General features: G+C 70.8%; 48 protein-coding genes. 42 read left to right on the forward strand and 6 right to left on the reverse strand.

Features of this window, described 5'->3' with window-relative positions; all coding sequences use genetic code 11:
* Positions 1-491 precede the first annotated feature (491 nt).
* From IEX89_RS21010 to IEX89_RS21045, 8 genes are all read left to right on the forward strand, one after another.
* Positions 492-1,082, forward strand: a complete 591-nt coding sequence (locus tag IEX89_RS21010; RefSeq protein WP_188915242.1) for a GbsR/MarR family transcriptional regulator — start codon at positions 492-494, stop codon at positions 1,080-1,082.
* A gap of 51 nt (positions 1,083-1,133) precedes the next feature.
* Positions 1,134-2,519 (forward strand): cytochrome ubiquinol oxidase subunit I, encoded by a 1,386-nt coding sequence (locus tag IEX89_RS21015; RefSeq protein ID WP_188915380.1) that lies wholly within the window; start codon positions 1,134-1,136, stop codon positions 2,517-2,519.
* A 17-nt stretch (positions 2,520-2,536) separates the two neighbouring features.
* Positions 2,537-3,559 (forward strand): cytochrome d ubiquinol oxidase subunit II, encoded by a 1,023-nt coding sequence (locus IEX89_RS21020; RefSeq protein ID WP_188915243.1) that lies wholly within the window; start codon positions 2,537-2,539, stop codon positions 3,557-3,559.
* Between the two features lie 221 nt (positions 3,560-3,780).
* The gene (locus tag IEX89_RS21025; protein ID WP_188915244.1) at positions 3,781-4,419 is read left to right on the forward strand and encodes a heme oxygenase-like domain-containing protein; all 639 of its coding nucleotides are present in this window, start codon (positions 3,781-3,783) and stop codon (positions 4,417-4,419) included.
* On the forward strand, positions 4,416-7,223 hold the full coding sequence (locus IEX89_RS21030; protein WP_188915245.1) for a bifunctional diguanylate cyclase/phosphodiesterase: 2,808 nt from the start codon (positions 4,416-4,418) through the stop codon (positions 7,221-7,223). Before IEX89_RS21025 ends, IEX89_RS21030 begins: the two co-directional genes overlap by 4 nt.
* A gap of 120 nt (positions 7,224-7,343) precedes the next feature.
* Positions 7,344-7,937, forward strand: coding sequence for a MarR family winged helix-turn-helix transcriptional regulator (locus IEX89_RS21035; protein WP_188915246.1), 594 nt, complete (start codon positions 7,344-7,346; stop codon positions 7,935-7,937).
* 374 nt (positions 7,938-8,311) lie between these two features.
* Positions 8,312-10,459, forward strand: coding sequence for a GGDEF/EAL domain-containing response regulator (locus IEX89_RS21040; protein ID WP_188915247.1), 2,148 nt, complete (start codon positions 8,312-8,314; stop codon positions 10,457-10,459).
* Complete coding sequence (locus IEX89_RS21045) at positions 10,456-13,047, forward strand: ATP-binding protein (RefSeq protein WP_188915248.1); 2,592 nt, start codon at positions 10,456-10,458, stop codon at positions 13,045-13,047. Before IEX89_RS21040 ends, IEX89_RS21045 begins: the two co-directional genes overlap by 4 nt.
* Positions 13,048-13,078: 31 nt before the next feature.
* Here the strand turns inward: IEX89_RS21045 and IEX89_RS21050 are convergent, their stop codons facing one another.
* Both IEX89_RS21050 and IEX89_RS21055 read right to left on the reverse strand, forming a co-directional pair.
* Positions 13,079-14,191, reverse strand: coding sequence for an S-(hydroxymethyl)glutathione dehydrogenase/class III alcohol dehydrogenase (locus IEX89_RS21050; RefSeq protein WP_188915249.1), 1,113 nt, complete (start codon positions 14,189-14,191; stop codon positions 13,079-13,081).
* Positions 14,192-14,309: 118 nt separating this feature from the next.
* The gene (locus tag IEX89_RS21055; protein WP_188915250.1) at positions 14,310-14,504 is read right to left on the reverse strand and encodes a hypothetical protein; all 195 of its coding nucleotides are present in this window, start codon (positions 14,502-14,504) and stop codon (positions 14,310-14,312) included.
* A gap of 204 nt (positions 14,505-14,708) precedes the next feature.
* On the opposite strand from IEX89_RS21055, the gene IEX89_RS21060 reads away from it, so the two are divergent.
* The 31 genes from IEX89_RS21060 to IEX89_RS21210 all read left to right on the forward strand — a co-directional run bounded on the left by IEX89_RS21060 (position 14,709) and on the right by IEX89_RS21210 (position 48,895).
* Positions 14,709-15,998, forward strand: coding sequence for an aromatic ring-hydroxylating oxygenase subunit alpha (locus IEX89_RS21060; protein ID WP_188915251.1), 1,290 nt, complete (start codon positions 14,709-14,711; stop codon positions 15,996-15,998).
* 19 nt (positions 15,999-16,017) lie between these two features.
* Positions 16,018-17,106 carry an FAD-binding oxidoreductase gene (locus IEX89_RS21065; RefSeq protein ID WP_188915252.1) on the forward strand — a complete coding sequence of 363 codons (1,089 nt, stop codon included), beginning with the start codon at positions 16,018-16,020 and terminating at the stop codon, positions 17,104-17,106.
* Between the two features lie 140 nt (positions 17,107-17,246).
* On the forward strand, positions 17,247-18,548 hold the full coding sequence (locus IEX89_RS21070) for an imelysin family protein (RefSeq protein ID WP_188915253.1): 1,302 nt from the start codon (positions 17,247-17,249) through the stop codon (positions 18,546-18,548).
* A gap of 136 nt (positions 18,549-18,684) precedes the next feature.
* Positions 18,685-19,845 carry a cytochrome-c peroxidase gene (locus IEX89_RS21075; RefSeq protein WP_188915254.1) on the forward strand — a complete coding sequence of 387 codons (1,161 nt, stop codon included), beginning with the start codon at positions 18,685-18,687 and terminating at the stop codon, positions 19,843-19,845.
* Complete coding sequence (locus IEX89_RS21080; protein ID WP_188915255.1) at positions 19,814-20,989, forward strand: di-heme oxidoredictase family protein; 1,176 nt, start codon at positions 19,814-19,816, stop codon at positions 20,987-20,989. The genes IEX89_RS21075 and IEX89_RS21080 overlap by 32 nt, the downstream gene beginning before the upstream one ends.
* Before the next feature lie 410 nt (positions 20,990-21,399).
* Positions 21,400-23,007 (forward strand): ABC transporter substrate-binding protein, encoded by a 1,608-nt coding sequence (locus IEX89_RS21085; RefSeq protein WP_188915256.1) that lies wholly within the window; start codon positions 21,400-21,402, stop codon positions 23,005-23,007.
* Positions 23,008-23,057: 50 nt separating this feature from the next.
* Positions 23,058-24,035 (forward strand): ABC transporter permease, encoded by a 978-nt coding sequence (locus IEX89_RS21090; protein WP_188915257.1) that lies wholly within the window; start codon positions 23,058-23,060, stop codon positions 24,033-24,035.
* Positions 24,032-24,976: an ABC transporter permease gene (locus IEX89_RS21095; protein WP_188915258.1), complete on the forward strand. Its 945-nt coding sequence runs from the start codon at positions 24,032-24,034 to the stop codon at positions 24,974-24,976. The genes IEX89_RS21090 and IEX89_RS21095 overlap by 4 nt, the downstream gene beginning before the upstream one ends.
* Positions 24,973-25,968, forward strand: coding sequence for an ABC transporter ATP-binding protein (locus tag IEX89_RS21100; protein WP_188915259.1), 996 nt, complete (start codon positions 24,973-24,975; stop codon positions 25,966-25,968). The genes IEX89_RS21095 and IEX89_RS21100 overlap by 4 nt, the downstream gene beginning before the upstream one ends.
* Complete coding sequence (locus IEX89_RS21105) at positions 25,965-26,963, forward strand: ABC transporter ATP-binding protein (RefSeq protein ID WP_188915260.1); 999 nt, start codon at positions 25,965-25,967, stop codon at positions 26,961-26,963. The genes IEX89_RS21100 and IEX89_RS21105 overlap by 4 nt, the downstream gene beginning before the upstream one ends.
* A gap of 17 nt (positions 26,964-26,980) precedes the next feature.
* Positions 26,981-28,129 (forward strand): M24 family metallopeptidase, encoded by a 1,149-nt coding sequence (locus IEX89_RS21110; RefSeq protein WP_188915261.1) that lies wholly within the window; start codon positions 26,981-26,983, stop codon positions 28,127-28,129.
* Between the two features lie 61 nt (positions 28,130-28,190).
* Positions 28,191-28,658, forward strand: a complete 468-nt coding sequence (locus IEX89_RS21115; RefSeq protein ID WP_188915262.1) for a nuclear transport factor 2 family protein — start codon at positions 28,191-28,193, stop codon at positions 28,656-28,658.
* Positions 28,659-28,753: 95 nt separating this feature from the next.
* Entirely contained in the window at positions 28,754-29,878 is a 1,125-nt protein-coding gene (locus tag IEX89_RS21120; protein ID WP_210317687.1) for an ATP-NAD kinase family protein, read from the forward strand.
* Positions 29,879-29,942: 64 nt separating this feature from the next.
* Positions 29,943-31,352 carry an aminomethyl-transferring glycine dehydrogenase subunit GcvPA gene (gcvPA, locus tag IEX89_RS21125; protein WP_210317688.1) on the forward strand — a complete coding sequence of 470 codons (1,410 nt, stop codon included), beginning with the start codon at positions 29,943-29,945 and terminating at the stop codon, positions 31,350-31,352.
* On the forward strand, positions 31,349-32,917 hold the full coding sequence (gene gcvPB, locus IEX89_RS21130; RefSeq protein WP_188915263.1) for an aminomethyl-transferring glycine dehydrogenase subunit GcvPB: 1,569 nt from the start codon (positions 31,349-31,351) through the stop codon (positions 32,915-32,917). The genes gcvPA and gcvPB overlap by 4 nt, the downstream gene beginning before the upstream one ends.
* 39 nt (positions 32,918-32,956) lie before the next feature.
* A complete protein-coding gene (locus IEX89_RS21135; RefSeq protein ID WP_188915264.1) occupies positions 32,957-33,580 on the forward strand; it encodes a glutathione S-transferase family protein in 624 nt (207 codons plus the stop codon).
* On the forward strand, positions 33,580-34,506 hold the full coding sequence (locus tag IEX89_RS21140) for a polysaccharide deacetylase family protein (protein WP_188915265.1): 927 nt from the start codon (positions 33,580-33,582) through the stop codon (positions 34,504-34,506). The genes IEX89_RS21135 and IEX89_RS21140 overlap by 1 nt, the downstream gene beginning before the upstream one ends.
* Positions 34,503-35,465, forward strand: coding sequence for a 3-hydroxyacyl-CoA dehydrogenase (locus IEX89_RS21145; protein ID WP_188915266.1), 963 nt, complete (start codon positions 34,503-34,505; stop codon positions 35,463-35,465). The genes IEX89_RS21140 and IEX89_RS21145 overlap by 4 nt, the downstream gene beginning before the upstream one ends.
* Complete coding sequence (locus tag IEX89_RS21150) at positions 35,462-36,625, forward strand: NAD(P)/FAD-dependent oxidoreductase (protein ID WP_188915267.1); 1,164 nt, start codon at positions 35,462-35,464, stop codon at positions 36,623-36,625. The genes IEX89_RS21145 and IEX89_RS21150 overlap by 4 nt, the downstream gene beginning before the upstream one ends.
* Positions 36,626-36,908: 283 nt before the next feature.
* Positions 36,909-38,264 (forward strand): ABC transporter substrate-binding protein, encoded by a 1,356-nt coding sequence (locus IEX89_RS21155; protein WP_188915268.1) that lies wholly within the window; start codon positions 36,909-36,911, stop codon positions 38,262-38,264.
* A gap of 107 nt (positions 38,265-38,371) precedes the next feature.
* Entirely contained in the window at positions 38,372-39,313 is a 942-nt protein-coding gene (locus IEX89_RS21160) for a carbohydrate ABC transporter permease (RefSeq protein WP_188915269.1), read from the forward strand.
* Positions 39,310-40,140, forward strand: coding sequence for a carbohydrate ABC transporter permease (locus IEX89_RS21165; protein ID WP_188915270.1), 831 nt, complete (start codon positions 39,310-39,312; stop codon positions 40,138-40,140). Before IEX89_RS21160 ends, IEX89_RS21165 begins: the two co-directional genes overlap by 4 nt.
* Before the next feature lie 43 nt (positions 40,141-40,183).
* A complete protein-coding gene (locus tag IEX89_RS21170; protein WP_188915271.1) occupies positions 40,184-41,284 on the forward strand; it encodes an ABC transporter ATP-binding protein in 1,101 nt (366 codons plus the stop codon).
* Positions 41,285-41,302: 18 nt separating this feature from the next.
* Positions 41,303-42,709 (forward strand): aminotransferase, encoded by a 1,407-nt coding sequence (locus IEX89_RS21175; protein WP_188915272.1) that lies wholly within the window; start codon positions 41,303-41,305, stop codon positions 42,707-42,709.
* 41 nt (positions 42,710-42,750) lie between these two features.
* Positions 42,751-43,653, forward strand: coding sequence for a dihydrodipicolinate synthase family protein (locus IEX89_RS21180; RefSeq protein ID WP_188915273.1), 903 nt, complete (start codon positions 42,751-42,753; stop codon positions 43,651-43,653).
* A 22-nt stretch (positions 43,654-43,675) separates the two neighbouring features.
* Positions 43,676-44,458, forward strand: a complete 783-nt coding sequence (locus IEX89_RS21185) for an SDR family oxidoreductase (RefSeq protein WP_188915274.1) — start codon at positions 43,676-43,678, stop codon at positions 44,456-44,458.
* Positions 44,458-45,192 carry an SDR family oxidoreductase gene (locus IEX89_RS21190; protein ID WP_188915275.1) on the forward strand — a complete coding sequence of 245 codons (735 nt, stop codon included), beginning with the start codon at positions 44,458-44,460 and terminating at the stop codon, positions 45,190-45,192. The genes IEX89_RS21185 and IEX89_RS21190 overlap by 1 nt, the downstream gene beginning before the upstream one ends.
* Positions 45,193-45,207: 15 nt before the next feature.
* Positions 45,208-46,053, forward strand: a complete 846-nt coding sequence (locus IEX89_RS21195) for a sugar phosphate isomerase/epimerase family protein (protein WP_188915276.1) — start codon at positions 45,208-45,210, stop codon at positions 46,051-46,053.
* 28 nt (positions 46,054-46,081) lie between these two features.
* The gene (locus tag IEX89_RS21200; protein ID WP_188915277.1) at positions 46,082-46,609 is read left to right on the forward strand and encodes a TRAP transporter small permease; all 528 of its coding nucleotides are present in this window, start codon (positions 46,082-46,084) and stop codon (positions 46,607-46,609) included.
* A 5-nt stretch (positions 46,610-46,614) separates the two neighbouring features.
* On the forward strand, positions 46,615-47,886 hold the full coding sequence (locus IEX89_RS21205) for a TRAP transporter large permease (RefSeq protein ID WP_188915278.1): 1,272 nt from the start codon (positions 46,615-46,617) through the stop codon (positions 47,884-47,886).
* Positions 47,887-47,914: 28 nt separating this feature from the next.
* Entirely contained in the window at positions 47,915-48,895 is a 981-nt protein-coding gene (locus IEX89_RS21210) for a TRAP transporter substrate-binding protein (RefSeq protein WP_188915279.1), read from the forward strand.
* Between the two features lie 7 nt (positions 48,896-48,902).
* Here the strand turns inward: IEX89_RS21210 and IEX89_RS21215 are convergent, their stop codons facing one another.
* On the reverse strand, positions 48,903-50,039 hold the full coding sequence (locus IEX89_RS21215) for an NAD(P)/FAD-dependent oxidoreductase (RefSeq protein ID WP_188915280.1): 1,137 nt from the start codon (positions 50,037-50,039) through the stop codon (positions 48,903-48,905).
* Between the two features lie 200 nt (positions 50,040-50,239).
* Here IEX89_RS21215 and IEX89_RS21220 point away from each other — a divergent pair, with 200 nt between their 5' ends.
* Positions 50,240-51,187, forward strand: coding sequence for a dihydrodipicolinate synthase family protein (locus IEX89_RS21220; protein ID WP_188915281.1), 948 nt, complete (start codon positions 50,240-50,242; stop codon positions 51,185-51,187).
* Positions 51,187-52,332, forward strand: coding sequence for an NADH:flavin oxidoreductase/NADH oxidase (locus tag IEX89_RS21225; protein WP_188915282.1), 1,146 nt, complete (start codon positions 51,187-51,189; stop codon positions 52,330-52,332). Before IEX89_RS21220 ends, IEX89_RS21225 begins: the two co-directional genes overlap by 1 nt.
* Here the strand turns inward: IEX89_RS21225 and IEX89_RS21230 are convergent.
* Together IEX89_RS21230 and IEX89_RS21235 are read right to left on the reverse strand one after the other, a co-directional pair.
* The gene (locus IEX89_RS21230) at positions 52,320-53,087 is read right to left on the reverse strand and encodes an SDR family NAD(P)-dependent oxidoreductase (RefSeq protein WP_188915283.1); all 768 of its coding nucleotides are present in this window, start codon (positions 53,085-53,087) and stop codon (positions 52,320-52,322) included. The genes IEX89_RS21225 and IEX89_RS21230 overlap by 13 nt on opposite strands.
* 60 nt (positions 53,088-53,147) lie before the next feature.
* Positions 53,148-53,897, reverse strand: coding sequence for an SDR family NAD(P)-dependent oxidoreductase (locus tag IEX89_RS21235; RefSeq protein WP_188915284.1), 750 nt, complete (start codon positions 53,895-53,897; stop codon positions 53,148-53,150).
* A gap of 109 nt (positions 53,898-54,006) precedes the next feature.
* On the opposite strand from IEX89_RS21235, the gene IEX89_RS21240 reads away from it, so the two are divergent.
* Positions 54,007-55,755, forward strand: a complete 1,749-nt coding sequence (locus IEX89_RS21240; protein WP_188915285.1) for an FAD-dependent oxidoreductase — start codon at positions 54,007-54,009, stop codon at positions 55,753-55,755.
* A 7-nt stretch (positions 55,756-55,762) separates the two neighbouring features.
* Here IEX89_RS21240 and IEX89_RS21245 read toward each other — a convergent pair whose 3' ends face one another.
* Positions 55,763-56,590: an IclR family transcriptional regulator domain-containing protein gene (locus IEX89_RS21245; protein ID WP_188915286.1), complete on the reverse strand. Its 828-nt coding sequence runs from the start codon at positions 56,588-56,590 to the stop codon at positions 55,763-55,765.
* Between the last annotated feature and the right edge of the window lie 420 nt (positions 56,591-57,010).

A 57,010-nucleotide genomic window follows, 5' to 3' on the forward strand; every position in this document is an offset into this window, starting at 1 on the left:
TCGATGACCACCCGCGAAGCCGTCCGTCCGCTACGGCGCTATGGAGGGCGCGCGGCCGGACGGCTCCGCTCCCGTCGAGCTACACCACCATCGGGGACACGACCACCACCTGTCCCGAGAGCCCTCGACGCCCCACACCCCCGCCCCTCTCCACGAGGGAGAGGGGAGACCCGCGTGCCCTTCATCGGCGTCGGCGCATCGTTCTCGTCGCGCACAGGAAGGGGCGCGCGCAAACGGGCACACGCGACGTCCTCCCCTCTCCCTCGTGGAGAGGGGCCGGGGGTGTGGGGCGTGAAAACAGGGCGCGCGGCTGATGCCGTCCATGGCACGTGGGACCTCCCGTGGTTTCTGGACATTGGGAATCCGTTCACCGAAAGCGCCTTCCGAGCGCCTTCGCGACGTCCCGTCGCATGGATATCCTCCTAGTTCTTCCGATATTTCAGAAAAATCTGAAAGTTCGGAAATCACCGGCTTTCGGTGGAGATCCCGCGATGAACCTTCCCCCGCTCGTCCAGACCTTCGTGCTCCATTTCGGCGAGATGGGCGGGCGCTGGGGCGTGAACCGCACGGTGGGCCAGATCTACGCGGTGCTCTTCGTCTCGCCCCAGCCGCTCAACGCCGACGAGATCGTCGAGGCGCTCGGCGTCTCGCGCTCGAACGTGTCCATGGGCCTCAAGGAGCTGCAGGCCTGGAACCTCGTGCGCCTGCAGCACAAGCCCAACGACCGGCGCGACTATTATTCCGCGCCCGAGGACATCTGGCAGATCGTGCGCACCCTCGTCGAGGAGCGCAAGAAGCGCGAGATCGACCCCACCCTCTCCATGCTGCGCGAGGCGCTGATGGCGCGCCCCGAGAGCGAGCTCGAGCGCCACGCGCAGGAGCGCATGCGCGAGATGCACGACCTCATGGACATGATGTCGGATTGGTACGACGACATCCGCCGCATCGAGACCGAGCGGCTCGTGCAGCTCATGAAGCTCGGCTCGCGCATCACGCGCGTGCTGGAAGCCGCCGACCGGCTGAACTTCATGTCGCCGCGCAAGAAGAAACCGGAGGCCGACGACGCGCCCTCCGAGAGCTGATCCCGACGCTTCCGGAACCGAACGACCCCGAACCCCCGAGATCCCCCGATGATGGACGCCTTTCTCCTCTCCCGCATCCAGTTCGGCGCGAACATCACCTTCCACATCCTGTTCCCGACGATCACGATCGCGCTCGGGTGGGTGCTCCTGTTCTTCAAGCTGCGCTTCAACGCCACCGGCGACGAGAGCTGGATGGACGCCTACCGCTTCTTCGTGAAGGTGTTCGCGCTCTCCTTCGCGCTCGGCGTCGTCTCGGGCATCACCATGTCCTTCCAGTTCGGCACCAACTGGCCGGGCTTCATGGAGACGGTTGGCAACGTCGCGGGGCCGCTCCTCGCCTACGAGATCCTCACGGCGTTCTTCCTGGAGGCGACCTTCCTCGGCATCATGCTGTTCGGCTTCCGCAAGGTGCCGAACTGGCTGCACACGCTCGCCACCGTGCTCGTCGCCTTCGGCACGACGATGTCGGCCTTCTGGATCCTCGTCTTGAACTCGTGGATGCACACGCCCGCGGGCTACGAGGTGATCGACGGCGTCGTGCACGCCACCGACTGGTGGGCCATCGTCTTCAACCCGTCCATGCCCTACCGGCTCGTGCACATGCTGCTCGCCTCGGGGCTCACCGCCGCCTTCCTGGTGGCCGGGCTGTCCGCCTATCGCTGGCTGCGGGGCGACCGCTCCGGCGGCGTGCGCGCGGGCCTGCGCACCGGCGTGTTCCTGGCGGCGGGCCTGATCCCGCTGCAGATCCTCGCCGGCGACATGCACGGGCTCAACACGCTCGAGCACCAGCCCGCCAAGGTCGCGGCCATGGAGGGCAACTGGGAGACCCGCGGCAACGTCCCCCTCGTCCTCTTCGCCCTGCCCGACGAGGCGGCGCGCGAGAACCGCTTCGAGATCGCGATCCCCAACGGCGCGAGCCTGATCCTCAAGCACGATCCCGCGGGCGTCGTTCCGGGCCTGAACGACTTCGTGCTCGAGGACGGCACGGTGAAGCATCCCCCCGTAGCACCGGTCTTCTGGGGCTTTCGCATCATGGTGGGCGTCGGCATGCTGATGCTCGCCGTGTCCTGGGCCGTCTCCTGGCGGCTGTGGAAGAGGGGCGAGCCCGGCACCGTCCTCGCCTGGGTCCTCGTCGGCATGACCTTCTCGGGCTGGGTCGCGACCATCGCGGGCTGGTACGTCACCGAGATCGGCCGCCAGCCCTGGCTCGTGACGGGCGTCCTCACCACGGCGGACGCCGTGACCAGGACCGCCGGCGCCGGCATGGTCTGGACGACGCTCGCCATGTACCTCGCGATCTACGCGGTGCTGATCGCGGCCTATGTCGGCACGCTCTTCCATCTCGCCCGCAAGGCCGGCGGCAAGTCCGCATCGGCCCCCGCCTCGGCTCCCATCAGCGAGGGCGGCGAGCGCCTCGCCGCATCCCCCTCCGCCTGACCCGAAAGCCCCCGACGATGGACCTCGCACTCCAAGCCCAAGCACTGGGTGGCCAATCCTGGCTCCCCGTCGCCTTCGCGGGCCTGCTCGGGCTCTCGATCCTCCTCTACGTCATCCTCGACGGCTACGATCTCGGGGTGGGCATCCTCACGGGTGCCACCGGCAGCCACAAGGATCGGATGATCGCCTCGATCGGCCCGTTCTGGGACGCCAACGAGACCTGGCTCGTGCTGGCGGTGGGCCTGCTGCTCGTCGCCTTCCCCTTCGCGCAGGGCGTCGTGCTCGGCGCGCTCTACCTGCCGGTGACGGTGATGCTGGTGGGCCTCATCCTGCGCGGCGTCGCCTTCGACTTCCGGGCGAAGGCGGTGGACGGGCATCGCGCCTGGTGGGACCGCGCCTTCTTCGCGGGCTCGCTGATCGCGGCGCTCGCGCAGGGCTACATGCTCGGCCTCTACATCACCGGCTTCGAGCGCAATGCCGCGAACGTCGCCTTCTCCGTCCTGACCGCGGTCTCGCTGGTGGCGGGCTACGCCTTCATCGGCGCGTCCTGGCTGATCCTGAAGGGCGAGGGCGAGCTCCAGCGCCGGGCCGTACGCTGGGCGCAGGGCACGCTGTGGCTCGTGGCGCTGGGCTTCGTGGCCGTGTCCGTCGTGACGCCGCTGATGAGCGAGCGCATCTTCGCCAAGTGGTTCGAGCTGCCCTACCTCGTGCTCCTCGCGCCGCTGCCGGCCACCGCGGCCGCGATCTTCGTGGCGCTCCATCTCGCCCTGAAGGCGCTGCCGACGCGCACCGACCGCTTCGCCTGGGTGCCGCTCGCGGGCGCGATCGCGCTGTTCGCGCTCGGCTTCTACGGGCTGGCCTATTCGTTCTTCCCCTACGTCGTGCCCGAGCGCATGACGATCTGGGAGGCGGCGGCCTCGGACGCGTCCCTGCTGATCATGTTCGTGGGCGCCTGCGTGGTCCTGCCGATGATCGGCGGCTACACGGCGCTCTCCTACTGGATCTTCAAGGGCAAGGCGGGCGCGCTGCGCTACGATTGAGGCAGCGCGCGCCCGGGTGCGTCGTGTCTCGCGCCGACATTTCGGTGCACAATCCACACACGTGCGACATGCCGCATAGGTATTCCACCCCGCTAAAAAGGCATTCATTTCTAATATAGGTTAGCGCCGAATGCGCCGTGCGAAAGATTTCGCGCACGGCCACCTCGTGCCTAGCCATGGATGCCGCGATGCGGACCCGACCCAGAGACCGTCTCTCGTCCGTGCTGCGACAAGAGACGAAGACCGCGCACGCGGCAGCCGAACGCGTCTTCGTGCGCGCGGTCAAGGAAGCCGCCAAGGAGCTCGGAGAGGACGCCGCGACGGCCGGCCCCACCCTCCTCGTCGCGCTGAACGGCAGCCTGGTCGCCTGGCTCGGCACGGCCGTCCCCCGGCTCGTGCCCGGGCTCTTCGCCACCGAGATCGCCCTCTTCGTCGCCGCCGCCGGCGCGGCGCATTCCCGTTCCACCACGTCGCCCCGTCTCCCCGCTCCGCGGCTCGACGACGAGGCCGAGATCGTCGGCGCCGCCTACGCGGTCTGCGGGTCGGCGCTGGGCGGCGCGGCGCTCGCGACGCTCTGGCGCGACGCGACGGCACCGGGCTGGGCCGGCTTCTGCGCCGTGAGCCGCACGCTCGAGGAGCGCTGGCCGGCCTTCCGCGACGCCCTCGATCGATGGGGCGAGGCCGCCGACGACGCCGCGCGCGCCGCCGCGCTGGAGGGGGCGCTCCGCGCCTTCGACCATGCGGGCGCCCTCGTCTCCCTGCTCTCCCCGATCCTCCATCCCATGCTCTCCCCCGAGCCCGCCGCCGAGCCCGCCGCCGCCATGCGATCCGTCCACGTACCGCTCACGACCGAGGCATGATGACAGTCCTCTCCCAGCTCTCGCCCGACCCGAAATCCGTCTGCGAGGCCGAGCCGATCACCCGGCCCGGCGCCGTGCAGCCGTTCGGCTTCCTCGTCGCGGTGGAAGGGGAGGAGAAACGCGTCGCGTTCGCCAGCGCCAACGTGGTCGCCTTTCTCGGGCGGGCGGCGAGCGACCTCGTCGGGCGCCCCCTCTCGGAGGTGCTGTGCGAGGCCTCCTGCGCGCGCATCGACTCCCTGATGGACACGGAGCGCTATGCGCCGACGAACTTCACTCGCGTGCGCGTGCGCGACGACGCCGCGACCTTCGATGCCGTCGCCCACCGCTCGGGCCGTCATCTCGTCGTCGAATGCCTCGCCCCCGCGGAGCCGGCGGATGCGGCCCAGGCGATCTCGGACGCACAGCGCCTGATCCAGCGCCTGCGCGAGGCGCCCGACCTAGACACGATGCTCGCCCGCGCGGCGGACGAGGCGCGCGCGCTGACCGGCTTCGATCGCGCGATGGTCTACCGCTTCGACGAGGACGACCACGGCGCCGTCGTCGCCGAGAGCCGGCGCGCGGACCTGGAGCCCTATCTCGGCCTGCATTACCCTGCGAGCGACATCCCCTCGCAGGCGAGGCGGATGTACCTGCTCCAGCGCGTGCGTCACATCCCCGACATCGACGCGGTGCCGGCGGCTCTCGTCGGCGCGCCGGGGCACGATCCCGCCGATCTCGACCTGACGCATTCCGTCGTCCGCGCGGTCTCGCCCTATCACGTCGCCTACCTGCGCAACATGGGCGTGAAGGCGACGCTCGCCGTCTCGCTCATCGTCGACGACGCGCTCTGGGGCATGCTCGTCTTCCACCACGGGCGTCGGCGGGACGTGGACTGCACCATGCGCGGCCTGTGCGACGTCGTCGGCCAGGCCCTCTCCGCGCTCGTCGACGTGCGCACGGGGGCCGATCGGGAGGCGGTCGTCGCCTCGCGCACCGCCGCCATTCGCGCCGTCGAGCGCGAGCTCGCGGAGGCGGACGCCATCGGGACGGGGCTCGGCACCGTGGCCGATCGGCTGAACGAGGCGATGGGCGCGGGCGGCTGCTACATCCGCATCGGCGGGGCGAGCCTGCGCTTCGGCACGACGCCGCCGGAGCCCGCCTGCCGCACGATCCTCGCGCGCCTCGCCGAGGAGGGCGCGGGCTATTGTGCGAGCGCGGAGCTGCGCACCCGCGACCGCGCGCTCGCCGCCCACGCCGAGAGCGCCGCCGGCGCGGCGGCGATCTTCCTGCCAGGCCGCCCGGGCGACGGCGTCGTGTGGTTCCGTCCCGAGCGCCGCCGCACGATCTCCTGGGGCGGAGACCCCAACCGGCCGGTCCACATCGATCCGCGCACCGGCGAGCTCGGCCCGCGCCGCTCCTTCGCGACCTTCCTGGAGGAAGTGGACGGCACGAGCACGCGCTTCGACGCCGCGGACGCGGAGGTCGCGCTGCGGCTGCGCCGCGCGGTCATCGCCGCGCTCCTGCGGATCTCGGAGGAGCGGCTCAACTGGGCGCGCAATTTCGACGCCCTCACGGGCCTGCTGCGGCGGGAGGTGGCGGAGGCGCGTCTGCGCCGCATGGTCGCCGCGGCGGAGAGCCAGCTCGTCGGCGCGGTGGTCGTCGGCGTCGCGCGCTTCACGGCCCTCGTCGAGCGCTTCGGCGCGAAGGCTGGGGAGGAGGCGCTCGTCGAGACCGCGCGACGCCTGCAGGAGCTCGTGCGCAAGGGCGAGGTGGTGGCCCGCTACGGCGAGGAGAGCTTCCTCCTCATCGTGCGCCGGGACGGGCCGGACGACCTGCGGCGGCTCGGCACGGCGATCCTCGACGCCTTCCGCACGCCCCTCGCCTCGGGCGACCGCGAGATCCCGCTCACCGTGCACGCCGGCATCGCCGCGCATCCGGGCTGCGCGCTGGACGTCCTCGTCACCACCGCCGTCCTCGCCGAGCGCGAGGCGGCGAAGGAGCGGCGCGGGCGCTGGGTCCTGCTGGAGCGCCCGCCGACCCGCGAGGCGCCGAGCGCCGCCGAGCTCGAGCTCGAGATAGCCCCGGCGCTGGCGCGGGGCGAGTTCCGCTGCGCCTTCGCGCCCATACTCGCTCTCGACGACGGCCGGCCGCTGGGCGTCGAGGCGCTGCCGCGCTGGACGAGCCGCGCCTACGGCGAGGTGCCGGCCGATCTCTTCCTCCCCGCAGCCGTGGAAGCCGGGCAGATCTTCGCGCTCACCGTCGCCCATCTCGAGAACGCCATGCGCACCGTGCGCCCGGAGATCGCGGCGGGCCGCATCGGCCATCTCGCCATCGCGGTGGAGCCGGCGCTGCTCGAGCGGCGCAGCTTCGCCGCCGCCATTCTCTCCGCGCTCGACCGCAACCGCATCGCGCCCGATGCGCTCGTCGTCGGCGTGCCGGAGGCCGCGCTCGACGTTCCGGCCATCGGCGTCGTGCTCGGCGAGCTGCGCGCGCGCGGCGTGCGCGTCGCCGTCACGCATTTCGGCGCGGGCCGCTCGGCGCTGGCGAGCCTCGCTGGGCTGCCGGTGGACTGCGCCCGCATCGATCGCTCCCTCCTCGCCGCCGCCCTCGCCGATGCGCGGGGCGCCGCCCTCTTCTCCGCCGTCGTCGGCCTCGTCCGTGCGCTCGGCTGCGACACCCTCGTCGAGGGGATCACGACGGAGGAGGAGCGTGCCCGCGCCCGCGCGGAAGGCTGCCGGGCGGCGCAGGGCCCGCTCCTCGCACCCGAGCTCGAGGCGGACGCCCTCGCCTCCTGGCTCGACGGGCAGGCCGGCGTCGGCGCATGATCGGTGCGCCGGATGCTGGCGCGGCGATTTATTTCGGCGGCTGTCATCCAGGTTTCATGCCTTTCCCGGACATAGGTGCCGAGAACGGGGTGGAACCGAGAACAGGGCGGACGGACGGCCATGAGCGGCAAATCCAAGCATCCGGGATCGAAGAGCGTCGGCTGGGCGCTGGTCCAGGCGGCGCGCCTGCATCGCTCGCGCATGGGCGACCGGCTCGCCGAGCTCGGCCTCTTCGCCGGCCAGGAGCAGGTGGTCCAGGCTCTGGCCGCCGAGGGCCAGATGACCATGGGCGAGCTCGCGTCCATCCTGCGCGTGCGCCCGCCCACCGCCTCGAAGACGGTCTCGCGGCTCGCGGCGCTCGGGCTCGTCGAGCGCCGGGCCGAGCCGGACGACGCCCGCGTCGTGCGCGTGGGCCTCACGGCCGAAGGCGCGGCCAAGGCCGAGGCCATCGCCGCTTTGTGGGACGATGTCGAGAGCGAGCTCCTCGGCGACTTCGACGGCAAGGACCGCAAGCGCCTGCGCAAGCTCCTGCGCAAGGTCGCCCGCAACCTCGCCGAGGCCACCGGCGCCGACGCCCGCGGTCTCGACGCGGCCGACGAGGAGCCTGACGAGCCGGACGTCGACGAGCCGCCGCCGCGGGCGCCTCGGACGGCCCTCGGCGAAGACGAAACGGTGAAGGACGCTGCGGCGCCGACGCTCGCCCATTCGGCGTGAGGGATCGCCACAGCGACCAATCGCACCAGTTGTCCCAAGGTTTGCAACTCGGGGTGAAGCAATCCCGTCATCTCGGCCAAGTGCTCGGGCACTGTCGCGGGACCGAAACCGCGCGCGTTTGCGCGAGCCGACATACGCTACGCCTTCGAGAGCCATGCCATTTCAGGTGGATTAATTTCTATTCGCTCGAAGCGCACAAGAATTAGCTCGATCACTTGCTTGCAATCGATCTTTGGAACGCTGCGTACGCCGTTATCACGCTCGGTCGAGAGCTTCGTCCTTCGTTGATTGTTCTTTTAGAGTTCGTCCGTAGGCTCCGCGAGCACGATCCGGCCTTCGAGACCGGCTTCGAACACGGGAACGGTGGCGCGCGCATGCCTCTGATCATCATCCTCGACGACCGGATCACGAACCGGAACATCTTCTCGCGTCTCGCGGCGTCCATCGCCGAGGACGTCGAGGTGGAGGCGTTCGGGGATCCGACGGAGGCCCTCTCCTTCCTGGCGACGCGCACGCCCGATCTCGTCATCACCGACTTCAAGATGCCCACCATGACGGGTGCCGAGTTCACCCGCCGCTTCCGCCAGCTCGCCGGCTGCGAGGACGTGCCCGTCATCGCCATCACGGTCTACGAGGAGCGCTCCTTCCGGCTCGAGGCGCTGGAGGCGGGGGCGACCGACTTCCTGCTCTCGCCCGTCGACCACGCCGAGTTCCTCACCCGCGCGCGAAACCTCCTGCGCATGCGCCGCCAGGGGCTGATCATCAAGAGCAAGGCGGTCTCCCTCGAGCGCGAGCTCGAGGACAGCGAGCGCTCCCGCGAGGCGCTCCTGCGCGACAGCCGCCAGCGCCTCGCCCAGGTGATCGACACGGTGCCGGCGCTGATCAGCGCGCACGATCGCGAGGGCGCCTGCATCTTCCTCAACGCCCACATGGCGGATTTCGCGGGGCTCGACCAGGCCGCCGCCATCGGCCGGCCCGCGGCGGAGCTGATCGGGCCCGAGCGCGCCCAGCGCAGCCTCGCCCTCGACCAGCTCGTCTTCCGCTCCGCCCGCGCGCTGCCGAGCTACGAGGAGGAGGTGAGCGACCGCGAGGGCATCCGCCGCGCCTTCGTGGTGACGAAGTCGCCTCTCTCCGACGCCGCCGGCCGGGTGATCGCGGTGCTGACGACGGCGCTCGACATCACCGACCGCAAGGTCGCCGAGAGCCACCTCGTCCACCTCGCCCATCACGACGCGCTGACGGGGCTCGCGAACCGCACGCTGCTGCAGGACCGCATGCGCCGCGAGATCGCCCGCGCACGGCGCGGCGAGCGCTTCATGGCGCTGCATCTCGTCGATCTCGACCGCTTCAAGAGCGTCAACGACGCGCTCGGCCACCATCGCGGCGACGAGCTCCTGCGCATCGTCGCCGATCGCCTGCGCCACATCGTGCGCGAGACCGACACGGTGGCGCGGCTCGGCGGGGACGAGTACGCCGTGCTGCAGAGCGACGTGCGCAATGCCGACGAGGCGCGCGACTTCGCCAAGCGCCTGATCAGCGCCATCGGCGAGCCCTTCCGCATCGCGGGCGAGGACATCGTGGTGGGCGCGAGCCTCGGCGTCGTGCTGTATCCCGGCGACGGGGAGGATACCGACGAGCTGATCAAGAACGCCGACATCGCCATGTACCGGGCGAAAGCCGAGGAGCGCAACGCGCTGCGCTTCTTCTCCGCGGACATGGTCACCGCGGCGCGCGAGGGCATCACGCTCGAGACCGACCTGCGGCGCGCCATCGCCAACCGGGAGTTCGAGCTGCATTACCAGCCGCAGATCGACCTGCGCTCCGGCCGCATCGTCGGCGCGGAGGCGCTGGTGCGCTGGCGCCACCCCAAGCGCGGCCTCGTGCGCCCCCTCGACTTCCTGCCCTTCGCGGAGGAGACGGGGATCATCATCCCCATCAACGAATGGGTGATGCGCGAGGCCTGCCGGGAGGCGAAGTCCTGGCAGCGCATGGGCCTGCCGCGGCTGCGGGTGGGCGTGAACCTCTCGCCGATCCAGTTCCGCAAGCTCGCCATGCGCGACCTCGTCGTCGACGTCCTGCGCGAATCGACGCTGGAGCCCGAGCTCCTCGACCTCGAGATCACCGAGACGATCCTGATGCAGAACGCCGAGGCGGTGGCGGCGGAGCTGACCGAGCTGCGCAAGCTCGGGGTCACCTTCTCCATCGACGATTTCGGCACGGGCTATTCCTCCCTCGCCTACGTGAAGAAGTTCCCCGTCGACCGGCTCAAGATCGACCAGGGCTTCGTGCGCAACATGAAGAGCGATCCCAACGACGCGGCGATCGTGCGCGCCATCATCAATCTCGGCCATTCGCTCGGCATCGAGACCGTGGCCGAGGGCGTCGACAGCCAGGACCAGGTGCGCCTCCTGCGCGCCGAGGGCTGCGAGGAGGCCCAAGGCTATCTCTTCGCCAAGCCCCTGCCCGCCGCCGAGTTCGTCGCGCTCGTGCGCGAGAACGCCACGATGAAGCTCTCCGCATGAGCGAGAAGCGCCCCTCCCTCGCGGCGCACGCGCTGGGCGCCGCCGAGAACCGGCTGTCGCGCTTCCAGGCCTTCCGCGACAGGCCCGATCGCGAGCACGAGATGGTGATGAACCGCCTCGTCATCGGCGGCCTCATCCTCGTCTATCTCCTGGTCTGCGCCTTCTTCGGCGTGGAGGGCGTGGAGCAGCCGCTCCTCGTGGTGACGCTCTACTGGCTCGCCGGGCTCGGCTTCCTCGCCCACATCCTCGTCGTGCGCGGTGCCTGCCCGCCGCGGCGCATCGCGGCGATGATGCTCGATCTCGGCGCCCTCTCCTACGGCCTCGCGGTAGGCGGGCAGACGACGGCGATCCTCTACCCGATCTATCTGTGGGTGATCTTCGGCAACGGCTTCCGCTTCGGCGTGCGCTACCTCTACGCCGCGATGGGGCTCGGCGTCGCGGGCTTCGCCCTCGTCATCGCCCAGGACAATTACTGGGGCGATCACCCCAAGCTCGCGGCGGGCCTCGCGCTCGGGCTCGTGATCCTGCCGCTCTACGCCGCCTCGCTGATCCGCAAGCTCTCGCGCGCCAAGCAGGAGGCGGAGAACGCGTCTCGCCAGAAGAGCCTCTTCCTCGCGAGCGTCAGCCACGAGCTGCGCACGCCGCTCAACGCCATCATCGGCATGTCGGGCTTCCTCGAGGACACGAAGCTCGACCCCGAGCAGCGCGAGATGACGCGCACCATCAACGCCGCCGGCCGCGTGCTGCTCGACCACATCAACGACATCCTCGACTTCTCCCGCCTCGAGGCGGGGCTGATGCCCGCCGACATCGTCGCCTTCGATCTGCACGCGCTCCTGCAGGAGACGACGGGGCTCGTGCGCGCGCAGGCGCGGGCCAAGGGCCTGGCGCTGACGCTGCACGTCGACGCGCGCACGCCCCATCGCCTGCGCGGAAACCGCAAGCACCTGGAGGAGGTGCTCCTCAACCTCCTCGGCAATGCGGTGAAGTTCACGGAAGCCGGGCACGTCGCCGTGATCTGCGGCGGCGAGCGCGGCGAGAGCGGCGAGGTCATGCTGCGCCTCGCGGTGGCCGACACCGGCATCGGCATCGCGCCGGACGCCAAGGCGCGCATCTTCGAGAGCTTCACCCAGGCCGACGAGAGCATCATCAACCGCTACGGCGGCACGGGGCTCGGCCTCGCAATCGCCAAGCAGTTCGTGGAGATCAACGGCGGTACCATCGCGCTGGAGAGCGAGGTCGGCGTCGGCTCGACCTTCCGCTTCGGCTTCCGCGCCGAGGTGGACCGCGACGCCGCGGGCGAGATGGACGCGCTGCCGGAGATCGCCGTCGCGGTGCTCGCCGGGGAGGCGGACGTCGCGCGGATCGTCGAGCGTGCGTGCACGCTCGGGTCCCGCGCCGTCGGCGCGAGCCGGATCGAGGACGCGGCCGAGACGATCCGCGCCGCCTCGGGGCGCGCCGTCCTCCTCCTCGATCCGCAGGCGCTCGGCGTCGCGCCGGAGGCGGCGCTGTCGGCTCTCGCGGAACGGGGCGCGATTCCGGCGGCGAGCATCCTCCTCCACGCCGAGGACGCGCCCGCCGACGAGCGCACGCGCCGCCATTTCGCGAGCGCCCTCCCCCGCGCGGCGGCCGAGCGGGACCTCGCCTCGGCGCTTCGCCTCGCCGCCGTCGCGGGCGGGCTCCTCGATCTCGGCCGCGCGCAGGCGAGCGAGCCGCTCGTGAAGCCGGCGCGCGCGCTCGAGGTGCTGGTCGCGGAGGACAACGTCACCAACCAGAAGGTCGTCTGCCGCATCCTTGAGCGGGAGGGCCACCGCGTCGCGATCGTCGCGGACGGGCGCAGCGCGCTCGACGCCATGCTGGCCGAGCCCTTCGACGTCGTGCTGATGGACGTCAACATGCCGGTGATGAACGGCATCCTGGCGGCGAAGCTCTACCGCGCCTCGCAGCCCGACGCCGGACGGCGCAGCCCCATCGTCGCGCTCACCGCCGACGCCACGCCGGAGGCGCGGCGCCTGTGCGAGGAAGCGGGGATGGTGGGCTGCGTGACGAAGCCGATCGAGCCCGCCCGCCTCTTCGCCGTGCTCGCCGAGGTCGCCCGCGCCGAGCCCGCCGGCGGCTTCATCCACATTCCGGGGCCGGACGACACGCCGGCCGCGGCCGACGTCGCGGCCCTCGAGACCGCCTCGCCCGAGACCGCCTCGCCCGAGCGCCCCGTCCTCGCGACGAAGACCCTCGACGACCTGGAGCGGCTCGGCGGCATCTCCTTCCGGGACGAGGTGACGGGCGCCTTCCTGACGGATGCCGTCGACATCCTCGACGCCCTCGACGCGGCGGTGTCCGAGGGCGACGCGGAGGCCTTCCGCGACCACGTCCACGCCCTGCGCTCCAGCGCCGCGAACATCGGCGCGGTCGGCATCTACGAGCTCAGCCTCGGCATGCGCGGCATCGAGGAGGAGGAGCTCGCCGAGCGCGGCGAGGCGCACGTCGCGGCGCTCAAGGCGGAATACGCCCGCGTCGGCGCGGCGCTCGCCGCCCGCGCGGCGCCCGAAGCGACGGCCGGCCCCGCCCGCACGGAGGACGCCGCCTGAGGCGGCGCCCGCCGCATGCCCGGCCCGCGCCTCAATAGATGACGACGGAGCGGATCGACTTGCCTTCGTGCATCAGGTCGAACGCGGTGTTGATCTCGTCGAGCGGCATGGTGTGGGTGATCAAATCGTCGATGTTGATCTTCCCCTCCATGTACCAGTCGACGATCTTCGGCACGTCGGTGCGCCCCCTCGCCCCGCCGAAGGCCGTGCCCTTCCAGACGCGGCCGGTGACGAGCTGGAAGGGCCGCGTCGCGATCTCGCGACCGGCCTCGGCGACGCCGATGACGATCGATTCGCCCCAGCCGCGGTGGCAGCATTCCAGCGCCTGACGCATGACGTTGACGTTGCCGGTGGCGTCGAAGGAGAAGTCCGCGCCCCCGCCCGTGAGGTCGACGATCGCCTGGACCACCTTGTCGGTGCCGATCTCGCTCGGGTTGACGAAATCCGTCATGCCGAACTTCTCGGCCATGGCCCGCTTGCCCGGATTGATGTCGACGCCGATGATCTTGTCGGCGCCCACCATCCGCGCGCCCTGGATGACGTTGAGGCCGATGCCGCCGAGCCCGAAGACGACGACGTTGGCGCCCGGCCAGACCTTCGCCGTGTAGATCACCGCGCCGATGCCCGTCGTCACGCCGCAGCCGATGTAGCAGATCTTGTCGAAGGGCGCGTCCTCGCGAACCTTGGCGAGCGCGATCTCCGGCAGCACCGTGAAGTTCGCGAAGGTCGAGCAGCCCATGTAGTGGAAGACCGTCGCGTCGTCGCAGCGGAAGCGGCTCGAGCCGTCGGGCATGACGCCCTGCCCTTGCGTCGAGCGGATCGCCGTGCACAGGTTGGTGCGCTGCGAGAGGCAGCTCTTGCAGTTGCGACATTCCGGCGTGTAGAGCGGGATGACGTGGTCGCCGGGCTTCAGCGTCGTCACGCCGGGCCCCACCTCGCGAACGATGCCCGCGCCCTCGTGGCCGAGGATCGCCGGGAACTTGCCCTCGGAATCCATGCCGGACAGGGTGTAGGCGTCGGTGTGGCAGACCCCCGTCGCCATCACCTCGACGAGCACCTCGCCCGCCTTCGGCCCGGAAATGTCGATCGTCTCGATGGTCAGCGGCTTGCCCGCCTCCCAGGCGACCGCGGCGCGCGTCTTCATGGCTGTGCCTCCCTCGGGCTCGGCTCGTCGTCGATTCGAGCGGGGAGAGTGCCCCCGCCCGCCCGCGGGCGCCAGCCCCGGTGCGACGGGAATTGGCGCACGAGCGACGTGCGTAGTCTCAGACGTCCTCGCGCTCGTCTCGATCCGGGAGTACCTCCGCACCGACCGCGAAGCCGGTGGCGGTCTCCGGATAAACGTCCTCGGCGCTCATGCCGGAGAGCAGCTCCGCGAGCAGAGTGTTCCCGCTGACGGCCTGGGAAACGCTGGCGCTCCCGTCTGTCGGCGGATCACGATCCTCGTCGCTCGTCTTCATGCGCCCTCTCCTCTTCATTATCGTCGAGCGTAGCAGCTCGCGCGGCCTCCGACGACGCGTGGCACGGACGTGCGACGACGCGGCACCCCCGCTCGTGTCGCGATGGCGCGAAAGCGACATTCGACGTCGCTGGCGTGAAAGGATGATGCGTCGGCGGCGTCAGACTGGCATGATGTTGCGGTGCGAGCGTCGAGAGAGAGCGCGATGGCACGAGACGGCGCGGTTTCGGTCGAGGAGCTGCTGGCGAGGCGCGAGCCCGGCCGTTCGCTGGAGGCCCCTTTCTACACGAGCCGCGAGGTCTTCGACCTCGACATGAAGCTGATCTTCCACCGGCACTGGATCTTCGTCGCGGTGGAGGCCGAGATCCCGGAGGCGGGGGACTACGTCACCGTCGAGATCGGCACGACCTCGGTGATCGTGGTGCGCGACGACGACATGAACGTCGCCGCCTTCCACAACGTCTGCCGCCATCGCGGCGCGCGCATGCTCACCGAGCCGTCCGGCGTCGTCGGCAAGATCGTGTGCCCCTACCATCAATGGACCTACGAGCTCGACGGCTCGCTGATCCACGCCGAGCATATGGGCGCGGGCTTCGATCGCACCTGCCACTCGCTGAAGCGCGTCAACGTGCGCAGCCTCGCCGGGCTCCTCTACATCTGCCTCGCCGACGAGCCGCCGGCGGATTTCGACGCGCTGGCGGAGGCGATGACGCCCTATCTCGCGCCGCATCGGCTGGCCGAGACGAAGGTCGCCGCCTCCATCGACCTGATCGAGGAAGGCAACTGGAAGCTCACGATGGAGAACAACCGCGAGTGCTATCACTGCGCGACGAACCATCCCGAGCTCACGGTCTCGCTGTTCGAGTACGGCTTCGGCTTCGCCCCGGACGACGCGGACACGGATCGTGCCGCCGCCATGGAGGCCTACGAGCGCATCTGCGCCGAGTTCGAGACGCGGTGGACGCGCGAGGGCGTGCCCTTCGCCGAGATCGACCGCCTCCACGGCTGCGCCACGGGCTTCCGCACCCAGCGCCTGGCCATCGACCGCGCCGGCGAATCGCAGACGATGGACACGCGGTCCGCCTGCAAGCGCCTGCTGGGCTCGCTCTCCGAGCCGCGGCTCGGCGGGCTCTCGTTCTGGACGCAGCCCAATGCCTGGCACCACCTGATGGCGGACCACGCCGTCACCTTCAGCGCGATCCCGCTCTCGCCGGATCGCACGCTGGTGCGCACCCGCTGGCTCGTCCACCGCGACGCGGTGGAGGGCGTCGATTACGACGTCGACAACCTCACCGAGGTCTGGCGCAACACCAACGAGCAGGACGCCGCGCTCGTCGCCATCGGCCAGAAGGGCGTCTCGAGCCCGGCCTACGTGCCGGGGCCCTACTCGCCCTATACCGAGGGCCTCGTGGAGAAGTTCTGCGCCTGGTACGTCGAGCGCCTCTCCAGCGCCTTGTCCAGCACCTCGGCCGAGACCGCGCCCCGCGCCCTCTGACCACGGAAAGCCGCACGCCATGGCCCGACACGGTCTCTCCCTCGAGGCGCTCTATCCGGTGTGGGACTGCGAGGAGGACGACCGGCTGATCTGCCGGGCGGTCTACGAGGAGACGCACGACGTCAAGACCTTCGTCTTCGTCTCGCCGGAGCCGCGGCAGTTCAACTTCGCGCCGGGCCAGTTCCTCACCTTCGACTTCCCCGTGAACGGGGAATCGGTGAACCGCTCCTACACGATCGCCTCCTCGCCGACGCGCCCGCACACCGTGGCGATCACGGTCAAGCGCACGAGCGGCGGCGTCGTCTCGAACTGGCTGCACGATCATCTGCGCGTGGGCGACGTGGTGCGCGCGGTGGGGCCCATGGGCGAGTTCTCCACCTGGGCGCACCCCAACCCCAAGCGGCTCTTCGTCTCGGGCGGGGTGGGCGCGACGCCGCTGATCAGCCACGTGCGACGCGATTTCGACGTGGGCGAGGATCTCGACACGATCTACCTCCACTTCGCCCGCACGCCGCGCGACATCATGTTCCGCCACGAGCTGGAGCTGATGGCGCATCGCCGCCAGAACCTGAAGGTCGCCCACGTTGTCGAGGGCGTGGAGGGCGAGCGCTTCTGGTCGGGCTATCGCGGGCGCTTCTCCCCCGAGCTCGTGGCGAACATCGCTTCCGACTTCCGCGAGCGCGAGATCTTCTGCTGCGGCCCGCCAGCCTTCATGGGCGCCGTGCGGTATTTCCTCGAGCATTCGGGCCACGACATGGCCCGCTATCACGAGGAGAGCTTCGATTTCGGCCAGCTCTCCCCGAGCGAGCAGCAGGCCGCGCCCCCGCCGCCGGACGAGACGCTCGAGACCTACGAGATCACCTTCACCAAGTCCGGCCGCACCATTCCCTGCGACGAGAACACCACGATCCTCGCCGCCGCGCGCCTCGCGGGCATGCGGCTGCCGGCGTCCTGCACCAAGGGCCTGTGCGGGACCTGCAAGACGAGAAAGCGCGACGGCACCGTCGACATGGCGCATGCCGGGGGCATCCGCCAGCGCGAGATCGACGCCGGCATGGTGCTCCTGTGCTGCTCGAAGCCGCGCTCCAACGTGATCGTGGAGCGCTGACGCGCCCGCCTGGAGCGGTTCCGATCCACGCTCGGGAAAACCACAGGGGTTGCGCGGGAAATCCGATGCGGCTAGCTAAGTGACTGAAAAACAACGCTGTTTTTAGTCGCTCTAAACTGGACCGCCTCAAGGAGATCCCCATGCGCCGCCTCTCCCGCGCCCGCACCGTGCTCACCACCACCGCCCTCGCCGGCCTCCTCGCCACAGCCCCGGCCTTCACAGCGCAGGCGCAGGCCGATGCGCCGGCGGCGGAGGCCGTCGTCGAGACCTATTCCGACATCGCGCACGCCATGTACGAGGACGCGCTCGCGAGCGCGCGGGATCTCTCCGCGGCGGTGGACGCGCTCCTCGCCGATCCGAGCGCCGAGACGCTGGCTTCCGCCCGCGAGGCCTGGCTCGCCTCGCGCGTGCCCTACCAGCAGACGGAGGGGCTGCGCTTCGGCAACGCGATCGTCGACGAATGGGAGGGCCGCGTGAACGCCTGGCCCCTCGACGAGGGTCTCATCGACTACGTCGCGACGGACAGCTACGGCGAGGACTCCGACGAGAACCCGCTCTATACGGCGAACGTGATCGCCAACGAAACGATCCAAGTCGGGCGCGAGACCATCGACGCCTCCACCATCGACGCGGACCTGCTGCGCGCGCTCCACGAGGCGGACGGCGTCGAGGCGAACGTCTCCACCGGCTATCACGCGATCGAGTTCCTGCTGTGGGGCCAGGACCTCAACGGTACCGACGCCGGCGCGGGCGAGCGCCCGGCGAGCGACTTCGCCACCGGCGAGGCCTGCACCAACGGCGCCTGCGAGCGCCGCCGCGCCTATCTGGAGGCGGCCACCGATCTCCTGATCTCGGATCTCGAGGAGATGGTCGCGGCCTGGGCCGACGAGGGCGAGGCGCGCGCCGACATCGTGGCGAAGGGCGCCGAGGGCGGCCTCTCCGCCATCCTCACGGGTCTCGGCTCGCTCTCCTACGGCGAGCTCGCCGGCGAGCGCATGAAGCTCGGCGTGCTCTTGCACGACCCGGAGGAGGAGCACGATTGCTTCTCCGACAACACGCACAACTCGCACTACTACAATCAGGTCGGCATGCAGGCGCTCTACGGCGGCCGCTACGAGCGCATCGACGGCAGCGTCGTCGAGGGCCCCTCGCTCGCGGATTACGCGCAGGCGCAGGCGCCCGAGGCGGCGGGAGCCGTCGCGACGGCGATGGAGGAGGCGCATGCCCGCCTCGCCGCCATGAAGGAGCGCGCGGATACGGGCGTGGAGGCCTACGACCAGATGCTGGCGCTCGGCAATTCCGAGGGCAACGCCGTCGTGGAAGCCGGCGTCGAGGGCCTCGTCGCCCAGGCCCGCGCGCTGGAGACGCTGGTCGCCGATCTCGGCCTGACCGTCTCCGTCGAGGGCTCCGACAGCCTCGACGACCCGAGCGCCGTGCAGTAAGCGGGCCCGAGGGATGAAGGCCGCCGGCGGTCTCCCCTCTCCCTCGTGGAGAGGGGAGTTCTGGCGTGCCGGACGAGGCCGGTGCGCTCATTACAAGCGGAGCGGTCGCTCTGCATCGCGGCACACTGAATCGACAATGAGAACCGCCCTCCGCCCCACCCCGCTCCTCCTCGCCGCCCTCGCGGGCGCCCTCGTCGTCGCCGGCGGGGTCTTGGTCGCGCGGGGCGAGGCGGCGGAGCCGATCGCGTTCGCCTCACCCGCGGCCTTGGGGGAGGCGCTGTTCTTCGATCCGCGGCTCTCCCGGGACGGAACGATGGCGTGCGCGACGTGCCACGACCCGCAGGCCGGCTTCGCAGATCCGCGGGACGACGCCCTCGACGGCGCCGTCTCGCTCGGCGGCGACGGGGTGGCGCACGGGCGGCGCAACGCGCCGACGCTCACCTACGCGCAGGCGGTGCCCGCCTTCCATCGCGACGAGGAGGGCTATCGCGGCGGCCTGTTCCACGACGGGCGCGCCGTCGATCTCGCCGATCAGGCCGGCCGGCCCATGCTCGACCAGGCCGAGATGATGATGGCGGACGAGGCCGCGATCGTCGCCGCCGTGCGGGCCGATCCGGCCTACGAGGCCGCCTTCGACGCGTTCTTCGCACCCGGCGTGCTCGACGATCCGACCCGCGGCTTCGGGGCGATCGGCGAGGCGATCGCCGCCTTCGAGCGCACCGAGACCTTCGCGCCCTATTCCTCGAAATACGATCGCTGGCTCGCGGGCGAGGCCGAGCTCGACGATTGGGAGGAGCTCGGGCGCGTGCTGTTCTTCTCGCAGCAATTCACCAATTGCGCGCTCTGCCATCTGGGCGACGGCGGGCTCTCCGACCCGCGCGAGACCTTCACGGACCACCGCTACCACAATATCGGCACGCCCGCGCATCCGGGGCTCGAGGCGGACGATGCCGGGCTCGCCGAGAACCCGGCGGTCGCCGGCGATCCCGGGCAGGCGGGGCGCTACCGCACGCCGACGCTCCGGAACGTCGCCGTGACGGGGCCCTACATGCACAACGGCGTCTTCGCCGACCTGCGCACCGTCATCCTGTTCTACAACACCTACAACACGCGCTCGCAGGCGCGGCGCATCAACCCCGAGACCGGCGAGCCCTTCGGCCCGCCGCCACACCCCGAGACGCTGGCGCTGGAGGAGCTGGAGCACGGCCCCGCCCTCGACGACCAGCGCATCGACGCCCTCGTCGCCTTCCTGAAGACGCTCACCGATGAACGCTACGAAGCGCTGCTTTCGGACTAGCGCCCTCCACCTCGCGGGCGCGCTCGCGGCGGCCGGGATCGGCGCCGCGTCCGCCGAGGACGGGCGCATGGCGCGGGTCCTGGGCGAGGCCCTGTTCGAGCGCGCCTGGGTGCCGGCGCCCTCCTCCACCAAGGCGAACGACGGGCTCGGCCCCCTCTTCAACGCCCGCGCCTGCGTCTCCTGCCATGCCGGTCTCGACCGCGCGCCCGTCGTGACGGATGCGGCCGGGATCGTGCAGGGCGACGATCTCGTGCTGCGCCTCTCCGACGAAATGGGCGCGCCCGACCCGGTCTACGGCGCGCAGATCCAGACGGGTGCGGTCCCGGGGCTGCGGCCCGAGGGGCTCGTGCGGCTCGGGGCGACCGGCCCCGCCCCGCACGCGCTGGAGCACGGGCCGCTCGCGCCGGGCATCCGCGTCGGCGGGCGGATCGCGCCGTCCCTGTGCGGCATCGGGCGCCTCGACGCGGTACCCGACGAGGTTCTCGCCGCGCTCGCCGACCCGCATGACGCCGACGGCGACGGGATCTCCGGGCGCTTCGTCGGGCGCTTCGGCTGGAAGGCGCAGGCGCCCGACCTCGCGAGCATGGTCGCCATCGCCTTCGCCACCGATCTCGGGCTCTCGACCACCTATCGCCCGGCACCGCAGGGCGATTGCCCGACGCCGACCTGCGCGCACGCGCCCCATGGCGGCGACGCGGCGCACCCGGAGATCACCGACGAGATCGTCGCCATGGTGAGCGCCTATCTCGAAGCGATCCCGCCGCCGCCGGCGCCCGCGGCCGACCCGATCGGCGAGGCGCTCTTCGCCGAGACCGGCTGCGCCGCCTGCCACGTGCCCGCGCTTCCCACGCCGAACGGTCCGGCGCGGGCCTTCACCGACCTCCTCGTCCACGACATGGGCGAGGGGCTCGGCGGCGGCGCGACCGAGCCCGGCATCGCGCCGGGCGAATGGCGCACGGCCCCGCTCGTCGGCCTCTCGCGCACGATCGCCAAGGGTGCGGGGCTGCTGCACGACGGACGCGCACAGGGTGTCGCCGCGGCGATCGCGCTCCACGGCGGGGAAGCGGCGAGCGCCCGCGCCGCCTTCTCCGCGCTCGACGAGGACAGCCGCGAGAACCTGCTGCGCTACGTCGAGGCGCTCTGATCCGAAACCTCCCCGCAGGGGAGGTGGGCCGCGAAGCGGACCGGAGGGGGCGAATGGATCGGGGCGCCTCGCCCCCACCCGCCTCGCTGCGCTCGTCGACCTCCCCTGCGGGGAGGCGTCGAGGGCGTGCTCTGGATCGATTGCGTAGATCGTCTTGCGAACGGGCGTGCGCAGTGCTCACCCCGCTGCGCGCCTCTAGTCTGCGCCTCTCCTTCGCGCTCAACGCACGCACGCGCTGTCCCGACTCGATTTTTGCGTCCGGCCTCTGGACAGCTCCCACCATCTCTGTTCTGTTGTGCGATATGCGGACATAAATTCACTATGCGCACAAGAACGCGACATCGCATGCACGCTCCACGTCGGCTGGACAGGCCGGACCGAGCCCGGTGACCGCACCAGAGAGGGGAACCATGAAGAGACTAGCCGCACTCGTCGTCGCCGCCGCGATGCTCTCGTCCGCGTCGGTCGCCGCACAGGAAGTCCTCACGATCGGCGTGCGCTCGGAGGCGAGCTCGCTCGATCCGCATTGGACGCAGCTCTCCGCCGACCTGCAGGTGCAGGAGCACATCTTCGAGAAGCTCGTGAACCTCGATTCCGCCTCACAGCCGATCCCCGGCCTCGCCGTCTCGTGGGAGGCGATCGACGACACGACCTGGGAGTTCAAGCTGCGCGAGGGCGTCACCTGGCACGACGGCGAGCCCTTCACCGCCGACGACGTGATCTTCTCCTTCGATCGCCTGCGCGGCGGCATCGAGGGCGCTCCCGCGAGCCCGGCCTTCACCCTCGACAAGGGCGGCAAGACCTGGGAGAAGGTCGACGACCTGACGGTGCGCGTGCGCACGGACGGCCCCTACCCCACGGTGGCCGAGGACCTCGCCATGGTCCCCATCGTCGCCGAGCACGTGGCGCGCGGCGTCACCGCGTCGGTGGACTTCAATTCCGGCGACGCCGCCATCGGCACCGGGCCCTTCCTCTACAACGAGTTCCGCTCCGGCGATCGCATCTCCGTCGTCAAGAACCCCGGTTGGTGGGGCGGCGAGGTGCAGTGGGACGAGGTCGTGTTCCGGCCCGTCACCCAGGACGCCTCGCGGCTCGCGGCGCTGCTCAACGGCGACGTCGACATGATCGACTATCCGCCCACCGCGGACCTGCCGTCGCTGCGCGACAACCCGGACTTCACCGTCTCCTCGATCCCCTCGGACCGGCTCATCTACGTCATGCCGGCCTATCGCGACGTCGAGGACTACGTGCTCGACAACGACGGCAACGTCATGCAGCCCAACCCGCTGCGGGACTGGCGCGTGCGCAAGGCGCTCTCGCTCGCCATCAACCGCGAGGCGATCCGCGACCGCATCATGGGCGGCGCGTCGCTGCCGACGCGCAACGTCGTGCCGCCGGGCTTCTTCGGCTACGACGAGAGCCTCGAGGCCGACCCGTACGATCCCGAGGCGGCGCAGGCGCTCCTCGCGGAGGCCGGCTACGGCGACGGCTTCCAGCTCACGCTCCACGGCCCCAACGACCGCTACATCAACGATGCCCGCATCGTCGAGGCGATCGCCCAGATGTGGACGCGCATCGGCGTGAAGACCGCCGTCGACACGATGCCGCGCAACATCTTCTTCTCCGACCTGATCCGCGGCCACGAGGACAGCTTCCCCGGTCACGACGTGCCCAAGTTCTCCATGTCGCTGACCGGCTGGGGCACGGTGGCGGGCGAGGCGACCTACACGGTGTCGGGCATACTCGAGACCTACAACGCGGCGACCGGCGGCGGTAACGGCAATTTCGGGCGCTATTCCAACCCGCGCATCGACGCCCGCTCGATCCTCGCCAAGCGCACCATCGACCGCGACGAGCGCCTGCGGCTCCTGCAGGAGGCGATCAACATCGGGATGGAAGACTACGCGCTCATCCCGCTGCACTTCCAGGTGAACCATTGGGCCATGCGCCGCGGGCTGGAGCACGCCGCGCGCACCAACGAGCGCACGCTCGCCATCGAGGTGCGGCGGGTCGACTGACCCGTCGGCGCCGCGATCCTCGAGACGACGAAACGGGACGGAGTGGCTCCATGGTCGGCTTCATCGCACGACGCCTCGTGCAGAGCCTCTTCGTCCTGTTCGTCATGACGCTGATCGTCTTCTTCGGCGTCAACGTCATCGGCAACCCGGTCTACATTTTCGCGTCCTCGGAATGCAACCAGGCCTGCGTCAACGGCATCATCGCCGATCTCGGCCTCGATCGCCCGGTCTGGGAGCAGTATTTCGTCTTCGTCGGCAACGCGCTCTCGGGCGATCTCGGCAATTCGTTCACCTTCGGCGTGCCGGCGATGAGCCTGATCTGGGAGCGCCTGCCGGCCACCCTCGAGCTCGCCTTCGCCGCCCTCGTCATCGCGCTGGGCCTCGGGCTGCCGCTCGGCATCCTCGCGGGCCTGCGGCCGGACGCGATCTCGAGCCGGCTCATCATGGGCGTCTCGACGCTCGGCTTCTCGGTCCCGGTCTTCTGGATCGGGCTCATCCTGATCATGGTGTTCTCCGTCCAGCTCGGCTGGCTGCCCTCGATCGGGCGCGGGGACACGGTCTCGATCCTCGGGCTCGAGGCGAGCTTCCTGACGCTCGACGGGCTTTCGCATCTCCTGATGCCCGCATTCACGCTGTCGCTGTTCATGCTCGCCATGGTGATCCGCCTGACGCGGGCGGGCATGCGCGAGGTGCTGCACGCGGATTACGTGAAGTTCGCCCGTGCCAACGGCATCTCGGAGACGCGCATCCTCTCCGTCCACGTGATGAAGAACATCCTCATCCCGATCGTCACCGTGCTCGGCATGGAGTTCGGCGGCGTCATCGCCTTCGCCGTCGTGACGGAATCGATCTTCTCCTGGCCCGGCGTCGGCAAGATGCTCATCGACGCCATCGCGGTGCTCGATCGCCCGCTGATCGTGGCCTACCTCGTCTTCGTGGTGTTCATGTTCGTGATCATCAACCTGCTCGTCGACATCCTCTATTCCGTCCTCGATCCGCGGGTTCGCCTCGGCGGGGGTGCGCGATGAGCGCGGGCGCCGTCACCCGGCCGGAGCAGGCGGGGCCCGTCGATCCCGCGGGTGCGCCGAGGCCCGCCGAGGCGAGCGCGTTCGCGGCCGTGGCGCGCGCCTATGCGCGCTCGCTCATCGCCATGACGGCGCTCGTCGTCTTCGCGATCATCGCCGTCGCCGCCCTCCTCGCGCCCTGGATCGCGCCGCAGAACCCCTACGACCTCACCCAGGTCGACCTGCTCGACAACCTTCTGCCGCCGGGCTCCGAAAGCTTCTCCGGCCAGATCTATTGGCTCGGCACCGACGGGCAGGGCCGCGACATCCTCTCGGCCATCCTCTACGGCCTGCGGATCTCGCTCCTCGTCGGGCTCGCGTCGGGCGTCATCGCGCTGCTGATCGGCGCGGCGGTGGGCCTCGTCTCGGCCTATCGTGGCTCCTGGCTCGACGCGACGATCATGCGCATCGTCGATTTGCAGCTCTCCTTCCCCACGATCCTCGTCGCGCTGATCCTGCTCGTCATCCTGGGGCGCGGCGTCGACAAGATCGTCTTCGCGCTGGTCGTGGTGCAATGGGCGTACTTCGCCCGCACCGTGCGCGGCGTCGCGCTCGTCGAGAACTCGCGCGAATACATCGAGGCGGCGCGCGGCCTGAAGCTCGGGCACCTGCGCATCCTCTTCGGCCATCTCCTTCCCAATTGCATGCCCACCCTCCTCGTCGTGGCGACCGTGCAGGTCGCCTCCGCCATCTCGCTCGAGGCGACGCTCTCCTTCCTCGGGCTGGGGCTGCCGCCGACGCAGCCCTCGCTCGGGCTCCTCATCGCCAACGGCTTCGACTACATGCAGAGCGGGCGCTACTGGATCAGCCTCCTGCCGGGCGTCGTCCTCCTCGTCACCATCGTCTCGATCAACGTCGTCGGCGACCGCCTGCGCGACGTGCTCAACCCGAGGCTCGCGCGATGACGCGTGCCGTCGACACCCCGCCGGCCCTCGCGGTCGAGGACCTGCGCACGGCCTTCTTCACCGATGCCGGGCGCCTCGACGTCGTGGACGGCGTGAGCCTCACGCTCCGCCGCGGCGAGATCCTGGGCCTCGTGGGCGAGAGCGGCTCGGGCAAGACCATGACGGGCTTCTCGATCACGGGCCTGATCGAGCCGCCGGGCCGCATCGTCGGCGGCTCCGTGAAGCTCGCGGGCGAGGAGCTCGTCGGCGCCGACCGGGCCCGGCTGCGAGCCCTGCGCGGGCGGCGCATCGCCATGGTCTTCCAGGACCCGATGATGACGCTCAACCCGGTCCTGCGCATCGAGACGCAGATGACGGACGCGCTCCTCGCGCACGCGTCCATGAGCCGTGCCGCCGCGCGCGCCAAGGTCCGCGACGCTCTCGCGGAGGTCGGCATCGCCGCGCCCGACGAGCGGCTTCGCGCCTATCCGCACGAGCTCTCGGGGGGCATGCGCCAGCGCGTCGCCATCGCCATCGCGCTCCTGCACGAGCCGGACGTCGTCATCGCCGACGAGCCGACGACGGCGCTCGACGTGACCATCCAGGGCCAGATCCTCGCGCTCGTCCAGCGCCTGTGCCGCGAGCGCGGGACGGGGCTCGTGTGGATCACCCACGACCTCGCCGTCGTCGCCGGCATCGCCGACCGGATCGCCGTCATGTATGCCGGGCGCATCGTCGAGGAGGGGCCCGTCGACGACGTCCTCGACCGGCCGGCGCATCCCTACACGCGCGGCCTCATCGCCTCCGTTCCCGTGCCGGGCCGGCGCGAGCGGCTGCCGCAGGTGCCCGGCCGCATGCCCTCGCTGCTCGAGCTGCCGCCGGGCTGCGCCTTCGCGCCGCGCTGCGCGCAGGCCGCCGAGGCATGCCGCGCGCGCCCCGACCTCCTCCCCGTCGGCCCCGCCCGCGCGGCGCGCTGCCATTTCCCCCTCGTCGAGACGGAGGCCGCGCGATGAAGCCGCCGCCGCTCATCGAGGCGCACGGCCTCTCCAAGGTCTTCGGCGAGGGCCAGGACCTCGTCGGACGCATGCTCTCCCGCTTCGGGCTCGAGCGCCCGCCCCGCCGGGTCCACGCCGTCGAGGAGGTGAGCCTCACCATCCGCGAGGGCGAGGTCGTGGGCGTCGTCGGCGAATCGGGCTGCGGGAAGTCGACGCTCGGGCGCATGATCGCCGACATCCTCCAGCCGACCACCGGCGAGATCCTTCATCGCGGCCGCCCCCTCGGCGCGCGCCGACGCGAGAAGGGCGCCGGCCTCGCGGTCCAGATGATCTTCCAGGACCCGTTCTCCTCCTTGAACCCGAGGAAGCGGGTGGGCGCGCTCATCGGCGAGGCGCCGAAGGTGCACGGCATCGTCGCCCGGGAGGATCTCGACGATTACGTCGAGAGCCTGATGGAGCGCTGCGGCATCGACCTCGCCTACAAGGGCCGTTTCGCGCATCAATTCTCCGGCGGGCAGCGCCAGCGCATCGGCATCGCCCGCGCGCTCGCGGTCAAGCCCGAGCTCCTCGTCTGCGACGAGGCGGTCTCGGCGCTGGACGTCTCCATCCAGGCGCAGATCGTCAACCTGTTCATGGACCTGCGCGAGGAGCTGGGGCTCACCTACCTCTTCATCAGCCACGATCTCGGCGTCGTGGAGCACGTCTGCGACCGGGTGCTCGTCATGTATCTCGGACGCATCGTCGAGAGCGGGCCCGCGGCCGAGATCTTCCGCGCGCCCAACCACCCCTACACGAAGGCGCTGCTCGCCGGCGTGCCGCGCATCGAGCGCCGGCGCACCGCCTACGAACCCATCGAGGGCGACATGCCCTCCCCCCTCGCGCCGCCGCCGGGCTGCCGCTTCCATCCGCGCTGCCCCTTCGCGACGGCCCGCTGCCGCGAGGAGACGCCGGCCCTGCGCGAGATCGCGCCGGGCCGGCTCTCCGCCTGCCATCTCAACGACGCAACCGCTTGAAGCCGAGGAGACCTGACATGGGCGCCTACCAGGAGCGAATGGAGACATTCGCCGCGCTCGTCGCCGAGGGAGCCGACATCGCCTTCGTGCCCATCGGCACGGATCTCGACTACCTCACCGGCATCCACCGCGACATCCCCAATTACGGCCGCAACCTCCATCCCGGCATGTGGCTCGAAGGCGCCTGGATCGTGCCCGGCCGCGCGCCGATCCTGACGCTTCCGCGCATGACGGTGGAGTTCGGCGCCGCCGGCGGCATCGAGGCCTACGACGTGCGCGTGCTGGGCGACTGGGACGACCCGGCCGCCCTCGTGAAGGGCATCCTCGCCGACGCGCGCCTGCCCGAGCGCCCGCGCATCGCGGTGAGCGACGACACCGAGGCCGAGAGCCTGATCGAGCTCCAGGGCCTCCTGCCGGACGCGCGCTTCGTCTCGGCGACGCGCCTCCTGCGCCGGCTTCGCACCATCAAGAGCCCGCAGGAGATCGAGACGCTGCGCGCGGCGGGCAAGATCACCGAGGATGCCTTCCAGGCGGTGATCGGCAACCTGAAGATCGGCATGACCGAGCTCGACGTCGTCGCCGAGGTCGACTACCAGATGAAGAAGCGCGGGTCGCTCGGCCCCTCCTTCACGACGTCGCTCTACAATACCGGGCCCAATCACCCGATGCTGTTCGGCCGGCGCCTGCAGAGCTGGCCGCGCGTGCTCACGGCGCCGGTCTCCGTGCTCTTCGACTTCGGCGCCGTGCACGACGGCATGTGCTACGATTTCGGCCGCACGGTCTCCTTCGGCGCGCCGAGCGCCGAGCAGGTGAAGGTCCACCGGCTGATCATGGACTCGCAGGCCGCCGGCATCGCGGCCCTGAAGGCCGGCGCCGTCACCTGCGAGGAGGTGGACCGCGTCGCCCGCGCCGTCATCGAGGACGCCGGGTACGGCAAGTACTTCCGCCACCGGCTCGGCCACGGCATCGGCTGGGACGTGCACGAGCCGCCCTTCCTCACCAAGGGCGACACGACGGTGGTGGAGGAGGGCATGATCTTCACGATCGAGCCGAGCATCTTCCAGGACCGCGACTTCTCCGCCCGCGTGGAGGACTGCATCGTCGCCCGGCCGAACGGCGGCGAGGCGCTGACGAGCGGCTTCCAGGATCTGATCGTGATCGAGTGAGGCGCGAGCGGCCGCGCACGCCCGTGCGCGGCCGCTCCCTCTGAGGACCTCGGGTGACCCCATGCAGGACGATCTCGCCGCCCGCCTCGCCGCGATGGAGGACCGCGCGGCCATCGCCGACGTGATCCACGCCTATTGCTGGCATTTCGACCGCAACGAGCCCGACGCCGTCGCCGACCTCTTCACGACGGACGCGCTCGTCGATTACGGTCCGGACGCGCCCGATCTCCACGGGCGCGAGGCCATCCGCGCCGCGGTCGCCAAGGGGCTCGCGGAGACCTTCGCCGCGACGAGCCACCACGTCTCCAACATCCGCATCACGCTCGACGGCGAGCGGGCGACGTCGGCGTGCCTCCTCTACGCCTGGCACCGCTACCGCGCCGGCGCGCCCGACGGGGAGCTCTGGGCGCAATACCATCACCGCTTCGTGCGCACGCCCGAGGGCTGGCGGATCGCCGAGCTCGTGCTCAAGGCCGCGGGGATGACGCATTTCCATCGCGCACGGATGCACCCGATCGGGCGGCTTTGACGCGCTAATCGCGTCTTGCGCCGACGAACCGCTCCGCTATTCTCACCTCCGATGAAACTTCTGTTCGCATTGCGAACAAATTCGAGGAGCGGGGCGTGGATCGCCGCAGCATCGGCGTCATCGTCAATCCCATCGCCGGCATGGGCGGGCGCGTCGGCCTCAAGGGCACCGACGGCGCGGAGGCGCTCGCGCGCGCCCGTGCGCTCGGCGCGACGCCCGCCTCGCATGCCCGCGCGGTGCGCGCGCTCGCCAAGCTCGCGCCGATCGCCGACGCGTTTCGCCTCCTCGCCTGCCCCGGCGCCATGGGCGCCGACGCCTGCCGCGAGGCCGGCCTCGACCCCGAGACCCTACCCGTAGCCGTCACGGACGAGACCTCGGGCGAGCACACCCGCGCCGCCGCCTCCGCCATGGCGGCGCGACGCGTCGACCTCCTCCTCTTCGCCGGCGGCGACGGCACGGCCCGCGACGTCCTCGACGGGATCGGCGAGGACGTGCCCATGCTCGGCATCCCCACCGGCGTGAAGATGCACTCCGCGGTCTTCGCCGCGAGCCCCGAGGCCGCCGGCAATCTCGCGCGCCTCCTCGCCGAGGGCGACGCGCGGGTACGCTTCCGCGAGGCCGAGGTGATGGATCTCGACGAGGCGGGGCTTCGCGAGAACCGCGTCTCGGCGCGCCTCCACGGCGTCGCCCGCGCGCCATTCGAGCGCGCTCTCATGCAGGCAGGCAAGGCCTCCGCGCAGGCCTCCGACGAGGATGCGCTCGACGCCTTCGCCCGCGCCTTCGCCGCGCGCATGGAGCCCGGCCGGCTCTACGTGCTCGGCTGCGGCACGACACTGCGGCGCATCAAGCGCGCGATCGGCTTCGAGGGCACGCTTCTGGGCGTCGACGTCGTCATCGACGGGCGGGCGCTCGCGCTGGACGTCGGCGAGGAGCGGCTCATGCGCCTCGTCGCGGGTGCGCGCGCCACGATCGTGGTGGGCGTCACCGGCGGCCAGGGCTTCGTCTTCGGGCGCGGCAACCAGCAGATCGGCCCCGAGGTCATCCGCGCGGTGGGGCGCGAGAACATCGTCGTCGTCACCGGCGTCTCGAAGCTCGTCGGCCTCGATCCGCCGGTGCTGCGGGTGGACACCGGCGACCCGGCGCTCGACCGGGACTTAGCCGGCTACATCCGCGTCGAGACCGCCCCCGGCCAATCCACCATGATGCGCATCGCCGCGTGACCCGCACCCGATCCGCATCCCGACAGACAACCCGCGCGGATGCGCCGCGCGAAGGAGGAGACCGGTGAGACAGGACCAGACCCGCGCCCATCCCTGGATGCCGAACTCGGTTCCCGCGGCCAAGGACGCGATGCTCGCGGCGATCGGCGCCAATTCCATCGAGCAGCTCTTCGCGCAGATTCCGGAGGACCACCGCTTCCGCGGCACCTTCGACCTGCCGCCGGCGCTGCCCTCCGAGGTCGAGCTGAAGAAGCATCTCCTGAAGACGCTCGGCAAGAACAGGAGCTGCGAGGAGAACCTGAGCTTCCTGGGTGCCGGCATCTACCAGCACCACGTCCCGGCCATCGTCGACGAGGTCGCCGGGCGCAGCGAGTTCCTCACCTCCGTGTGGGGCACGCCGATGTCCGACCACGGCCGCAACCAGGCCTGGTTCGAGTTCTGCTCGCAGCTCGGCGAGCTCGTCGGCATGGAATTCGTGGGCCTGCCCGTCTATTCCTGGGGCTGCGCCGCCGGCAACGCCGCGCGCATGGCCGCGCGCATCACCGGGCGCCGCAGGCTCCTCGTCCCCGCCTCGATGGATCCCGAGCGCCTCGCCGTCGTGCGGCAATATTGCGAGCCGGTCCAGATGGCGAGCCACATCGCCGTGGAGACGGTCGCCTTCGACCCGAGGACCGGGCTCCTCGACCTCGACGACCTCGCGGCGAAGCTCGCGGACGACGTGGCCGGCGTCTATTTCGAGACGCCGGGCTTCCTCGGCACGATCGAGAGCCGGGGCGCCGAGATCGCGGCGGCGGCGAAGAGGCACGGCGCCGTCACCATCGTCGGCGTCGACCCGATCTCGCTCGGCATCCTCGCCCCGCCCTCCGATTACGGCGCGGACATCGTGGTGGGCACGATCCAGACGCTGGGCGCCCACATGAATTGCGGCGGGGGTGCGGGCGGCTTCATCGCCTCGCGCGACGAGGAGGCCTACGCCCGCGAATACCCGACGCTCAACGTCTCGATCACCGGCACGTCGGTGCCCGGCGAGGTCGGCTTCGGCCTGTGCCTCGCGCATCAATCGTCCTACGGCATGCGCGAGGAGGGCAAGGACTGGACGGGCAATTCCGTCTACCTCACCGCCATCGCGAGCGCCGTCTACATGTCGCTCATGGGCCCGGAGGGCTTCCGCGAGATCGGCGAATTGATCATCCAGCGCGCGCACTACGCGGCGAAGCGCGTGGCCGAGGTGCCGGGCGTCGAGGTCGTCTTTTCGAACGGCTTCTTCAAGGAATTCGTCGTGCGCTTCGACGGCACGGGCAAGAGCGTCGCGCAGGTGAACGAGGCCCTCATGGCGAAGGGCATCTTCGGCGGCAAGGACATCTCCGCCGACTTCCCCGCGCTCGGCCAGGCCGCGCTCTACTGCATCACCGAGATCCACGGACAGGCCGAGATCGACCGGCTTGTCGACGCCCTGAAGGAGGCTGTGCGATGAGCACCCCCCGCGAGGTCACCCAAGCTCGCTGGAACGAGCCCGTCGTCATGGAGATGGGCGTTCCCGGCCGCCGCGGCGCGGTCTTCCCCGCCGCCGAGGCGGAGGTCGCGGCCGCCGTCGGCGAGGCGTCTTCGCTCGTGCCGGCCGCCATGCGCCGGCGGGCGAAGCCGGCGCTCCCCGAGATGAGCGAGCCGGACGTGCTGCGCCATTACCTGCATCTCTCGCAGGAGGTGCTGGGCATGATGAACATCAGCCTCTTCGGCACCTGCACGATGAAGTACAATTCCCGCCTCTCCGAGCAGATCTCGCTCCGGCCCCAGATGGCGGACATGCATCCCTACCAGGACCCGCGCACGCTCCAGGGCATCCTCGAGATCGTGCACGAGTTCGACCTGATCCTGCGCCAGCTCTCCGGCATGGACCAGTTCGTCTTCCAGGCCGCGGGCGGTGCGCACGCGGCCTACACGCAGACCGCCGTGACGCGCGGCTATTTCGCTGCCAAGGGCGAGCTCGAGCAGCGCAACCAGATCATCACCACGATCCAGGCGCATCCCTGCAACCCGGCGACCGCCGCGACCTCCGGGTTCGAGGTGATCACGCTGATGCTAGAGGAGAACGGCTACCCGTCGATCGAGGCGCTGAAGGCCGCGCTGTCGAACCGCACGGCGGCGCTCATGCTCAACAACCCCGACGACATGGGCATCTACAATCCGCAGATAAAGGAATGGGTGCGCCTCGCCAAGGAGGCCGGCGCGCTCGCCTTCTACGACCACGCCAACTTCAACGGCGTGATGTCGAAGATCCGCGCCCGCGATCTCGGCTTCGACGCCTGCATGTTCATGCTGCACAAGACCTTCGGCGGACCGAAAGGCGGCGGCGGGCCGGCGACGGGGGCATACGGCTGCTCGGCGGAGCTCGCGCCCTTCCTGCCCAAGCCCGTCGTCGTCAAGGACGAGGCGAGCGGCCTCTACGACCTCGACTACGACCGCGAGATGAGCGTCGGCAAGGTGCGCGAGTTCTTCGGCAACCTGCACATCGTCATGCGCGCCTATGCCTGGGCCCGCGCCATGGGGGCGGAGGGCATCGCGGAGGCCTCCGACATCTCGGTTCTCGCCAACAACTACATGGAGAAGCGGCTTCTCGCCGTCGACGGCGTGACCAAGTCCCACCCGCATCTCGACGAGTATCGCCTCGAGATGACGCGCTACTCGCTCGAGAAGCTCAAGGAGGAGACCGGCATCGGCGTCGCCGAGCTCTCCGCGCGCATGGTGGATTTCGGCGTCGACGCGCCCTGGCTCGCCCACGAGCCCTGGCTCGTCCCCGAGCCCTTCACGCCGGAAGCCGGCGAGATGTGGTCGAAGGAGGACATCGACACCTGGTGCGACGTGATCGCCCAGATCGCCAAGGAGGCGCGGGAGAACACCGATCACGTCAAGGCGGCGCCGCACAACGCGGCGATCCACGCCATCGACGGCTCCGCCCTCGACGACCCGGCGCGCTGGGCGACGACCTGGCGGGCCTACCTCAAGAAGCACGGCGCGCAGGCCCGCCGGGCCGCCGGCTGAGCCGCGCGCGAGGCCGACCACACGAGAGCGGGACCGCCCATGACCTTCACCATCCACGGCATCGCACGCACCCGCACGTCCCGCGTCCTGTGGATGGCGCAGGAGCTGGGCGTTCCCTACACCCACGTGAAGACCGCGCCGGGCGAGGGGGGCACGCGCTCCCCCGCCTTCCGGGCGCTGAGCCCGATGGGGCGCGTGCCCGTCCTGGAGATGGACGGGCTCGTGCTCTCCGAATCGCTCGCCATCAACCTCCACCTCGCCAAGGCGTTCGAGACGCCGCTCGGCCCGCGGACGAAGGAGGAGGACGGGCTGATGACGATGTGGACGCTCTTCGCGGCCACCGAGCTCGAGCCCAACGCCCACGAGGTCCTGGTCCACACCCTCAACCGTCCCGAGGCGGAGCGCGATCCGGCGGCGCGGGACGCCGCCCTCGCGGCGCTCGCGCGCCCGCTCGCCGCGCTCGAGACGGCGCTCGTCGCAGGCGGCGGGCATCTCGTGGGCGGGCGGTTCACGGTGGCGGACCTGAACGTCGCCTCGATCCTGTTCTATCTGCGTGCGGCGCCGGGCGCGCTCGCCGCGACGCCCGCCGTCGCGGCACTGTGGGACGAAGCGCAGGCGCGGCCCGCCTATGCGGCCATGATGCGCCTGCGCGAGGAAGGCTGATGGGCGAGCCCACGCCTGCCTCGCCGCTGCCCTCCTGGCGCTGGCCGGAGGCGGATTGGCGTGCCCTCGTCGGGCGCGTGCGCGCCGGGCGACGCCTGCGGCCGCCCTCCTGGAACGGCAAGCGCTGCGCCGTCGCGCTCTCCTTCGATTGCGACCACGAGACCTTCGAGATGGGTGCCGGCGGGCGCGCCATGGGGCGGATCGCCTGGGGCGAGTTCGGGCGACGCGTCGGCGTGCCGCGCATCCTCGATCTGCTGAGCCGCCACGACGTGCCCGCCACCTTCTTCGTGCCGGCGGTGTGCGCGCTCATCGATCCCGACGAGCCCCGCCGCATCGCGGCGCAGGGCCACGAGATCGGCATCCACGGCTGGATCCACGAGAACAACTCGCTCCTCGCCTACGAGGACGAGCGCGCCCTGATGGAACGCGCCCGCGACGTCCTGCGCGAGGCGAGCGGCACGGAGCCCCTCGGCCTGCGCTCCGCCAACTGGGACCTCAGCCCCAACACGATCCGCATCGTGCGCGAGATGGGCCTCCTCTACGATTCCTCCATGATGGCCGACGAGGAGCCCTACGAGCTCCTGCTCGACGGCGCGGCGACGGGGCTCGTGGAGATCCCCGTCGAATGGCTGCGGGACGACGCGGTCTATCTCCTCTTCAACCGCAACCCGCCGACGCGCCCCTACACGCCGCCCGCCGACGTGCTCGACATCTTTCGCCGCGAGCTCGACGCCGCCTGGGAGGAAGGCGGCGTCTTCCAGCTCGTGATGCACCCCTTCGTCATCGGCTATCGCTCGCGGATCTTCATCCTCGAGGAGCTGATCCGCCACGCCAAGGAGAAGGGCGACGTGTGGTTCTGCACGCATGCCGAGCTCGCCCGCCACGCCCGCGACCACGCGCTCGATCCCGCTCGGGACATCCGATGACCACACGCAGCTTCGCCGTGATCGGCGCCGGCTCCATCGGCGTCGCCTTCGCCCTCGTCTTCGCGCGCGCCGGGCATGAAGTGCGCGTGGTCGATCCCGATCCCGCGCGCCGCGCCGCGATCGACGGCGAGATCGTTCTGCGCCTCGACGACCTTTCCGCCCACGGGCTGTTCGACGGCGACGCGGCCGCCGTCCGCGCGCGCATCGCGGCGACGGCCGACCTCGCCGCAGGCGTCGCGGACGCCGCCCTCGTCATGGAATGCGCGCCCGAGGACGAGGGCGTGAAGCGCGCGCTCTTCGCCGAGATCGCCGCCGCCGCGCCCGCCGACGCGATCCTGGCGAGCGCATCCTCCGCCATCGGCGCCTCGCGCTTCGCCGCCGACCTGCCGGAGGCGGCGCGCGCGCGCTGCCTCGTCGCCCATCCCGGCAATCCGCCGACGCTCATCCCCGTCATCGAGCTCGTGCCGGCACCCTTCACGGCGCCCGAGACGATGGACGACGCCGAGCGGCTCCTCGAAGGCTGCGGCATGCGCCCGGTGCGGCTCGGCCGCGAGGTCGAGGGCTTCGTCTACAACCGGCTCCAGGGCGCCATGCTGCGCGAGGCCTATTGCCTCGTTCGCGACGGGATCATTTCCGCGAACGACCTCGACACGCTGGTGCGCGACGGGCTCGGCCTGCGCTGGTCCGTCGTCGGCCCCTTCGCCACCGCCGACCTCAACGTCCGCGGCGGCATCTCGGCGCACGCGAAACGCATGGGCGCCGCCTATGCGCGGATGGGCGCCGAGCGCGGGCAGGACGACCCGTGGACGGACGATCTCGTCGCGCGCGTCGACGCCGAGCGCCGCGCGCTCCTGCCGCTCGAGCGCTGGGAGGAGGGCGTGCGCGCCCGCGACGTGGGACTCATGCGTGCGCTCGCCGCGCGCCGCGGCGCGCCGGGCACGGGCGAGGAGCCGCAATGACGAGCCTCCCGGCACGGATCGACATCGCCATCATCGGCGGCGGCGTCGTCGGGCTCTCACTGGCGCGCATCCTGGCACGAGCCGGCGAGGACGTCCTTCTCCTCGACGAGGGGCGCCACGCCGGCACCACCGCCAATGCGGGAAGCCTCCACGTCCAGATGCAGAGCCGCTTCATCCGGCTCTATCCCGAGCAGGTCCCGGCGCTGGAGCGCGCCCTGCCGCTCTACGTCGCCGCAGCCCGCCTCTGGGCGGAGCTGGAAGCGGAGCTCGGCGCCGATTTCGAGCTGAAGCGCTCCGGCGGCCTGATGATCGCGGAAAACCGCGCGCAATACGACTTCCTCGCCCGCAAGTGCGACCGCGAGCGCGCGCTGGGCCTCGACGTCGAGATGGTGGGCCGCGCCGATCTCCTGCGGCTCGCGCCCTATCTCGACCCGGACGCCGTCTACGGCGCGGAATTGTGCGCCGACGAGGGCAAGCTGAACCCGCTCCTCGCCAACGCGGCGCTGACCCGCGCGGCACGCGACGCCGGCGCCAGGATCGTGGGCGAGACGCGCGTCGAGCACCTCGCGCAGGACGGGCGCGGCTTTCGCGTCGAAACCTCCCGCGGGCCGGTGCGCGCCGCGCGCGTCGTCCTCGCCGCCGGGGCGGGGACAGGAGCGCTGGCGGCGCAGCTCGGCGTGCCGATCCCCACCGCGGCCGAGCCGCTGCACATGAACGTCACGGAGCCGATCGCCCCCGTCGTGCGCCATCTCGTGCAGCATGCCGAGCGGATGATCACGTTGAAGCAGCTCGCGAGCGGGCACGTCGTCGTGGGCGGCGGCTGGCCGGCGCGGCTCGCGGGCGAGGGCACGCCCCTCGTCGAGCGGGCGAGCATCCTCGGCAATCTCGCGCTCGCCGCACGCCTCGCCCCGGGCATCGCGCAGGCGCGGGTGATCCGCACCTGGGCCGGCGTGAACACGACCTGCGACGGCGCCTCGATCATCGGTGCGGCGGGCCCGAGCGGCCTCTTCGTCGCCGTGCCGGGGGATGCCGGCTACACGCTCGGCCCCCTGGTGGCGCGCCTCGCGGCGCAGGCGATCCGCGGCGAGCGCCCCGATTTCGACCTCGCGCCCTACGATCCCGGTCGCTTCGCCCGCCGCGAGGTGGCGATCCCCGCTTGAAGTCATGCGAACGCGATCGACCGCGCTTTCGCGCACAACCGATCGCCGGAACGACAGCGGGCGGGCGTTGCAATCGGCGAACGCTGCCCGTCAAGAACCTCCATTTACCGGCGTGCCGCGGCGGAAATCGACCCGCATCGGAACCCTTCTTGGCGATTTCGCTCGGTTCGGCCCAACTTCGCCCTTGCGCAGTTCCCGGACTTTTGTTCACTATGCGCACGAATGTACGAGAAACGGGAGCGACCGTCGTCGCAACCCGTCGCCCTCTGGATCGGAGCGCACCATGACGAACAAGATCTCGAACACCCTCTCGTCCGGCCTCGGCGGCGTCTCCCGGCGCACGGTGCTGACGGGTATCGGCGCCGCCGGCTTCGCCGCCGCCATGCCCGGCATCCGCCGGGCGCACGCCCAGGAGACGACGCTGCGCTGGTGGTCGCCGCAGACCGCGCCGGCCCAGCGCGAGGCCTACGACTACCAGATCCGGACCTTCGAGGAGGCGAACCCGGGCGTGAAGGTGCTGTTCGAGAGCACGTCCGACGAGGGCTATCCCGCGCAGATGGCGGCCGCCTTCGCCTCGGGCCAGGCGCCCAACGTCGTCACGCACCTGCCCTCCTTCGCCGTGTCGAACTATTGGCAGAACGGCCTGCTCGAGCCCTTCGACGACGTCATCGCCATGATCGGCCCGGAGAAGTATTACGAGGGCGCGAACAAGATCTACGAGATCACCCCCGGCCAGCACGCCGGCACCGGCATCGGCAACTCGGCCGCCAACATGCTGTGGGTGCGCACCGACCTGATGGAGAAGGCCGGCATCGACGCCGTGCCGCGCACCTGGGACCAGCTGCGCGACGCCGCCTCGAAGATGCAGGGCGGCGGCATCTACGGCGCGCCGCTCCCCTACGCCCGCAACTCGATGACGAGCCTCGTCTTCGTCTGCTTCGTCCACGGCGCGGGCGGGATGATCTTCTCCCCCGACCTCGAGGTCGCGGTCGATTCCGCCGAGTTCCGCAACGCGCTCGAGTTCTACAAGTCGATGCGCGAATTCTGCCCGCCGGGCGCCACCGCCTATTCCTGGGGCGAGAGCCTCACGGCCTTCGTCTCCGGCGCCACCGCGACGGGCCTCTATACCGGCCGCGTGCTCGCCAACGTCAACGCCCAGAACCCCGGGATCGCGGAGTTCGTCTCGGCGCACGAATATCCGACCGTGTCGGAGGACGTGCCGCACTGGACCTTCAACGACTTCCCCTCGGTGATGATCCCCAAGGACGCACCGAACATGGAGCTGACGAAGAAGCTCGCCGCGCACCTCTTCGAGCCGGACGGCTACATCCGCCAGCTCCACGCCGCGCCGGGCCACGTCCTGCCGGTTCTGAAGACGATCTCGTCCATGGAGGCCTACCAGGACAACGAGATCATCCGGAAATATTCCGACGACGTCGACCGCATGGCCGCGGCCGCGGCGGCGGGCCACAATCTCGGCTGGGAATCGACCGCCCACCAGCCCAACACCAAGGCCGGGCAGATCATCGCCTCCCACGTCCTCGCCGAGGCGGTGCAGCGCTACGTCATGAACGGGGACGCGATGGACGCCGTCGTCTCCGACACGGCCATGCGCCTCGAGGAACTGATGAAGGGCTGACCGGGGGCTCCTCTCCCTCTCCCGTTCGAACCCTTCGTCACGCGCGACGCCGGGCCGGCCGCACCCTCCCCGTGCCCGGCGTCGCCGCTCCTTTTCGCGGACGCCTCATGACCGCCACGACCATCACCGGATCGGCCGCCGCCGGCGCGCCCCGCGGCTCGGCCCTCGACCGCCGCTACGCGATGCTGGGCCTCGTCCTCATCGCGCCGTCGGTCATGATCTTCTGCATGGTGATCGTCTATCCGCTGGTCTCGGCGATCTACCTGAGCCTGTTCTCGATCTACACGCCGACGCTGCAGGGCGACTTCGTCGGGCTCGACAATTACGCGACCCTGATGGCGTCGGGCGAGTTCTGGCGCTCCCTCCTCAACACGGTGATCTGGACCGTGTGCACGCTCACGCTCCAGATCGTCTTCGGCATCGCGGTGGCGCTCGTGCTGCACCAGAACATGGCCTTCCGGGCGCTGGCGCGCAGCCTGATCCTGTTTCCCTACTTCGTCTCCACCGTGGTCGCGGTGCTGGTCTGGCGGTGGCTGTTCAACGACCTCTACGGCATCCTCAACCACATGATGATGTGGGCCGGTCTCGTCGACATGCCGCTCGACTATCTCGGCTCGATGCCCAACGCGATGATCAGCGTCGTTATCGTCGGTGCGTGGAAATACTTCCCCTTCGTCGTCATCGCGGTGCTGGCGCGCCTGCAGACGATCCCCGAACCCCTCTACGAGGCCGCCAAGATCGACGGCGCCGGCCCGATCGCGCGGTTCTTCGACGTGACGCTGCCGCAGCTGCGCGACGTGCTCGTCGTGATCATCCTGCTGCGCGCGATCTGGGACTTCAAGGAATTCGACCTGATCTTCCTGCTCACCGGCGGCGGGCCGCTGATCTCGACGCAGACGCTGCCGCTCATGGTCTACAAGGACGCGTTCGGGCTCAACGACATGGGCCGCGCCTCCGCGGTCGCGGTGACGATGATGCTCGTCATGCTCGTCTTCATGATCGCCTACCTGCGCCTGACCGGGCGCGAGGAGAAGGAGGCCGCGCAATGACGCGCATCCTGCGTCGCCTCGCCTGGAACGCCTTCGCCTGGGCCATCGTCCTCGTCGTCGCGTTCCCGCTCGTGTGGATGGTGATCACCTCGGTGAAGCCCCAGTTCGAGCTCTTCCGCATCCCGCCGACCTTCTGGCCCGGCGAGGTGACGTTCGAGCATTACTGGACGCTGCTCGAGCGCACGCCGTTCCTCACCTACATGCGCAACTCGCTCGTCGTCGCCACGGTGACGACGGTGCTCGTCGTCGCGGTGGCGACGCTCGCCGCGCATTCGCTGGTGCGCTTCCGCTATCCGGGGCGCGAGCGGCTCGCGCAGCTCGTCCTGTTCACCTACCTCCTGCCCTCCGTCGTGCTGATCCTGCCGCTCTACCTGATGCTGGTGTGGATCGGCGTGGCGAACACGCTCTTCAGCCTGGTCATCGCCTACACGACCTTCTCGCTGCCCTACGCCATCTGGCTCCTGCGCTCGTTCATGCAGGGCATCCCGCACGACCTCGAATCCGCCGCCCTCGTCGACGGCGCGACGCGGATGGGCGCCTTCGTCGACGTGATCCTGCCGCAGGCGCTGCCGGGCATCATCTCGACCTCGCTGTTCACGTTCATCCTGGCGTGGAACGAGTATCTCTTCGCCCTCGTCCTCGTGAACACGGACACGGCGCGGCCGCTGACGACGGGCGTGATGAACATGCTCGTGTCGTCGTTCAACATCGAATGGTCGCTGCTCATGGCCGCCTCGGTCATGATGAGCATCCCCCTCATCGTCATCTTCGCCTTCCTCCAGCGCTACCTCACCCGCGGCTTCGGCGCGGGCGGGGTGAAGGGCTGAGGCGGCGCGACGCTCGAGAACAAGAAGAGGAAGGGTCGGCTTCATGGCGCAGGTGCGCTTCGACAAGGTCCGCAAGGCGTTCGGCGCCGCCGTGGCGGTGGAGGGGCTCGACCTCGTGATCGAGGACGGCGCCTTCGTCAGCCTGCTCGGCCCGTCCGGCTGCGGCAAGACGACGACCCTGCGCATGCTCGCGGGCCTCGAATTCCCCACGAGCGGGACGATCGCCATCGGCGATCGCATCGTCAACGACGTGGCGCCGGGCAAGCGCGACATCGCCATGGTGTTCCAGTCCTACGCGCTCTACCCGCACATGAGCGTGGGGGAGAACATCGCCTATCCCTTGAAGAAGCACGGCGTCGCCAAGGCCGAGCGCGAGGAGAAGGTCGCCCAGGTCGCGCGCACGCTGCAGCTCGAGCATCTCCTCGCCCGCAAGCCCCGCCAGCTCTCGGGTGGCCAGCAGCAGCGCGTGGCGCTGGGGCGCGCGCTGGTGCGCGATCCGCAGGTCTTCCTCCTCGACGAGCCGCTGTCCAACCTCGACGCCAAGCTGCGCGCGCACATGCGCGCCGAGCTGATCGAGCTGCATCGCCGGGTGGGGCGCACCTTCGTCTACGTGACGCACGACCAGCTCGAAGCCATGACCATGTCCGACAAGATCGCGGTCATGCGCGACGGCGTGCTCCAGCAATACGCGCCGCCCAAGGAGGTCTACGACCGGCCCGCGAACATGTTCGTGGCGGGCTTCATCGGCACGCCGCCGATGAACTTCCTCTCCGGAGAGATGACGGGCGAGCCCGGGCGCGCCGCCTTCCGCTGCGCGGGGACGGACCTGCCGGTCTCCCTCGCCGGGGGCGCCTCGCCCGAGCGCAAGGTCGCACTCGGCGTGCGCCCGGAGGACGTGAGCCTCGGATCCGGGCCCTTCACGGGCACGGTGCGCCTCGTCGAGCCGACGGGGCACGAGACGATCGTCGTCGTCGAGAGCCCGGCCGGCTCCCTCGTCACCCGCGCCGGCGCGGACGTCGCGCTCGCCATCGGCGAACGCGTGCCCTTCGACCTCGAGGCCGAGCGCCTGCACCTCTTCTGCGCCGCCAGCGAGGCGCGCCTGCTCGCGAGCTTCACGCGGTCCGGCGCCCCGGCGCAAGCCTGATCACCAACGGAGCCCACGATGGCACGCCCCCTCAACATCGACGCCGCCGCCCTGGATCGGGCCTACGTCCTCCATCCCTTCACGAATCTCGAGGACCACGCCCGCACCGGCGGGCCGATGATGGTGAAGGGATCGGGCATCACGCTCACCGACGCGAGCGGCAAGACCTATCTCGACGCCATGGCGGGGCTGTGGTGCGTCAACGTCGGCTACGGTCGCGCGGAGATCGCCGACGCCATCCGCGAGCAGGCGGTGACGCTGCCCTACTACCACGGCTTCTCGTCCATGAGCACGGACACGCCGGCGATCCTCGCCGAGCGCATCGTGAAGGCCGCGCCGGAGGGCATGGCGCGGGTGTTCTTCGGCTCCTCGGGATCGGACGCCAACGACACCCAGGTCAAGCTCGTCTGGTACTACAACGCCGCGCGCGGGAAGCCGGGCAAGCGCAAGATCATCGCGAGGAACCGCGGCTATCACGGCGTGACGCTGGCGGCGGCGAGCCTCACCGGGCTCGAGGGCCTGCACAAGGGCTTCGGCATTCCGCTGGACTTCGCGCGCCACGTGCGCGCGCCCCATCGCCTCTGGGAGGCCGAGCCCGGCATGAGCGAGGCGGACTTCGTCGCGCGCCTGGCGGGCGAGCTCGAGGACCTGATCCTCGCCGAGGGCGCCGAGACCGTGGGCGCCTTCATCGCCGAGCCGATCCAGGGCGCGGGCGGCGTCATCGTTCCGCCTAAGGGCTACTTCCCGGCGATCCAGGAGGTGCTGCGCCGTCACGACGTGCTGCTCATCGTCGACGAGGTGATCTGCGGCTTCGGCCGGCTCGGCACCATGTTCGGCTCGGAGGTCTACGGCATCGAGCCCGACCTCATGACCATCGCCAAGGGCGTCACCTCGGCCTACGTGCCGCTGTCGGGCTGCGTCGTCTCGCAGAGGGTCTACGACGTGATCGCCGGGGCCGGGCGCACGCACGGGCCCTTCGGCCACGGCTACACCTACACCGCCCACCCGATCGCCGCCGCGGCGGCGCTCGCCAATCTCGACATCATCGAGAACGAGAACCTGATCGGCGCCGCCGCCGAGCGGGGTGCGCAGATGCGCGCGGCGCTCGCCGACGCCTTCGGCGATCATCCGCTGGTGGGCGAGGTGCGCGGCGAGGGCCTCGTCGCCGCCGTCGAGCTGGTGGCGAAGCGCGAGCCCGCGACGCGCTTCGACCCGTCGCTGAAGGTGGCGCCGCGCGTGATCAAGGCGGCGCTGAAGCGCGGACTGATCTCGCGTGCGCTGCCCTCCTCCGACACGCTCGCCTTCTCCCCGCCCTTCGTCGTCACCTCGGCCGAGATCGCGGAGATCGTAGGCCGCGCCCGCGAAGCGCTCGACGAGGTGACGAACGAGCTCTCCACCGAAGGCGCGCTGGCGCGCGCCTCCTGACGCCCCGACCCGAACAGACCTCTCCAGCGACGAGACCCCCGATGAACAGGGACAGCGTGACGTGGTCCGGCCCGATGCCGGCTCTGACCACACCCTTCGACGATACCGGCGCCATCGACACCGGCGCGCTGCGCGCCAACGTCGACCACCTCCTCGCCGCCGGCGCCACGGGCGTCGTCGCCTGCGGCTGCACCGGCGAGTTCTGGGCGCTCTCGCACGCCGAGCGCAAGGCGCTCTACGCCGACGCCGTGAAGGCGGTGGCCGGGCGCGGCACCTGCATCGTCGGCACCGGCGCCGTGACCGCGCACGAGACGATCGACCTCGCCCGCGCCGCGAAGGCGGCGGGCGCCGACGGCGTGCTCGTGCTGCCGCCCTATTTCGTCAAGCTCTCGGACGACGAGATCTACGCGCATTTCGCCGAGGTCTCGGCGGCGGTCGACCTGCCGATCATGGTCTACAACATTCCCGGCAACGCCGTGAACGCGGTCTCGCCCGCGCTCGCCGCGCGCCTCGCCAAGCTCGAGACGGTGGTCGCCATCAAGGAGAGCTCGGGCGACTGGAACACCTTCTACGCCACGATGCTCGCCGTGAAGGACGAGATCCGCGTCTTCTGCGGGCCGTCCTCGGTCTACGGCGTGCCGGCGGTGATGCTCGGCGCGGACGGGACGATCGACTGCTTCCCCAACGTCTGGGACGGCTGCCTCGACCTCTTCCACGCCGCTCTCGAGCGCCGCTCCGAGACGGCGGAGGCGCTCCAGGCGACGGGCCGGCGCCTCACCGACCTGTTCGTGTCGGAGGGCCGCACGCTCTACCCGGCCACCAAGGCCGCCATGGACATGCTCGGGCGCCCCGGCGGCGGGCGCCCACGCCAGCCGCTGCGCGCGCTCGAAGGCGCGCCGCTCGACGGTCTGCGCCGGGGTCTCGTCGACCTCGGCCTCCTGTGATCACGAGAGAAGGAAGAAAACGATGGATCTGGGGATCGCGGGAAGGCGCGCCATCGTGTGCGCGGCGAGCCAGGGGCTGGGACGGGCCTGCGCGGAATCGCTCGCCCGCGAGGGGGTGCATCTCGTCCTGAACGCGCGGCGCGAGGAGCCGCTGGCCAAGGCCGCCGCGGAGATCCGCGCCGCCTACGGCGTCGAGGTCGACATCGTGGCGGGCGACCTCAACGAGGCGAGCGACCGCGACCGGCTGCTCGCCGCCTGCCCGGCGCCCGACATCCTGGTCTGCAATCCGGGCATCCGCCAGGTGCCGGGCGACTTCCGCACCTGGACGCGGGAGGATTGGCTGTGGTGGTGGGACGGGCACTTCCACTCGATGATCGACCTGATCACCCGCACGACGCCGGGCATGGCCGAGCGGAAGTTCGGCCGCGTCGTCTCGATCACGGTGAGCTTCATCAAGTTCCCGCAGGTGGGCTTCGCGCACAGCCACGCGGCGCGGCTCGCGCTCTCGGGCGCCATCGCCTCGATGGTGCGCGAGCTGATCCCGCACAACGTCGTCATCAACTCGGTGGCGCCGGGCCTCTTCGACACCGACGCGCTGCATACGAACCTCCACGGCCACGCCGCACGCGGCAACACGACCTACGAGGCCATCGTCGAGGACCGCAAGAAGACCTGCCCTGCGGGCCGCTTCGCCGATCCCGCGGAATGCGGCGACCTCGTCGCGTTCCTGTGCGGGTCGAAGGCCGGGTTCATCACGGGCCAGAACATCGTCAACGACGGCGGCGTCTATCAGGGGCTGTTCTGATGACGGGCGCGCCGCTCCTGACGCCGGCGGGCCGCGTCGTCGCGATCTCCGGCGCCTCCCGCGGGCTGGGCCGCGCCATCGCCGAGCGCCTCCACGCGGAGGGCTACGCGCTCTCGCTGGGCGTGCGCGAGCCCGACGGGCTCGTGGCGAAGCTCGGCTTCGACGAGGGGCGCACGAGCGCGCATCGCTACGACGCCACCGATCGCGCGAGCGCGGGGAGCTGGATCGCCCAGACCCTCGCCCGCCACGGGCGCCTCGACGGCCTCGTCAACAATGCCGGCATCTTCCGCGCGGGCTCCGTCGAGACCAGCGAGGAGGACGACCTCGACGCCATGTGGGAGGTCAACGTCAAGGGCCCCTGGCGCGTCACCCGCGCGGCGCTTCCGGCGCTCAGGGCGAGCGAGGCGGGGCGCATCGTCAACATCGCGTCCACCGACGGCAAGCGCGTGCGCGACCACACGGCCTCGCTCGGCTACGTCATGTCGAAGCACGCGCTCGTGGCCCTCTCGCACGCGACGAAGCACGCTTGCTGGGAGGCGGGCGTTCGCGTGACGGCGCTGTGCCCCGGCGCCATCGAGACGGAGCTGATCGCCTCCGTGCCGGGCGCGACGCCCGCCGGCAATCGCCTCGATCCCGACACCGTGGCCGAGACGGTCGCGCTCCTCATGCGCCTGCCCGCCGCCGCCACGATCTCCGAGCTCGTCCTCAACACGCGTCTCGAATCCACCCTCTAGACCGGGAGCATCGTCATGTCCGACCTGCGCGTCGCCGCCTCGACCTTCCCCTTCCTCTATTCGCATTCCGGGCTCGACGCCTTGAAGCACCTCGCCTCGCAGGGCTACTCGTCCTTCGAGCTGATGATCTTCCCGCCCCATTGCTGGCCCGCGACGATGACGCTCGCGGAGCGGCGCGCCATGCGCGACTGGCTCTCCGACAACGGGCACCGGGTGACGAGCTTCTGCTACCCGCTCCTCGACAACAACCCGAACTCCGTCTGCCCGATCATGCGGCGCTACACGCTCGACCGCTACAAGGAGGCGATCGCCTTCTCGGCCGAGCTCGGCTGCCCCTACGTCGTCGCGATCCCGGGCCCGGTGAACTCGCTCATCAATCCGCCCACGCCCTGGATGCGCGAGTGGTTCGTGGAGGGCATGAAGGAGCTCGTGGCCTTCGCGAAGGGATCGGGCGTCGAGCTGATCCTCGAGAACGTGCCCTTCACCTTCCTGCCGACCGCCGAGGACATGCTCGACGTCGCGAACGAGATCGACCCGTCGATCGGCATCAATTTCGACGTCTGCAACTCCGCCTACATCAAGGAGGACGTCCAAGGTGCGATCCGGATGCTGGGGAGCCGCATCAAGAACGTCCACATCTCGGACACGACGTTCGCCGACTTCAAGCACGATCGCCTGGGCACCGGCATCGTCGAGCCCGCGCCCGCCGCCGCCGCGCTGAAGGAGATCGGCTACGACGGCATGACGGTCCTCGAGATCATCACGGACGCGACGCAGCCCGGCGTCGACCCCGACGGCGACCTCGCCGCGAGCCACGCGATCCTTGCGACGAGCGGCTGGGAACAGCCGCCCCGGCGCTGAACCCCGTCGAGCCGAGGGAGGCGGGGCGATGAGGACGGTGCTCGCGGGCGTCGACAAGCTGAACGCGGTGCTGGCGCTCGTCGTCGGCGCCCTCCTCGCCGTTACGGCGGGGGCGGTGCTCTACCAGGTGATCGTGCGCTTCGTGCTCACGGCGGCGGGGATCAACGTCTCCGCCCCGTGGACGGAGGAGCTCGCCCGCTACACGCTGATCTGGATGGTCTTCCTCGGGGCCGGCGTCGGCTGCCGGCGTGCGCAGATGATCGCGCTCGAATTCCTGGTGCGCCGCATGCCGGCGCGGATCGGCGTGCCGATCCGCTACGGGACGATCGCGCTGTCGATCGCCTTCTTCGGGCTCCTGTTCTGGATCGGCCTGCCCTTCGTCGAGCTCGGCCGCACGGAGACGAGCCCGGTGATGAACCTCGAGAAGAGCGTCGTCTACTGGGCGCTGCCCGTCGGGGCGATGCTGATGATCCTCAATTCCATCGCGCTCGTCGTGGAATGCACGCTCGACAAGCGCGACATCCGCTTCGCGGCGGACGGGCCGGCGGCGGACTGAACCGAATGGGCGCGCTCCTCCTCCTCCTTCTCGTCCTCTTCACGGCCGGCGTTCCCATCGCGCTCGCGCTCGGCATCGCGCCGCTGCCGACGCTCATGGATCGCAACATCCCGCTGATCGCCATCCCGCAGGTGATCTTCGAGAGCCTCGATTCCTTCGCGCTGATGGCGCTGCCGCTCTACGTGCTCGCGGGACGGCTGATGCAGTTCGGCGGCATCGCCGAGCGCCTCGTCCACCTCGCGGTGGCGCTGGTGAGCTGGATGCCCGGCGGGCTGGGCGCCGCCGTGGTGCTCACCTCGATGATGTTCGCGACGATCTCGGGCTCGTCCGCCGCCACCGCCGCCGCCATCGGCTCGATGCTGATCCCCGAGATGGAGCGCCAGCGCTACCCGCGCCCGTTCTCGGCGGCGACGACGGCCTCCTCCGGCGAGCTCGGCGTGATCCTGCCGCCCTCCGTGCCCATGGTGCTCTACGGCGTCATCGCCGGGGTCTCGATCGGCGACCTCTTCATCGCCGGCTTCCTGCCCGGGCTGATGATCGGCCTCTCGCTCATCCTCGTCGTCTCGCTCACCGCCTGGGCGAAGGGCTACGGCAAGCGCGTGCCGTTCTCGCTGGGCGTGTGGGCGCCCGACGTCTGGCGGGCGCTGCGGCGTGCCGCGCTCTCGCTGATGATGCCCGTCATCATCCTGGGCGGCATTTTCGGGGGGGTGTTCACCGCGACCGAGGCCGCCGTCGTCGCCGTCGCCTACGCGCTGTTCCTCGGCGTCGTGGTCTACCGCAAGATCACCGTGCGCGACCTGCCGCGCATCTTCGCGGATGCGGCGGTGACGTCGGCGGTGGTGATGATCATCGTCGCCTTCGCGGCGATGTTCGCCTTCTCGCTCAACGTCATCCGCGCGCCGCAGACGATCGGGGCCGCGCTCGCGAGCGTGTCGGAGAACCCCCTCGTCTTCCTGCTCCTGGTGAACCTGTTCCTCCTCGTCGTGGGCATGTTCATGGAGACCTTCGCGGCGATCATCATCCTCGCCCCGATCCTCGCGCCGATCGCCCTCTCCTACGGCATCGACCCGGTGCATTTCGGGCTGATCATGATCGTCAACCTCGCCATCGGGATGGTGACGCCTCCCGTCGGCGTGAACCTGTTCATCGCCTGCGGCATCGCACGCATCAGCATGGAAGAGCTGATGCGGCCTCTGGCGGTGTTCCTGGCCATCCTGGTCCTGAACCTGATGGTCGTCACCTACGTCCCGGGCCTGTCGCTCGGGTTGTTGCGATAACACCGAGAAGAACCCTCCGGAGGACCAGATGAAGACTTCGACGACGTTCGCGGCCGGTCTGCTCGCGGCAACGCTCGCAGCCGCACCCGCCGCCGCCCAGGACTACGAGATGACGCTCGCCCACGTCCTCTCCGACCAGAGCGCCTACCAGGTGATCCTCACCCGCTTCGAGGAGCTGGTGGAGGAGCGCACGGACGGCCGCATCGCGGTGGAGGTGCAGTGCTGCGGCCAGGCCGGCAACGAGACCCGCGCCATCCAGGCCATCCGCACCGGCGTGCTCACCGGCGGCTTCGTGGGCGGTTCCTCGCTCGAGAACGTGGTGCCGGCCTACCGCGTGCTCTCGCTGCCCTACGTCTTCTCCGGCTCGGACGAGGCCTACGAGATCCTGGGCGGCGAGACCGGGCGCGAGATGCTCGATCTCCTCGGCGAGTACGGCATGTACGGGCTCGGCTGGGGCGCGATCTTCGAGCGCTCGGTGGGATCGCGCACGCCGGTGGCGAGCGTCGAGGACATGCAGGGCCTCAAGATCCGCGTCCTGCCGACGCCCGGCTTCGTGGAGGCCTACAAGGCGATGGGCACCCAGCCGACGCCCATGGCCTACGGCGAATTGTTCATGGCGCTGCAGAACGGCGTCGTCGACGCCCTCGAGATCTCGCCGGACGCCATCGTCGCCGACAAGTTCGTCGAAGTGGTGGACCATTACACGCTGACCAAGGCGCACCAGTCGACGACGGTCTTCGTCCTCTCCGACGCCTTCTGGAGCGGCCTGCCGGACGACCTCAAGACCATCGTCCAGGAGGCGGCGCTCGACGCCATCGCCCACGGCGTCGAGGCGCATCGCGAGCTCAACCGCGCCGGCCTCGAGCAGGTGCGCGCCATGGGCATCACGGTGACCGAGCCCGATCTCGCCCCCTTCGCCGAGGCGGCGCGCCCCTCCTGGGACGTGATCCTCGCCGATGCGCCCGAAGCGCAGGCCCTGCTCGAGACGATCCAGGCCGCGCGTCAGTGACTCGGCCTTACGCCGCCTTCGCGCCCGGCGCGAAGGCGGCGACGTCGATGGCGCTCTCGCGGCCGAGGATCATGTCGGCGACGAGCCGCGCGGCGACGGGCCCGGCGGTGAAGCCCATCCACGGGAAGATCGCCATGTAGAAGCCCGGCACGCCCGGCGGCTCGCCCAGGATCGGGCGCCAGTCCGCCGTGCCGTTGACCAGCGCCGGCCAGGTGCGCACCACCCGCGCATCCGCCACGCCCGGCACGACGCGCGTGGCGAGCGCGAGATTGGCGGCGAGCGATTCCGGCGAGGCCGAGAGCCGGCCCGTCGCATCGCGCCGCGCCGGCCAGCCGCCGCCGACGAGCAGCGCGCCCAGCGGCGTCTGCTTCAAGGTGAGCTTCTCGCCGGCGAAGTACAGCAGGTGCTTCACGAGGGGCGCCACCGGCTCGGTGACCGTCACCTGGATCGGGTGCGCCTCGAGCGGCAGCGCCACGCCCGCCATGGCGGCGAGCGCCGCCGCCTCCGCGCCGGCGGCGTTGACGATGCGGCGCGCCCGGATCGGCCCCGCATTCGTCTCCAGCGTGAAGCCGACGCGTTCCGCCGTGATCGCGCGCACCTCGACGAAGCGCCGGATGCGCGCGCCGAGCCGCTCGGCGGCGGCGGCGAAGGCCGGCGTCGCGGCGAGCGGGTTCGCCTTGCCCTCGATCGGGCAGAAGGCGCCGCCTTCCATCGCCGGCGAGACGTAGGGCGCGAGCCGCCGCAGATCCTCGCGCGAGAGGATCTCGACGGGCAGGCCGTGAGCCCGCTCGATCTCGGCCTTGCGCACCACGGCGCGCATCTGCGCCGGCGTCTCGGCGACGAGGAGCCCGCCGGGCGTGGCCACCCCGAGGTCCACGCCGAGCTCCGCCTCCATGGCGCGCCAGAGCGCGATCCCCTCCATCATGATCGGGATCGTGGGCGCGAAGCCCCGCGCCCAGTCCTCGCCGTTCTCGACGAAGGGCGCGTGCGGGATCTGCGCGTGGATCGAGCCGGCGTTGGAGCCCGACGCCTTGGTGTTGAGATCGCCGCGCTCGAGGAGGGTGACGCCGACGCCCTCCTCGGCCAGGAAATAGGCGCTGGCGGCGCCGGCGAGCCCGCCTCCGACCACCACGACATCGATCACGCGAGACCCTCCGAATTGGCGCAGCTGCTTTACACCATTCTGTGCGCCATGGTAACAAGTGTTCGCAGAACGAACCGGCTCCGATCCCCTCGGGCGTCTCGCTCATCGCGCACTTCGCCCCTGCCGGCAAGCGCCCCGACGAGAGCGGCACCCCGCCCCGATTTCCCCCAACGGCACGCCGGCGAAGCGAGGATGAGGACATGCCCAAGGCCTTCCGCGGCAGCTACACGGTCTCGATCACGCCCTTCACGCCGGACGGGAGCGCCGTCGACCTCGAGGCGCAGAAGCGCTTCCTCGATTGGCAGATCGCGGAGGGCGTGCCCGGCGTGATCGTGCTCGGCACCACGGGCGAGTTCCTCACGGTGTCCGACGAGGAGCGCCGGGCGCTGGTCGCCGCCACGATCGAGCACGTGGCCGGGCGCATGGACGTCCTCGTGGGCACCGCGAACGCGCACACGCCCAACGCCGTGCGCTATTCCCGCGAGGCCGAGGAGCTCGGCGCCGACGGGCTGATGATCATCCCGCCCTATTACTACACGCCCACCGAGGACGAGATCTTCGGCTACTACGAGGCGATCTGCGAGGCGGTGACGCTTCCGATCATGCTCTACAACAACCCCGTCACCTCCAACGTCGACATGTCGGCGAAGCTCGTCGGGCGCCTGACCCGCGCGTTCGAGCAGATCCGCTACATCAAGGAGGCGAGCATGGACGTGGCGCGCGTCTACGACATCGTCGAGGAGACGGACGGCGTCATGAACGTCTTCGCCGGCGAGCGCATCTTCGAGAGCTACAGCCTCGGTGCGGTCGGCTACGTGAACCCCTACGGCAACTACATCCCGCGCCCGTCGCACCGCATCTGGGACTTCCTCGTCGAGGGCCGGCTGGAGGACGCCAAGCGCATCCAGCGGCTGATCACCGAGTTCGATCACATCATCGCGGAGGGACACCCCACCTACGGCCATCAGTGCTATTCCAAGGCGCTCGCCGCCGCGCGGGGTTATCCCGTGGGCGACGTGCGCGCACCGCTCACCACATTCGCCCAGCTCGGCGCGGAGGGACGCGAGCGCCTGGAGCGCATCCTCGCCGTGATCGGGCGCCTCGATGCGCTGATGCTGGAGCTCGACGGACGGATGGCAGCCGAGTGATGACGACACCTCTCCTCTTCACGCCCCTCGACATGAGGGGCGTGCGCTTCAAGAACCGCATCGTCGTCTCGCCCATGTGCCAGTACCTGGCGGTGGAGGGGCGGATCCAGGACTGGCACCGCGGCCACCATGCGCGCTTCGCGCTCGGCGGCGTCGGCGCGGCGATCGTCGAGGCGACGGGCGTCACCCGCGAGGGCCGGATCACCTGGGGCTGCACGGGCCTCTACGACGATGCCCACGTGCCGGGCATGCGCGAGATCGTCGAGATCTACCACGCACAAGGTGCGCTCGCGGGCGTGCAGATCGGGCATGCCGGCCGCAAGGCCTCCACCGCGCGTCCCTGGGAGGGCGCGGGCCCGCTCGAGCCCGGCGGGCCGGAGCAGGCCTGGGAGACGATCGCGCCGAGCGCCATCCCCGCACGACCCGGCTGGCACACCCCCCGCGCCATGGAGGCCGCGGATTTCGAGCGCGTGCGCGAGGGCTTCCGCGCCGCGACGCACCGCGCGCTCGCCGCCGGCTTCGACTTCGTCGAGATCCACGGCGCGCACGGCTATCTCCTGCACACCTTCTTCTCGGCGCTCTCCAACCGGCGCACCGACGCCTATGGCGGCGACCTCGCCGGGCGCATGCGCTTCCTGCTCGAGGTGGCGGAGACCGTGCGGTCCGTCTGGCCCGAGGAGAAGCCCGTCTTCTACCGCGCCACCGCCACCGACGACGCGGAAGGCGGCATCACCCTCGACGACACGATCGCGCTCGCCCGCGAATTGAAGGCGCGCGGCGTCGACGTGATGGATTGCTCGTCCGGCGGCATCATCACCGGCGTCGCCAACGCGCAGCCCGCCGCGCCACCGAAGCCCGGCCATCAGGTCCATCTCGCCGCGGGCGTCCGCCGCGGCGCGGACATGACGACGATGGCGGTGGGCCTCATCGTCGATCCGCACCAGGCGGAGGAGATCCTGCAGGCGGGCGACGCGGACCTCATCGCCATCGCCCGCGAGCTGATGGCCGACCCGAACTGGCCGCTCCACGCCGCGAAGGCGCTTTGCGTCGAGGATCCATATGCGGTCCTCCCCGAACCCTACGCCTTCTACCTGCGCCGGCGTGGGGAGGTCTCCTATCGGCCCGCGCCCGCTCAGCGGACGTAGGTCGCGCCGTTGACGTCGAGCGTCGCGCCCGTGAGGTGGCGCGACGCGCCCGTCGCGAGGAAGGCGACGAGGTTCGCGATATCCTCCGGCGGCACCCATTCGCCCATGGCGAGCCCCGCCGTCACCGGCGCCTCGCCGCCCATGGAGGCGGCGAAATCCTCCGACATCTTGGTGCGCACGACGCCCGGCGCGACGACGTAGACGAGGATGTTCTCCTTGGCGCAGGCGCGCGCCAGCGTGTGCGAGGCCGCCTTGATCGCGGCCTTCGAGGCCGCGTAGGCGATGTGGTCGGCATTGGTGGAGCCGCGCTGCGCCGCCCAGCTCGAGATCGTCACCACGATGCCGCCGCCCGTCTCGCGGTAATGCGCGACCGCGTGCTTGAGGAGGCGCGCGGGCGCGAGCACGTTGACCGCGAGCGTGCGCGCCCAGGTCTCGTCCCACGCGTCCATGTCGGCGTCGATGCCCCCGCCGGTGAGCATCACCGCGGCGTTGTTGACGAGGACGTCGATGCGCCCGCGCCAGGCGAGCGCCTCGCGGAACAGCGCGTCGGCGCTCGCGGGGTCCGAGAAATCCGCCTGCAGGAGCAGCTTGCGCTGCGCGGGAATCGCCGCCGTCGCCGCATCGGCGCCCGCGCGATCGCCGCCGTAATGCGCGATCACGTGCGCGCCGGCCTCGCCCAGAGCCTTGGCGGTCGCGGCGCCGATGCCCTTGGCGGCGCCCGTGAGGAGGATCGTCTTGTTCGTCAGATCGAGCATGAAGGTCGTCTCGCGGAAAGGTCGTCGGTTCGGGAGATCTTGGGTCGGGAGGTCGTTCGGTCAGGGCAGCCCGCCGTCGACGGGGACGATCTGGCCGGTGATCGCGCGGGAGAGGTCGCTCGCCAGCACCAGCGCCGCGTCCGCGACGTCGTCCTCGGTGGCGATGCGGCGCAGATGCGTCGCGCCCGCCATGGCGGCGAGCTCGTCGCCGGGATCGGCGCCGGCGGCGGCGGCGCGCGTGGCGAGGCGCGTGCGCAGAGCCTGCGTCGCCACGGGTCCCGGGCCGATGGCGTTGACGCGGATGCCGTAGCGCCCGAGATCGGCGGCGGCGGCGCGCACGAGGCCGAGCACCGCGTGCTTCGTCGCCGTGTAGAGCGCCTGGCGCGGATGCGCGCGCCGGGAGTTGAGCGAGCCCATCACCACGATGGAGCCCCCGCGCGCCTTCATCAGCGGCACGGCGTGCTTGAGCGTCGCCGCGACACCGCGCACGTTGACCGCGAAGACGCGGTCCCATTCCTCGAGATCGAGATGCTCCGTCTCGCGCCAGGGCGGGACGAGGCCGGCATTGGCGACGACGACGTCGAGCCCGCCCAGCCGCCGGCCGGCCTCGGCGAAGGCGGCGGCGAGAGCGTTCTCGTCCGTCACGTCCGCCGCGAGCGCGGACCAGCCCGCGGGCAGGCCTTCCGCCGCGTCGCGGTCGATGCCGACGCCGCGGGCGCCCTCCTCCGCGAAACGCCGGGCGATGGCGAGGCCGAGCCCGCCGGCGGCGCCGGTGACGAGTGCCGTGCGGCCGTCGAGCGGCTTGACCATCGCGGGGCTCCTCTGTATCCGTACGTCCGTACGCATAGCGTACAAATCGCGTCGTCGGAAGGAATCCCGCCGCGATTTCTCCCCAACCCCGCATCCGCGCGAGCGAGCGATGAGCCGAGCCCCTCTCGACGACGGCGCCATCACCTTCGAGGGCGCGCCCCTGCCCGCGCGCGCCGGCGAGACCATCGCCGCCGCCCTCGCCCGCGCGGGGATCGTCGCGCTGCGCGAGACCCGCACGGGCGCCGAGCGCGGCATCCATTGCGGCATGGGCGTGTGCCAGGACTGCCTCGTGACGGTCGACGGGCGCGCCAACCAGCGCGCCTGCATGACGAAGGTTTCGGGCCGCCACGACGTGCGCCGCCAATCCGCCCTCGCCGACACGACGCACGCGCCCGCACCCGCCACCACGCCGAAGCGTCTCGTCGAGCGCACGCCCGAGATCTGCATCGTCGGCGCCGGTGCCGGCGGGCTGTGCGCCGCCATCGCCGCGGCGCAGGCGGGCGCGGAGGTCCTCGTCCTCGACGAGCGCCCGAAGGCCGGCGGGCAATATTACAAGCAACGCGCCGACGCCATCGCCGGCCTCGACGAGCCGGCGCCGGACGCGCAGGCCGAAGCCGGGCGCCGGCTGATCCGTCGCGCGCTCGAGGCGGGCGTGACCATCCTCTCGGACACGCTGATCTGGGGCGCCTTCGAGCCCCTCGAGCTCGCCTGCACGACGCCCGACGGCCCGCTCCTGGTGCGGCCGCGCCAGCTGATCGTCGCCGCCGGCGCCTACGAGCGGGCCTTTCCCGTGCCGGGCTGGACGCTGCCGGGCGTGATGACGACGGGCGCGGCGCAGACGCTGCTGCGCAGCTACGAGGTCGTGGCGGGCGCGCGCATCCTCGTCGCCGGCAACGGTCCCTTGAACCTTCAGGTCGCCATCGAGCTGGCCCGCGCCGGCGCGCGCGTCGTCGGCGTGGTGGAGGCGGCGCCCGCGCCCGGCCTCGCGCGGCTCCCCGCGCTCGCGCGCATGGCGCTCGCCGACGCGAGCCTCGTGCGCGACGGTCTCTCCACCGTCGCCGCCGCGCGCCGGCTCGGCGTGCCGATCCTCAACGGGCGCGTCCTCGTCTCCATCGAGCGCGAGGCGGACGGGCTCGTCGCGACCTCCGCCCCGCTCGACGCCGTGGAGAGCGGCGCGCGCACACGCCACGAACCGGTCGACGTGGTGGCCGTCAATCACGGCTTCCTGCCCTCGAACGAGATCGCGCGCACGCTCGGCGCCGCGCACGGCTGGGACGCGGCGCGGCGCATGCTCGTCACCACGCGCGACGCGACCTGCCGCACGAGCGTGCCGGCGCTCTTCGCGGTCGGGGATTGCTGTGGGCTGGGCGGCGCGCCGGCGGCGCGCGAAGAGGGTACCATCGCCGGCCTCGCCGCGGCGGGGGCGCTCGGCTATGCCACGCCTCAGGCCGCGAGCGACGGCGCCCACCGACGCCTGGCGCGCCACCGCGCCTTCCAGAAAGCTCTGTGGGATCTCTACCGCGCGGACCTCCCCGCGGGCGGGCTGCCCGCGCGCGAGACGCATCTGTGCCGGTGCGAGGAGGTGAGCGCGGGCGCGGTCGACGATGCCATCGCCGCCGGCAGCCGCACGATCGGCGACGTCAAGCGCCGCACCCGCGCCGGCATGGGCCGCTGCCAGGGTCGCTATTGCGCGCCGCTCGTCGCCGAGCGCCTGGCGCGCGCCACCGGCGAGCCGCCGGGGGAGATGTCGTTCTTCGCGCCGCGCGTGCCCTTCAAGCCCGTCTCGATCGCGGAGCTCGCGGGCGAGCCCGAGCCCGAGCCCGAGTCCCTGCCCGAGCCTGCGGCCGAGGAGGCGTGAGCGCGCCTCAGCGCAGCATCATCAGCGAGATGCGCGAGGCGGCGTCGAGGAGCTCCGGCAGGACCTGCGCCTGCATCTCCTTCGTCGTCAGCCGCACGCTCGGGCAGCAGACGTTGAGCGCCGCCACCACCTCGCCGGAGCGATTCTTGATCGGCGCGGAGATCGAGCGCAGGCCGACCTCCAGCTCCTGGTCGACGATGGCCCAGCCCTGGCGGCGCGTCTCCTCGATGAGGCTCGCGAGCTGCACCTTCGAGGTCACCGTGTGGGGCGTGATCTTCTCGAGCACCGCGTTGTCGAGATACGCGTTGAGCTTCTCCTCCGGCAGGCCGGAGAGCAGGACGCGGCCCGTCGAGACCGCGTGCGCCGGGGCGCGGCTGCCCAGATTGATGCCGATCGAGACGACGCGCTGCGTCGTGGCGCGCGCGACGTAGCGCACGGCGTCGTCGTCGAGCACGGCGACGAACACCGATTCCTGGAGGCGCTGCGCCAGCTCGTCGACGACCGGCTGCATGATCTCGGTGATGTCCATGGAGGACAGGAGCGAGAAGCCGAGCTCGAGCACCTTCGGGCGCAGGCGGAAATACTTCCCGTCGCTCTCGGCGTAGCCCTCGCGCACCAGCGTGAGCAGGAAGCGGCGCACCGCGGCGCGGGTCATCGCCGTGCGCTCCGCCACCTCGCTCAGCGTCATGCGCGACTTCGAGCGGTTGAAGGCCCGGATGACCTCGAGCCCGCGGGCGAGCGACGTCACGTAGTCGCGATCCTCGTTGCCGCTCTCGGCGGTCACGTCGGGAAGCGCCTCGATGCGGTCCTCGTCCCGCAGATCGTCATTGGCCATGGATGGTCCTCGGTTCGGGCCGCTGATCAGTCGAGCAACGGCGGGATGCATCAGGCGCCGATGCCCGCGGCGCACAGGTATTTCACCTCGAGGAAATCTTCAATGCCGTATTTCGACCCTTCGCGGCAGAGGCCCTCCTCCCGGCCACGGCCGAGAGGCGCACCCTCGTACGAGAGAGCATGCCTCCGAGCCCACCGACGCTGGATCGAGAGACGTGCTCAGCCGCCACGCGCGCCCGGGAGCGAGGGCGAAGGAGCGGTCCGCTCGTCCTGCGAGGATCTCGGCGGTCAGGTGCATTGGAAGCACTCCAGGATCTCACTTAGTTCGTATATCGCACATCTGTTCGCATATTGCTACAGAAAGCGTGGCGCTCCGTGTGCGGACGCCCGTCGGTCCTGGTCCTGCGCGCACCCGCTGCGC

It is taken from the genome of Salinarimonas ramus, assembly GCF_014645695.1.
Classification (GTDB): Bacteria; Pseudomonadota; Alphaproteobacteria; order Rhizobiales; family Beijerinckiaceae; genus Salinarimonas; species Salinarimonas ramus.

Excerpts from the sequence above, each read along its gene's own strand:
- IEX89_RS21010 (WP_188915242.1), top strand. The coding sequence starts at position 492 with ATGAACCTTCCCCCGCTCGTCCAGACCTTCGTGCTCCATTTCGGCGAG.
- IEX89_RS21015 (WP_188915380.1), top strand. The coding sequence starts at position 1,134 with ATGGACGCCTTTCTCCTCTCCCGCATCCAGTTCGGCGCGAACATCACC.
- IEX89_RS21020 (WP_188915243.1), top strand. The coding sequence starts at position 2,537 with ATGGACCTCGCACTCCAAGCCCAAGCACTGGGTGGCCAATCCTGGCTC.
- IEX89_RS21030 (WP_188915245.1), top strand. The coding sequence starts at position 4,416 with ATGATGACAGTCCTCTCCCAGCTCTCGCCCGACCCGAAATCCGTCTGC.
- IEX89_RS21035 (WP_188915246.1), top strand. The coding sequence starts at position 7,344 with ATGAGCGGCAAATCCAAGCATCCGGGATCGAAGAGCGTCGGCTGGGCG.
- IEX89_RS21040 (WP_188915247.1), top strand. The coding sequence starts at position 8,312 with ATGCCTCTGATCATCATCCTCGACGACCGGATCACGAACCGGAACATC.
- IEX89_RS21045 (WP_188915248.1), top strand. The coding sequence starts at position 10,456 with ATGAGCGAGAAGCGCCCCTCCCTCGCGGCGCACGCGCTGGGCGCCGCC.
- IEX89_RS21050 (WP_188915249.1), bottom strand. The coding sequence starts at position 14,191 with ATGAAGACGCGCGCCGCGGTCGCCTGGGAGGCGGGCAAGCCGCTGACC.
- IEX89_RS21055 (WP_188915250.1), bottom strand. The coding sequence starts at position 14,504 with ATGAAGACGAGCGACGAGGATCGTGATCCGCCGACAGACGGGAGCGCC.
- IEX89_RS21060 (WP_188915251.1), top strand. The coding sequence starts at position 14,709 with ATGGCACGAGACGGCGCGGTTTCGGTCGAGGAGCTGCTGGCGAGGCGC.
- IEX89_RS21065 (WP_188915252.1), top strand. The coding sequence starts at position 16,018 with ATGGCCCGACACGGTCTCTCCCTCGAGGCGCTCTATCCGGTGTGGGAC.
- IEX89_RS21070 (WP_188915253.1), top strand. The coding sequence starts at position 17,247 with ATGCGCCGCCTCTCCCGCGCCCGCACCGTGCTCACCACCACCGCCCTC.
- IEX89_RS21075 (WP_188915254.1), top strand. The coding sequence starts at position 18,685 with ATGAGAACCGCCCTCCGCCCCACCCCGCTCCTCCTCGCCGCCCTCGCG.
- IEX89_RS21080 (WP_188915255.1), top strand. The coding sequence starts at position 19,814 with ATGAACGCTACGAAGCGCTGCTTTCGGACTAGCGCCCTCCACCTCGCG.
- IEX89_RS21085 (WP_188915256.1), top strand. The coding sequence starts at position 21,400 with ATGAAGAGACTAGCCGCACTCGTCGTCGCCGCCGCGATGCTCTCGTCC.
- IEX89_RS21090 (WP_188915257.1), top strand. The coding sequence starts at position 23,058 with ATGGTCGGCTTCATCGCACGACGCCTCGTGCAGAGCCTCTTCGTCCTG.
- IEX89_RS21095 (WP_188915258.1), top strand. The coding sequence starts at position 24,032 with ATGAGCGCGGGCGCCGTCACCCGGCCGGAGCAGGCGGGGCCCGTCGAT.
- IEX89_RS21100 (WP_188915259.1), top strand. The coding sequence starts at position 24,973 with ATGACGCGTGCCGTCGACACCCCGCCGGCCCTCGCGGTCGAGGACCTG.
- IEX89_RS21105 (WP_188915260.1), top strand. The coding sequence starts at position 25,965 with ATGAAGCCGCCGCCGCTCATCGAGGCGCACGGCCTCTCCAAGGTCTTC.
- IEX89_RS21110 (WP_188915261.1), top strand. The coding sequence starts at position 26,981 with ATGGGCGCCTACCAGGAGCGAATGGAGACATTCGCCGCGCTCGTCGCC.
- IEX89_RS21115 (WP_188915262.1), top strand. The coding sequence starts at position 28,191 with ATGCAGGACGATCTCGCCGCCCGCCTCGCCGCGATGGAGGACCGCGCG.
- gcvPB (WP_188915263.1), top strand. The coding sequence starts at position 31,349 with ATGAGCACCCCCCGCGAGGTCACCCAAGCTCGCTGGAACGAGCCCGTC.
- IEX89_RS21135 (WP_188915264.1), top strand. The coding sequence starts at position 32,957 with ATGACCTTCACCATCCACGGCATCGCACGCACCCGCACGTCCCGCGTC.
- IEX89_RS21140 (WP_188915265.1), top strand. The coding sequence starts at position 33,580 with ATGGGCGAGCCCACGCCTGCCTCGCCGCTGCCCTCCTGGCGCTGGCCG.
- IEX89_RS21145 (WP_188915266.1), top strand. The coding sequence starts at position 34,503 with ATGACCACACGCAGCTTCGCCGTGATCGGCGCCGGCTCCATCGGCGTC.
- IEX89_RS21150 (WP_188915267.1), top strand. The coding sequence starts at position 35,462 with ATGACGAGCCTCCCGGCACGGATCGACATCGCCATCATCGGCGGCGGC.
- IEX89_RS21155 (WP_188915268.1), top strand. The coding sequence starts at position 36,909 with ATGACGAACAAGATCTCGAACACCCTCTCGTCCGGCCTCGGCGGCGTC.
- IEX89_RS21160 (WP_188915269.1), top strand. The coding sequence starts at position 38,372 with ATGACCGCCACGACCATCACCGGATCGGCCGCCGCCGGCGCGCCCCGC.
- IEX89_RS21165 (WP_188915270.1), top strand. The coding sequence starts at position 39,310 with ATGACGCGCATCCTGCGTCGCCTCGCCTGGAACGCCTTCGCCTGGGCC.
- IEX89_RS21170 (WP_188915271.1), top strand. The coding sequence starts at position 40,184 with ATGGCGCAGGTGCGCTTCGACAAGGTCCGCAAGGCGTTCGGCGCCGCC.
- IEX89_RS21175 (WP_188915272.1), top strand. The coding sequence starts at position 41,303 with ATGGCACGCCCCCTCAACATCGACGCCGCCGCCCTGGATCGGGCCTAC.
- IEX89_RS21180 (WP_188915273.1), top strand. The coding sequence starts at position 42,751 with ATGAACAGGGACAGCGTGACGTGGTCCGGCCCGATGCCGGCTCTGACC.
- IEX89_RS21185 (WP_188915274.1), top strand. The coding sequence starts at position 43,676 with ATGGATCTGGGGATCGCGGGAAGGCGCGCCATCGTGTGCGCGGCGAGC.
- IEX89_RS21190 (WP_188915275.1), top strand. The coding sequence starts at position 44,458 with ATGACGGGCGCGCCGCTCCTGACGCCGGCGGGCCGCGTCGTCGCGATC.
- IEX89_RS21195 (WP_188915276.1), top strand. The coding sequence starts at position 45,208 with ATGTCCGACCTGCGCGTCGCCGCCTCGACCTTCCCCTTCCTCTATTCG.
- IEX89_RS21200 (WP_188915277.1), top strand. The coding sequence starts at position 46,082 with ATGAGGACGGTGCTCGCGGGCGTCGACAAGCTGAACGCGGTGCTGGCG.
- IEX89_RS21205 (WP_188915278.1), top strand. The coding sequence starts at position 46,615 with ATGGGCGCGCTCCTCCTCCTCCTTCTCGTCCTCTTCACGGCCGGCGTT.
- IEX89_RS21210 (WP_188915279.1), top strand. The coding sequence starts at position 47,915 with ATGAAGACTTCGACGACGTTCGCGGCCGGTCTGCTCGCGGCAACGCTC.
- IEX89_RS21220 (WP_188915281.1), top strand. The coding sequence starts at position 50,240 with ATGCCCAAGGCCTTCCGCGGCAGCTACACGGTCTCGATCACGCCCTTC.
- IEX89_RS21225 (WP_188915282.1), top strand. The coding sequence starts at position 51,187 with ATGACGACACCTCTCCTCTTCACGCCCCTCGACATGAGGGGCGTGCGC.
- IEX89_RS21230 (WP_188915283.1), bottom strand. The coding sequence starts at position 53,087 with ATGCTCGATCTGACGAACAAGACGATCCTCCTCACGGGCGCCGCCAAG.
- IEX89_RS21235 (WP_188915284.1), bottom strand. The coding sequence starts at position 53,897 with ATGGTCAAGCCGCTCGACGGCCGCACGGCACTCGTCACCGGCGCCGCC.
- IEX89_RS21240 (WP_188915285.1), top strand. The coding sequence starts at position 54,007 with ATGAGCCGAGCCCCTCTCGACGACGGCGCCATCACCTTCGAGGGCGCG.
- IEX89_RS21245 (WP_188915286.1), bottom strand. The coding sequence starts at position 56,590 with ATGGCCAATGACGATCTGCGGGACGAGGACCGCATCGAGGCGCTTCCC.